This is a genomic window from Saccharothrix sp. (genome assembly GCF_031180885.1).
In the GTDB taxonomy this organism is placed as follows: domain Bacteria; phylum Actinomycetota; class Actinomycetes; order Mycobacteriales; family Pseudonocardiaceae; genus Actinosynnema.
The window spans coordinates 1-43635 of sequence record NZ_JAPSLK010000064.1; the positions used below are offsets into that span (position 1 = coordinate 1).

Here is a 43635-nt window from a genome sequence, read left to right on the forward strand (position 1 = left end):
CTCGCAGCCGACGCACTTCTCCAGCCCGTCCGGGTGCCGGTTGAGCTGGTGGCGGCCGTGGAACCGCGGCGCGGTGACCTTCTTGACCTCGGGGTACTCCTCGGTGACGACCTTCTTGAACATCGTCCCGAAGGTCACGCCGAAGCCCTTGACGGGATCAAGCATCCCCATCGCCGGCCTCCTCCCTGGATGCGGTAACCGCTGCGGGTTCCTTGGTTTCGCCGGGCAGGTTCGCCACCGGCACCTGGCGCCGCCGCGGCGGCGACTTGGGGACCTCGAGGTCCAGCGGCGGCACGGGGAAGCCGCCGCCGGTGACCGGCACGGCGTTCGGGTCGCGCACCTCGCGCTTGTCCGGCAGCAGGAACGCCACCAGCAGCACGACGCCCAGGACCGCGCCGAACACGGCGAGCACGGTGGACGTGCTCAGCGAGTCGGACTCGATCTCCTGGCGCACGTACCGGGCGAACGCCACCGCGACGAACCACGCCAGCGCGATCGGGACCAGGAACTTCCAGCCCAGCCGCATGAACTGGTCGTAGCGCAGGCGGGGCAGGGTGCCGCGCAGCCAGATGAACAGGAACAGGAACGCGAGCGTCTTGAGCACGAACCACAGCAGGCCGAACCAGCCGGAGTTGAGCAGGTGGTCGTCGCCGACGAACGGGAACCGCCAGCCGCCCAGGAACAGGGTCGTGGCCAGCGCGGAGACGGTCACCATGTTGACGTACTCGGCGAGGAAGAACAGCGCGAACTTCAGCGAGCTGTACTCCGTGTGGAAGCCGCCGACCAGCTCCGACTCGGCCTCGGGGAGGTCGAACGGGGCGCGGTTGGTCTCGCCGACCATCGACGTCACGTAGATCAGGAAGCTCACCGGCAGCAGGTAGAAGTACCAGCCGCCGGCCTGCGCGTCGACGATGTCGGAGGTGGACAGCGAGTGCGAGTGCATGACGACCGCGACGATCGACAGGCCCATCGCGATCTCGTAGGAGATCACCTGCGCGGCCGACCGCAGCGCGCCCAGCAGCGGGTACGGCGAGCCGGAGGCCCAGCCGGACAGCACGATGCCGTAGACGCCCAGCGAGGAGCACGCCAGCACGACCAGCACGCCGACCGGCAGGTCGACCAGCTGCAGCGCGGTGCGCTCGCCGAAGATCGACACCTCGCCGCCCAGCGGGATCACCGAGAAGGCGACGAACGCCGGGATGCAGGAGATCACCGGGGCCAGGAAGAACACCCACTTGTCCGCCAGGACCGGGCGGATGTCCTCCTTGAACGCCAGCTTGAGGCCGTCGGCCAGGGACTGGAGCCAGCCGTTCGGGCCGACCCGGTTGGGGCCGGGCCGCTGCTGCATCCGGGCGACGACCTTGCGCTCCCAGTTGATCATGAACAGGGTCATGACGACGAGGAACGCGAAGATCCCGACGACCTTGACCAGGCTCAGCCAGATCGGGTCGTCGGCGAGGAGTTCGGCAGTGCTCATGCGTTGCCTCCGGGCGACGTAATCTCCTCAGCGGAGCCCGCATCCAACACAGCGGTGACGGTCACGACCGAACCGTGACCGGCGACGAGGGTGCGCCGCACGGTGGCCGCGCCGGAGTTGCCCGGCAGCCACACGACGCCGTCGGGCAGGTCGGCGGACTCGACCGGCAGCGTCACCGCGCCGCGGTCGGTGGACACGGTGACCTCGCCGCCCAACTCGACGCCCAGGCGGGCGGCCGTGGCCTCGGACAGCTTCGCCACCACCGGCCGGGCGGTGCCCGCCAGGTGCGGCTCGTCGTCCTGCATCGAGCCGTTGTCCAGCAGCCGCCGCCACGTGGCGAGCACGACCTGGCCGTCCTTGGGCTGCGGCAGCAGCGGGGCGGACACGGTCGGGGCCTGCGCCCGCACAACACCCCGGCCCAGCCGCTCGAAGTCCGCGGCGGCCGACGCCGGGGTCTGGGTGAACAGGTCGGCGTCCATCTCCACGGCCAGGGTGTCCAGCACGCGGCCGTCGGGCAGGGCGCCGGTGCCCTCCAGGGTCGTGCCGAACGGGCGGTGCCGGCCCTCCCAGTTGAGGTAGCTGCCCGCCTTCTCCACCGCCGGGGCGATCGGGAGCACCACGTCGGCGTGCGCGGTGACCGCGCTGTGCCGCAGCTCCAGGCTCACCACGAAGCCGACGAAGTCCAGCGCGCGCTCGGCCAGCGCCGGGTCCGGCAGGTCGAACGGGTCGACCCCGCCGACCACCAGCGCGTCCAGGCCACCGCTCGCGGCGGCGGTCAGGATGCCGGTGGTGTCGCGGCCGGGCTTGGCGGGCAGGGTGCCCGCGTCCACGCCCCACGCCTGCTCGACCTCGGCGCGGGCGGCGTCGTCGGACACCAGCCGGCCGCCGGGCAGCAGCGTCGGCAGCAGACCGGCCTCCAGCGCGCCCCGCTCGCCGGCGCGGCGCGGGATCCAGGCGACCTTCGCGCCCGTGCTCTTGGCCAGCGCGGACACCGCGGAGAACAGGCCCGGCACCTCGGCGGCGCGTTCGCCGACCAGGATCACCGAACCCGGCTTGCCCAGTTCCTCCACCACGTCGGCGGCGTGCTCGGCCAGGGCGTTGAGCGCGGCGGGCTCGCCGCCGGGCACGCACGCCAGCAGCGTGCCGAACGTCTTCTCCACGGCGGGCGAGGTGAACTGGCCCAGGTGGAACACCTTCGTCTTCTTCGCGCGGGCCGCCTTGCGCAGCCGCAGGAAGACGATCGGCGCCTCCTCCTCGGGCTCGAACGCCACCAGCAGCGCGGCCGGCGCGGCCTCGATGCCCTTGAAGGTGACACCGCCGTTGTCCGGGGTGACGCCCAGGACGGCCGAGGTCAGGAACTCCAGCTCCTCCGCCGAGTGGGCTCGGGCGCGGAAGTCGACGTCGTTGGTGCGCAACGCGATCCGGGCGAACTTGGAGTACGCGTACGCGTCCTCCACGGTCAGCCGGCCGCCGGCGAGCACGCCGACGCCCTTGCCGTCCCGGGCCTTCGCCAGCCCGTCCGCCGCGACCTGCAACGCCTCGGTCCACGACGACTCGCGCAGCTCACCGGTGGCCTTGTCGCGCACCAGCGGGCGGGTGATCCGGTCGTCGGCGGTGGCGTAGCGGAACGCGAAGCGGCCCTTGTCGCAGATCCACTCCTCGTTGACCTCGGGGTCGTCGCCGGCGAGCTTGCGCTGCACCTTGCCGCGCCGCCAGTCGGTGCGCTCGGCGCAGCCCGACGAGCAGTGCTCGCACACGCTCGGCGTGGACACCAGGTCGAACGGCCGCGCCCGGAACCGGTACTGGGCGCTGGTCAGCGCGCCCACCGGGCAGATCTGGATGGTGTTGCCGGAGAAGTACGACTGGAACGGCTTCTCCTCCGCCACACCGATCTGCTGCTGCGAGCCGCGCTCCAGCAGCTCGATGAACGGGTCGCCCGCGATCTGCGCCGAGAACCGCGTGCACCGCTGGCACAGCACGCACCGCTCGCGGTCCAGCAGCACCTGGGTGCTGATCGGGATCGGCTTGGGGAACGTGCGCTTGTGCTCGTGGAACCGGGAGTCCGCGCGGCCGTGCTTGAGCGCCTGGTTCTGCAACGGGCACTCGCCGCCCTTGTCGCAGATCGGGCAGTCCAGCGGGTGGTTGATGAGCAGCAGCTCCATCACGCCCTGCTGCGCCTTGTCCGCCACCGGCGAGGTGAGCTGCGTCTTGACCACCATGCCGTCGGCGACGGTCATCGTGCAGGACGCCTGCGGCTTCGGCATCGGCCGGCCGCCCATCTCCACCTCGACCAGGCACTGGCGGCACGCGCCCGCCGGGTCCAGCAGCGGGTGGTCGCAGAACCGGGGCACGACGATGCCCAGCCGCTCCGCGGTGCGGATCAGCAGCTCGCCCTTGGGCGCGACGACCTCGATGCCGTCGATGACGAGCTTGACGTGACCCTCGGGGACCACCAGTTCCGTGCTCTTGTCAGGGGCGATCGTCATGCGCTTGCTCCTGCGAGAACCTGGGAGTTCTGGTCGCACAGGGCCAGGAACTCGTCCTTGAAGTACTTGATGCCGCTGGTGATGGGGCTGACCGCGCCGTCACCGAGGGCGCAGAACGACCGGCCCAGGATGTTGTCGCAGACGTCCAGCAGCGTGTCGATGTCACCGGCCGTGCCCTCGCCGCGCACCATCCGCTGCAGGATCTGGACCAGCCAGTAGGTGCCCTCGCGGCACGGCGTGCACTTGCCGCACGACTCGTGCTTGTAGAACTCGGTCCACTTCATGACCGCCCACGGCACGGACACCGTCTCGTTGAAGATCTGCAACGCGGTGGTGCCCAGCATCGACCCGGCCTCGGCCGCGCCCTCGAAGTCCAGCGGCACGTCGAGGTGCTCGGCGGTGAACAGCGGGGTGGACGAGCCGCCCGGCGTCCAGAACTTCAGCGGGATGCCGTCCTTCATGCCGCCCGCCATGTCCAGCAGCTGGCGCAGGGTCGTGCCCATCGGCGCCTCGTACTGGCCGGGGCGCTCGACGTGGCCGGACAGCGAGTAGATCTTCGGGCCCGGGGACCGCTCGCGGCCCATGGTGCGGAACCAGTCCGCGCCGCCGTTGACGATGTACGGGACCGACGCGATGGTCTCGACGTTGTTCACCACGGTCGGCGACGCGTAGAGGCCGGCCGTCGCGGGGAAAGGCGGCTTGAGCCGGGGCTGGCCGCGCTTGCCTTCCAGGGAGTCCAGGAGCGCGGTCTCCTCGCCGCAGATGTAGGCGCCGGCGCCGGCGTGCACCACCACGTCGAGGTCGAAGCCCGAGCCGAGGATGTCCTTGCCCAGGTATCCCGCCGCGTACGCCTCCTGCACGGCCGCGTTGAGCCGGCGGATGCAGTGCAACACCTCGCCGCGCACGTAAATCGCGGCGAAGTTCGCGCGGATCGCGTACGAGGTGATGATGATGCCCTCGATCAGCGAGTGCGGGTCCGCCATCATCAGCGGGATGTCCTTGCAGGTGCCCGGCTCGCCCTCGTCGGCGTTGATGACGAGGTAGTGCGGCTTGCCGTCGCCCTGCGGGATGAAGCCCCACTTCATGCCGGTCGGGAAGCCCGCGCCGCCCCGGCCGCGCAGACCGGAGTCCTTGCACTGCTGGATGAGCTGGTCCGGGTGGGCCTTGAGCGCCTTGCGCAGCGCCGTGTACCCCTCAAGCTGCTCGTAGGTCTTCAGCGTCCACGAGCGCGGCGACAGCCAGCGCTTGGTGAGGACGGGAGTCAGTTGGTCGACCACGTCTCCCCCTACTTCTTTTCCGGCAGCGGCGGGAACTCCGCGTCGTCCGGCATCGCCGGCGCGGTCCAGCCGCGGTCCGCCGCGAGCGCGGCGCCCCGCACGGTCTCCGGCGCGGCCGACGGACCGTCCAGGTCCGCCTCCCGGCCCTCGAAGAAGCCCGCGAGCTGGAGTTCGGCCTGGCGGAAGTCGGTGAGCGGCGCGCCCCGCGTCGGGTGCGGCTTCTCCCCCGCCTGCAACGCCTTCACCAGCTCCAGCGCCTTCTCCGGCGTCTGGTTGTCGAAGAACTCGTAGTTCACCTGGAGCACCGGGCCGAGGTCGCACGCGGCGAGGCACTCGGCGTGCTCCAGCGTGATCGAGCCCGGCGCGCCCGGCTCGCCCGAGGTCTCCTCGTGGCCCAGCGGCTTGCCGTCGGTGCCCAGGTGCTCGCGCAGCTTCGCGTAGATCGCGTCACCGCCCAGCGCCGCGCACAGGGTGTTCGTGCACACGCTGACCAGGTGCTCGCCGCACGGCCGCCGCTTGTACATGGTGTAGAAGGTCGCGACCGCGCTGACCTCGGCGTGGGTCAGGTCGAGCTGGTCGGCGCAGAACGCGATGCCGGCCTGGCTGACGTACCCCTCCACCGACTGCACCAGGTGCAGCATCGGCAGCAGCGCCGAGCGCGCGAACGGGTAGCGGGCGATGATCGCCCGCGCCCGGTCCGCGGTGTCCTGGTCGAAGACGTCCGAGTAGTCGACGGGTTCCTGCGTTTGGGTCATCGGTCACAACCACCCATCACCGGGTCGATAGAGGCCACCGACGCGATGACGTCGGCGACCATGCCGCCCTCGCACATCGCGGGCATCGACTGGAGGTTCACGAAGCTGGGTTCGCGCACGTGCACGCGCATCGGCCGGGTGCCGCCGTCGGACACCAGGTGGTAGCCCAGCTCGCCGCGCGGCGACTCGATCGGCACGTACACCTGGCCCGCCGGCACCTGGAAGCCCTCGGTCACCAGCTTGAAGTGGTGGATCAGGGACTCCATGGACTGGCCCATGATCTTGCGGACGTGCTCCAGCGAGTTGCCCATGCCGTCCGCGCCGATCGTGAGCTGCGCCGGCCACGCGATCTTGGCGTCGTCCACCATCACCGGACCGGGTTCGAGGCGGTCCACCGCCTGCTTCACGATCTTCAGCGACTCGTGGATCTCCGCCAGCCGCAGCCGGTAGCGGGCGAACGAGTCCGCCTCGTTCGAGGTCGGCACCTCGAAGTCGTAGTGCTCGTAGCCGCAGTACGGCTCGATCTTGCGCAGGTCCCACGGCAGGCCCGCGGAGCGCAGGATCGGGCCGGTGATGCCCAGCGCCAGACAGGCGTCCACGGGCAGGTAACCGACGCCCTGCAAGCGGTTGCGCCAGATCGGCTGGCCGGTGAGCAGCTTGTCGTAGTCCGGCAGCCGCGAGTCCATGACCTTGATGAAGTCGCGGATGCGCTGCGGCGCGTCGGCCGGGATGTCCTGCGCCAGGCCGCCGGGGCGGATGAAGGCGTGGTTCATCCGCAGACCGGTCAGGAACTCCAGCAGGTGCAGGACTTCCTCGCGCTCGCGGAAGCCCGCGGTCATGCCGGTGAGCGCGCCCAGCTCCATGCCGCCGGTGGCCAGCGCCACCAGGTGCGAGGAGATCCGGTTCAGCTCCATGAGCATGACCCGGATGGTCTGCGCGCGGGCCGGGGCCTCGACGCCCAGCAGCTTCTCCACGGCCAGGCAGTACGCGGCTTCGTTGTGCAGCGGCGCCAGGTAGTCCATGCGCGTCACGAACGTGACGCCCTGGGTCCAGTTCCGGTACTCGCAGTTCTTCTCGATGCCGGTGTGCAGGTAGCCGATGACGCTGCGGGCCTGGGTGACGGTCTCGCCCTCCAGCTCCAGCACCAGCCGCAGCACGCCGTGCGTCGACGGGTGCTGCGGTCCCAGGTTCATGACGATGCGCTCGTCGCCCGCCGCCTCGGCCAGCACCTCGTCCCAGTCGCCGCCGGTCACCGTGTAGACGGTGCCCTCGGTCGTCTGGCGGGAAGTGGCGTCGTACGGGTCGCGGCTCTGCGCGGCGGTGTCGGACTCGCGGCCGACCGCGCTGGTGTCGGTGCCCGTGGTCACGTCGGAAAGCCGTTCGGTCATGAGTAGGACCGCCTCTGGTCTGGCGGGGGGATCTCCGCGCCCTTGTACTCGACGGGGATGCCGCCCAGCGGGTAGTCCTTCCGCTGCGGGTGGCCGTCCCAGTCGTCCGGCATGAGGATCCGGGTCAGCCCCGGGTGGCCGTCGTAGACGATGCCGAACATGTCCCAGGCTTCCCGCTCCTGCCAGTCCGCCGTGGGGTAGACCGGCACGACGCTGGGGATGTGGGCGTCGTCCACGTCGACCGCGACCTCCAGCCGGATGCGCCGGCGGTAGGTCATCGACGTCAGGTGGTACACCGAGTGCAGCCGCTGCGGGGCGTCCGGCCCGTAGTCCACACCGGACACCGAGCTGCACAGCTCGAAGCGCAGCGCCGGGTCGTCGCGCAGGATCCGCGCCACCTCCACCAAGTGCTCCCGGCGCAGGTAGAACGTGATCTCGCCGCGGTCGACGGTGATCTGCTGGATCGTGTCGGCGGGCAGGCCGGCCTCGTGGATCGCGCCGATCAGCTCGTCGGCGACCTCGTCGAACCACCCGCCGAACGGCCGCTCGCTGGGCGCGGCGACGTGGGCGGGCAGCCGCAGGCCGCCGAAGCCCGACGTGTCACCGGACCCCGCGACGCCGAACATGCCCTTGCGGGCCTTGCCCGCGACGATGGGCGCCTTCGGCGCGGCGCCGTTGGTCGCCTCCAAGCCCTCGACGGCGCGCTCGGCGCTGGAGTGCTCGTCCCCTGGCTGCGTCATCTCACTCACTTCTTCGCAAAGCGCTGGGACGACGGGATCAGCTCGGTGCGCTTGCCCTGCTCGGCCAGCAGCGCGGCCCGGTTCTGCCCCAGCGGCTCGTCCATGATCTTCGCGTGGATCTTGAGGATCGCGTCGATCAGCATCTCCGGCCGCGGCGGGCAGCCCGGCAGGTACATGTCGACCGGCACGACGTGGTCCACGCCCTGCACGACCGCGTAGTTGTTGAACATGCCGCCGCTGGACGCGCACACGCCCATCGCCAGCACCCACCGCGGCTCGGGCATCTGGTCGTAGATCTGGCGCAGCACCGGGGCCATCTTGTTGGTCACCCGGCCCGCGACGATCATCAGGTCGGCCTGGCGCGGCGAGGCGCGGAAGACCTCCATGCCGAACCGCGCGAGGTCGTAGCGCGGGCCGCCGGTGGTCATCATCTCGATGGCGCAGCAGGCGAGGCCGAACGTGGCCGGCCAGAGCGAGGACTTGCGGGTCCAGTTGACCAGCTTCTCCACGCTGGCGAGCAGGATGCCGTTCGGGAGCTTCTCTTCGAGGCCCACGGGTCTTCCCCCTCAGTTCCAGTCGAGGCCGCCGCGCCGCCACACGTAGGCGTACGCGAAGCCGACCGTCGCGACGAACAGTGCGATCTCCACCAGGCCGAACAGCCCGAGCCGGTCCGCGGAGACCGCGAAGGGGTAGAGGAACACCATTTCGATGTCGAACAGGATGAACAGCATCGCCGTGAGGTAGTAGGCGACCGGCATGCGGCCACCGCCGACCACGGGCTGGGGTGACGGTTCGATGCCGCACTCGTAGGCGTCGAGCTTCGCCTTGTTGTAGCGGCGGGGCCCGATGTACGGGGCGGCCGTCACGGAGAACAGGGCGAAGGCCGCGGCGAGGGCGAACATCAATACGAGGGGGAGGTAAGGGTCCAGCACTCTCCGTCGTCCTTTCCTCGCGTCGTCGCGGTGGTGGTGGCACCGCCGACCGTTGCGCACCCTAAGGGTGTTGTTGCGGCCCGCCGGAAGTTAGGCGGACCTAACTTTCCGCAGGTCGCTTGTGAAACAGTTCACAAGGCATCTCAGCCGGTTGTGAACTGATTCACAAGACCTGAGGGCCAGTGTAGAACGTCACACAGAGGCGTGAACCCCACCCCCTGGACACGGTCTGACCTGGTCTTACACGGTGCAGATCAACAGCTTTGCGGGCGTGGAGTGAACGGGAGCACACCCGAAACGAAACAGCGCCGACCCGAAGGTCGGCGCTGCGTCGGCTAGCGGGGGCCGATTAGGCCGTTGGGGTGAGTTTCGTGGCCGCCGTAATGAGACGGTCGAAGGAGTCGCCGTCCTTGGGGTCGTAAAGGCCGGCGAGCAGCTTCAGGACCAGTTTCATCAGCGTTTTCCGAGGTAGGCCGTACTTGGTCGCGGTGCGCATGACGGTCGGGTTGCCGATGAGCTTGGAGAAGACGTTGCCGAGGCGGTAGTAGCTGCCCAGGGCCTGCTCGATGCGGACCGGGTAGCCGTGAAGTGCGCGTTCCCGGCTGTAGCCGGTGCGGGCGAGCCCCTGGACGACCGATTCGGCCGCGATCCGGGCCGACTCCATGGCGTAGCCGATGCCCTCGCCGTTGAACGGGTTCACCATGCCGCCGGCGTCACCCACCAGGAGCAGCCCGTCGCGGTAGTGCGGCTTCCGGTTGAGACCCATGGGCAGCGCCGCGCCGCCGATGCGGCTGGTCGCGTTCTCCTCGCGGAAGCCCCACTCCTCCGGGGTGCCGTCGAGCCAGGAGCGGAGGAGCGCTCGGTAGTCCGTAGTCCCGTAGGCCTTGGAGGTGCTGAGGATGCCGAGGCCGACGTTGACCGTGCCGTCGCCCATGCCGAAGATCCAGCCGTAGCCGGGGAGCAGGACGTCGTTCTGGCGGTCCCAGAGTTCGAGGTGGGATTCCAGGTAGTCGTCCTTGGTGCGGGGGCTGGCGTAGTAGCGGCGGACGGCGACGCCCATGGGCTTGGCGTCGTCCTTCTGGATGCCGACGCTGAGGGCCAGACGGGCGCTGACGCCGTCGCACCCGATGATGATCGGGGCCCGGTAGGTGACCGGCTGCTTGTCCGGCCCCGTCTTCGCCTCGACCCCGACGACGCGGCCGTTCTCCTGGATGGCTGCGGTGACGGTCGTCTGCTCGTAGAGGCGAGCGCCGGCCTGCTGGGCGGTCTTGGCGAGCATCTCGTCGAAGTCCTGGCGGGGGCGGACCACGCCGTAGGGCGGGAAGGTCGCCAGGTCCGGCCAGTCCAGTTCGAGCGTGACCCCGCCGCCGACCACGCGGAGGCCCCGGTTGTGCAGCCAGCCGGCCTCTTCGCGGGTGTCGATGCCGAGGTCGATGAGCTGCTTCACGCCGCGGGGGGTGAGCCCGTCGCCGCACACCTTCTCGCGGGGGAACGTGCTCTTCTCCAACAGCAGCACGTCCAGGCCCGCGCGGGCCAGGTAGGTCGCGGCCGTCGACCCCGCCGGGCCCGCGCCGACCACGATCACCTCGGCGTCCTCGCCTGCCCTGCGGCGGCTGGGAGTCGTCATCCCCGCTCCTTGTGCGTCAGTTCACAAAGTCCCGGGGCCGAGTCTACTTATGCCTTCCTGAGGCCCTTCCAGTCCTGCTCCAGTCCTGATGGACGCTCTCAGTCCTGTTAGACCCTCTCACTCTTGCTAGACGGCCTTGTTAGACGCTCTCAGCTTTGTTAGCTGATCTCAGTCTTGTTAGATGGCTTCAGTCTTGTTAGAGGGTCTCAGTCTTGTTGGACGAGGCTGAGCCCGGGGAACGGCCCACCCGGGTACTGCTGGAGCCGCCCACCGATCTCCAACGACCCGAGGTCGATCGCCGCCCACCCCGCGGACTCGACCAGCTCGGCAACCACCTTCGTCGCCTCGGGGTGGTCGCCGGACAGGAAGATCACCGTGCGCGCGTCCCGCTCCAGCCGCTCCGGGCTGAGCGTGTTGAACCCCTTGACCAGCCGCGCGCCCTTGACCTTGTCGGCGACGATCGCGCTGGAGGGCCGGTCCCCGATGTCGGCGAACACGAAGCCCGGGAGGATCGGGTTGCTCGTGTCGACCACGATCTTCCCTGCCCAGTCCCGTCCTTCCGTCACCGCGTCCATAGCGACCCAGGGCACGGCGAGGAACGTGACGTCCCGCCCTTCGACGGCCTGCTCCACGGTCCCCTTGGTCACGCCGTCGATGTCGGGCAGGGTTTCGGGTCCACGGCTGTTGGCGATCACCACGTCGTGCCCGGCCTTGGCCAACTTCTTGGCGACAGACGCCCCGATGTTCCCCGCGCCGACGATCCCTACCTTCACTCGCCCTCCACCGGTCGGGTGGCCGGCTCGGTCGGCTTGGTGGCCGGGTCGTTCGGCTTGGTGGCTTGGTCGTTCGGCTTGGTGGCCCGGTGCAAGGCCACCACCCCGAAGGTCAGGTTCATCCAGGCGACGTCGTCCCACCCGGCCTTGGCGATGATCTCGGCCAGGTTGCGCTGGTCGGGCCAGGTGCGCATGGACTCGGCGAGGTACTGGTAGGCCTCGGGGTTCGAGGACACGAAACGACCGATGAAGGGGAGGATCTTGAGCAGGTAACGCATGTAGACGAACCGGAAGGGCCGGAACGTCGGCGTGGAGACCTCGCAGATCACCAGGCGGCCGCCGGGTTTGACCACGCGGGCCATTTCGCGGAGGGCGGCCTCGGTGTCGTTGAAGTTGCGGAGTCCGAAGGAGACCGTCACGGCGTCGAAGGCGTTGTCCGCGAAGGGCAACTTGAGCGCGTCGGCGGCCACCTTGGGCACATCCCGGTGCCGGCCGCCGAGCAACATCCCGATCGAGAAGTCGGCCGCGACGCACCAGGCGCCGGAAGCCGCGTACTCGACGGTGGAGACGGCCGTACCGGCCGCGAGGTCGAGCACCTTCTCCCCGGCACGGGCGTCCAGAACGCGCCGACTCCACTCCCGCCAGCGCCGGTCGAACCCCAGGGTCATGACGGAGTTCGTGCGGTCGTAGCCCTTGGCCACGCCGTCGAACATCTCGGCCACCTCGCGGGGGTTCTTGTCCAAACCTGCACGCGACATAGCCGAAGCCTAGGTGACGCCGCCGGAGACCGAAATCCCGCACACCCGTACCCGTGATGAACAGCGAAAACCCCATTACCCACGCCCTTGGCACAGGCGTGGGTTTACCGCCCCTAGCAATGTTCACCCGATGTCGCGAATTGATCGCTTTCCGGGCACCTTCGAGCCGCCCCGAACGTTGCCGTAATGAAGAGGAGGCGGCACGGCACAAGGCACACGGACCCCACCCCACTCACCCCTCCGACCCTCGCACCGCACTCCCCACCCCGGTCCGCCCGGTCCGCCCGGTCCGCCCCCCACCGCACTCCCCCGCCCCGAGCCGCCCGGTCCGCCCCGAGCCCACCGCACCTCCGCCCGCCGCACTCCCAGCCCTGCCGCCCACCACACCGCACCGCCGCCGCCCGCCCACTCCTCGATCACCCCGCAGCAGCCAGCACCACCGAGACGCCCCCAGGAACGCCCTCCCCCGAGCCCCCTGAGGCGCGCGGCGCTTGGCGGCGCGGCGCGGCGGTGGACCGGGGGCGGCGCGGGGTCGGGGCGGAACCGAGGCAGGGCGGCGCGGACCGGGGCGGCGCGGGGTGGCTGGGGCGGCGCGGGGTGGCTGGGGCGGACCGGGGTGGCTGGGGCGGACCGGGGTGGCTGGGGCGGACCGGGGCGGCGCGGGCGGACCGGGGCGGCGCGGGCGGACCGCGGTGGCTGGGCGGACCGCGGTGGCTGGGCGGACCGGGGCGGCTGGGGCGGGCGCGGGGGAGTGGAGTTGCGGGGCGGGTGTTGGGCGTTGGTGCGGGGGGTTAGGTGGCTTGTAGGGCGGTGAGCATGCCGTCTACGGCGGCTTGCCAGGGGTACTGTTCGGCCCTTGCGCGGGCGGCTTCTCGTCTGGCTGGTTCTGGGTTGTCCAGGAGGGTGTTCACCGCGCCCGCGAAGGCGGTCGCCTTGTCGGGGACTGCTGCGCCGCAGTTCGGCTGGACGATTTCGCGCAGGGCCGACGACGCCGACACGACCACCGGGGTGCCGGACGCCAAAGCCTCCAAGGCCGCCAAGCCGAACGTTTCGTGGGGGCCTGGAGCCAGGGAGACGTCGGCAGTCGCCAGGAGGTTCGCGACCTCGGTTCGTTGGTTCACGAAACCCAGGAACGTGACCGGTAGGCCCGCGGCTCGACGCTCCAAGGACTCCCGGCGCGGGCCGTCGCCGGCGATCACCAAGCGGATGCGGTGGCCGGATTCGTGCAAGGCCGCGGCGGTGTCGACGCTGCGTTCGACGTGCTTCTCCGGGGACAGCCGACCGCAGTGGATCAAGAGGGCGTCCGCGCCCCGCGCCAAGTCGCGCTTCAGAGAGCGGCTGTGGCGGGTTGGGGTGAAGGTGTGCAGGTCCACGCCGAGGGGCACGCGGCTGACGTTGGTGGCGCCTATCCGGTCGAACTCCTCGCGGGCGAAGTCCGTCGTGCACACGACCGTGTCGTAGGACGCCGCCATGCGCGTGTTCGCCCAATCCGCGCCCGCCCTCGCCAACGCCGGCGGCAGGAGGAACTGCTCCAGCAGGCGGTCCAGGCGTTCGTGGGAGATCACGACGCTGGGGACACCGTTCGCGGACGCCCACTTGCCCATGCCGCGCAACGTCAAGCGGTCCGAAACCTCGAGCCTGTCGGGGCGGAGGTGGTTCAGGAGGTTCCGGACGCGCCACGGGTCCACGGCTCGATAGCCGCCGGTTCCGGGGATCTGCGGGGCCGGGAGGGTGATGCGGCGGACGTTGGCGGACAGGCGTTCGTCGGCGTGGGCCGCGCCGGGCACGACCAGGGTCACCTGGTGGCCGGCTGCCGCGTAGCCCGCCCCCAGGTGGTGCAGGGCGGTGCGCAGGCCGCCTGAGCGCGGGCCGTAGAAGTTGGCCAGCTGGACGATCCTCATGCCGCTTGCGCCTCGGGCACACCCAGGACGACGTGGTAGTGGCCGAGGAGTTCGTCGCACACCGCCGACCACGTCCGGCCGCGCACCCAACGGCGGGCGGCGTGGCCGTAGCGCTTGCGGCGCAACGGGTCCAGCAGCGCGGTCACGGCGTCGCGCAGCTCGTCGTCGGTGGTGAACAGGTAGCCGGTGTCGGGTTGGACCAGGTCGCGCGGGCCGCCGGCGTCGGGGGCGACCACCGGCACGCCGCTGGCCAGCGCCTCCTGCACGGCCTGGCAGAACGTCTCGTGCGGCCCGGTGTGCACGAACACGTCCAGCGACGCGTACGCCTCCGCAAGGGGAACGCCGCTGCGGAACCCCAGGAAGGCCGCGTCCGGCAGGTCCCGGCGCAACGCCGCCTCCTCGGGACCCTCGCCGACGACGACCAGGCGGATGCCGGGAATGTCACGCAAAGCGCGCAGCCGCTCGACCTGCTTCTCCGGGGACAACCGGCCGACATAGCCGACCAGGACCTCGCCACGGGGCGCGAGCGAACGGCGCAGGGCGTCGTCACGGCGGTGGGGCGCGAAGAGTTCCACGTCCACTCCCCTACCCCACCGGTGCACGCGCGGAACCCCGTGTTCGCGCAACGCCTCCACCGCCCACGTCGACGGGGCGAGGGTCCGGTCGGCCTGGGAGTGCAGGCGGCGGGTCCAGCGCCACGCGGCGCGCGCGGTCAGGCCCAGGCCGTAGTGGCCGGCGAACCCGGCGACGTCGGTCTGGTACACCGCGACCGTCGGCAGGCCGAGGCGGCGGGCGGCGGACAGGCCCCGGGCGCCCATGACGAACGGGCTGGCGAGGTGGACGACGTCGGGGCGGAAGTCGGCGAGCGCGGTGAGGACCTTGCGGGTCGGGACGCCGACGGGCAGGGAGCTGAACCGGGGCAGGTCGACGGCGGGCACCCGGACAACCGGGGTGCCGTGGTGGTGGTCGGCGCCCGCGCCGGGGGCGACCACGAGGGCCTGGTGGCCGTGCGCACGCAGGTGCTCCAGCACCCGCAGGACGGAGTTGGTCACCCCGTTCACCTGCGGGAGGAAGCTCTCGGTGACGATCGCTACACGCACGCCGATCACCTTGAGGTGCGAAGGACACGGGGGCGTGACGGATCGGGGAACGAAGGTCGAAATCCTCGCGTCGCGGTTGACGTTGACCGAAGGATCGTCATCGCTTCACCTGGAGGTCGCGTCGCGGACACCAGGGGCGGTGACACTAGCTCGGCATGACCGTCTTGTCGTCCCGACCCGCGCAGCCCGTCGATCCCGGTCTGGTGTCGATCGCGCTGGAGATAGCGGGCCGCCTGGCGAACGACGCGTCGGACGTCATCATGGCGACGGCGGGCCGGGGCGCGCGTCCCGACGACGACGCCTCGCCGTTCGACTGGGTGACCGACACCGACCGCACGCTGGAGCGGCACACGCGGCGGGTGCTGACGGCGGAGTTCCCGGACATCCCGGTGTTCTGCGAGGACACCGACGAGGACGTGGCGTCGGACGCCGAGTTCCGCTGGGTGGTGGACCCGGTGGACGGGACGGCGAACTACGTGGCGGGCGTGCCGTGGTGCGCGTACAGCCTGGCGCTGGTGGACCGGTGGGGGCCGGTGGTCGGCGTGGTCGCGGACCCGTACCGGGCGCAGATCTACGCCGCCGCCCGGGGCCGGGGGATGCGGGCGAACGGGACGCCGGTGAAGCTGGGCGAGCAGGCGGTCAGCTCGATCGTGTGCACGGAGATGACGCGGACCGGGCCGTGGCCGGGGATGGGCGAGTTCATCTCGCGGGCGGCGGTGTCCGGGACCGGGGTGCGGGTGCTGGGGTCGAAGGCGCTGGCGGTGGCGCAGGTCGCGCTGGGTCACGCGGCGGCGGCGGTGCTGCACAGCTACCACGAGTGGGACGTGGCCGGGGCGGTGGCGCTGGCGGTCGAGTCGGGGGCGGCGGTGCTGGACCGGCGCGGCGAGGACGCGCCGCTGCCGGTGGACGGGCTGCTGGTGGCGATGCCCGAGGTGGCCGAGGAGGTCCTCGGCTGGTGGCAGTCGTCGATGACCCGATAAAGTGATCAACAACTGCCGGCCGTCGTGCTGGCATTGTCGTGCCGGTCCCAATAGGGGCCGGAAGTGAACCCGGTTCACCGGTCGGACGGCCGGTTGCCGGGTTTCGCGCTTTCTACGGCACGTCGACTCGGTGGACCGCGTCGACCAGGCCCTGGACGCGCCGCCGCCACTCGCCGCCCACCCCGTAGCACCAGGCGATGGAATCGCTCAGCCACAGCAGTGGATCCTCGTGCGGCCGGAAGTGCTCGTAGCTGAAGTCCTCCGCTTTGCCGACCACCGCCGCGAGCGTGGCGCGATCGCGGGTGTCCTGGTGCCGGCAGCTCTCCAGGGCGAGCCGCGAGACGCCCGAGATGAGCAGGTGGGCCGCAGCCGCGGTGAGGCAGGTGCGCCGTGCGGTGACGTCGTTCGAGTGGTCGCAGAGCCAGAGCTGGGCGCGCATGTCAAGACCGTGCATCAGCGTTGGATACGACATTCGGCCTGATCGTTACCCGGCTACGTTAGTTGCGTTCACGCGTCGAAGTCGACCGTCACCGCGGGTGTCACCGGCACGGACTGGCAGGTCAGGACGAAGCCCGCCTCGACCTCCGCCTCGTCCAGCGCGTAGTTGCGCCGCATGTCCACCTCGCCCGACACGACCAGCGCCCGGCACGTCCCGCACACCCCGCCCTTGCAGGCGAACGGCAAATCCGACCGCACCCGTTGCGCCGCATCCAGAATGGGCGTGTCCGGCGGCAGCGGAACCGTCGTCGTCCGGCCGTCGAGGATCACCGTGCCCTCGCCCACCGACGACAGCACCTGCTCGGCACGCCGAGGCGGGGGCGGGGGCTCGTCGACGTAGAACAGTTCGTGGTGCACCGAGGTCGCCGGAACGCCCAGCGACGACAGCACCGCCTCCGCGTCGCGCACCATCCCGTACGGCCCGCACAGCCACCACTGGTCGATCGACGAGAAAGGCACGACCGACGCGAACAACGCCCGCAGCTTCTCCGCGTCCAACCGGCCGGTGAACAGCTCCACGTCCCGAGGCTCCCGGGACAGCACGTGGATCAGCTGGAACCTGGACGGGTACCGATCCTTCAGGTCCGCCAGGTCCTCGGCGAACATCACCGTGTCGGCCCGCCGGTTCCCGTAGAGCAGGGTCACTTGTTCGCCCGCCGCCAGGGCCGTGGCAGCGATCGACAACGCCGGCGTGATGCCCGAACCGGCCACCACCAGGCCGTGGTGGTCACCACCGGTCGGCGTGAAGTTGCCCATGGGAGGCAGGACTTCCACGACATCGCCAGGGGTCAGGCGGTCCACCAGCCACGTCGAGAACAAGCCCGTGTCCACGCGGCGCACGCCGATCCGAGGCGGCGACCCGACCGGAGCGCAGATCGAGTACGACCGACGCTCGTCGCCCTGGCGCAGGGTCAGGTACTGCCCCGCGCGGAACTCGAACTCCGACGCCAGCTCCGGCGGCACGTCGAACGTGACCGCGACCGCGTCCTCGCACAGGCGATCCACGGCCGCCACGGTCAGCTTGTGGAACACCGGCCGGGCCATCTAGATCTCCTTGATGTGCTCGAAGGGCTCGGCGCAGTCCAGGCAGCGCCGCAGCGCCTTGCACGCCGTGGACCCGAACCGGGACAGCTCCTCGGTACGGGGTGAACCACACCGGGGGCACGCCACCCGCGCGGACGGCGGGGTGAGGGTCAGCGGGACCGGGCCGACGGCGCGCGGGCCGACGCGGGACGGGGGTGCGATGCCCGCCTCGGCGAGCTTGCGGCGGCCCTCGTCGCTGATCCAGTCCGTGGTCCACGCCGGCGACAGGGACGTCCGGACCTCGACCTCCGCATAACCGGCCGCCCGCAGGGACCGCTTCAGGTCGGCACCCATCTCCTCGACCGCCGGGCACCCGGAGTAGGTGGGCGTGATGGTCACCAGGACCCGTCCGTCCTCCTCCACGACCTCCCGCAGCACGCCCAGGTCGGCCAGCGTCAGCACGGGCAGCTCCGGGTCGCGGACCGCCGACGCCACGTCCAGCGCGGTCACCACGTCGCCCCCGGCAGGGACCGGTGCAGGTGCTGCAGCTCGGCCAGCAGGTAGCCCATGGCCTCGGTGTGGACGCCGTCGCGCCCGGCCCGGCCGTTGACCCGCGCGGCGGGCACCGACGTCGGCCGCTCAAGACCCGCCGCCGACAGCACCGTGTCGATCACCGAGTCGAACTCGGCCCGGTAACCAGCGGGGTCCAGGCCCAACCGCTGCTCCACGGGATGCGCCGCGAACAGCTCTTCCACGAACGGCCACACCCGCGCCAGCCCGGCCCGCATCCGCCGGTGCGACTCGTCGGTCCCGTCACCCAGCCGCACGACCCACTGGGCCGCGTGGTCGCGGTGGTAGGCCAGCTCCTTCAACCCCTTCGCGGCCACTGCGGCCACCACGGGGTCGGCGAACCCGAGCAGACTCGAGTACTGCGCGATCTTCCACGTCGAGAACACCAGCAGCCGGGCCATCGTGGTGGCGAAGTCCCCGCCCGCGAACGGGCCGCACTCGATCTCGGCCAGGTGGACGTTGCGGAAGTCCCGCTCGTCGCGCAGGTACGCCAGCGCGTCCTCGTCCCGCCCGCACCCCTCGACCTCGCCGGCCCGGGTGAGCAGCAGCCGGGCCTGGCCGAGCAGGTCGAGGGCGATGTTGGCCAGCGCCACGTCCTCTTCCAGCTCGGGCGCGCGCGAACACCACTCCGCCAGCCGCTGGGACAGCACCAGGGCGTCGTCCCCGAGCATCAGGCAGTAGGCGACCAGGTCGGCACTGTCCACATCGGACGGAATCGCGCGGTCCACGCCGGGCAGGGCCTCGGAGAACCCGGTGCCGAACGCCCAGTGCGTGTCCTCGTGGTCGATCAGCGACTCGTAAGCGTTGTCGAAGCTCATAGGTGCGGCACGTCCTCGGGGATCGAGTAGAAAGTCGGGTGCCGGTACACCTTGTCGCCGCTGGGCGCGAAGAACGGGTCCTTCTCGTCCGGCGAGGAAGCCGTGATCGCGGCGGCGGGCACCACCCAGATCGACACGCCCTCGTTGCGGCGCGTGTAGACGTCACGGGCGTTGCGCAGCGCCATCTCCGCGTCCGGCGCGTGCAGGGACCCCACGTGCACGTGGTTGAGCCCGCGCTTGCCCCGCACGAACACCTCCCACAGCGGCCACGACGAACTCATGCCACACCTTCCTCACGTCGTGCACGGCGAGCGGCGTGGGCCGCCGCGGCGGCACGCACCCATTCCCCGTCCTCGTGCGCCTTGCGCCGGTGCGCGATCCGCTGCGCGTTGGCGGGCCCGTTGCCGCCCACGACCTGCCAGAACTCGTCCCAGTCGGGCTGGCCGAAGTCGTAATGCCCCCGCTCGGGATTCCACTTCAGCGCCGGGTCGGGCAGGGTCACCCCGAGCTTCTCCGCCTGCGGCACGGTCATGTCCACGAACTTCTGCCGCAGCTCGTCGTTGGTGTTGCGCTTGATGCGCCACTTCATCGACTGCTCGGTGTTGGAGCTCTCCGAGTCCGGCGGGCCGAACATCATCAGCGACGGCCACCAGAACCGGTCCACGGACTCCTGCACCATCGCGCGCTGGGCGTCCGTGCCGCGCATCATGGTCATCAGCAGCTCGTAGCCCTGCCGCTGGTGGAAGGACTCCTCCTTGCAGATGCGGATCATGGCGCGCGCGTACGGGCCGTAGGAGGTGCGGCACAGCGGCACCTGGTTGCAGATGGCCGCGCCGTCCACGAGCCAGCCGATGGTGCCGACGTCGGCGTAGGACAGCGTCGGGTAGTTGAAGATCGACGAGTACTTCTGCCGGCCGTTGATGAGGTTCTCGGTCAGCTCGCCGCGGTCCGCGCCCAGCGTCTCGGTGGCCGCGTACAGGTAGAGCCCGTGGCCCGCCTCGTCCTGGACCTTGGCCAGCAGGATCGCCTTGCGGCGCAGCGAGGGCGCGCGGCTGATCCAGTTGCCCTCCGGCTGCATGCCGATGATCTCGGAGTGCGCGTGCTGCGCGATCTGCCGGATCAGGGTCTTGCGGTAGCCGTCGGGCATCCAGTCCCGCGGCTCGACGCGCTGCTCACCGCTGACGGCGCGCTCGAACTCCGCCTCCAGGTCCATGCCCTCGATGTTACACCTGGAGTCGGATTTCGGGAACAAGTGTCACAAGCGGCGGCGCACCCACCAGTACAGCGGCAGCAGCACGGCCCACACGCCGAGCAGGAACGTCGAGATGGGCAGGATCGCCAGGGTCCAGGTGCGCCCCGCCACCCGCGCGACCTCCGGGTCGGCGGTGTCGTACTCGATGCGCACGAGCTGGCCCGGCTCCAGCCCGTCCGGGTACAGCAGGCCCTGCGAGGGGCTGTAGACCTTGCCGTCCGGCGTCGCGAACCGCACCACCGTGCGCTGGAACGAGACCGAGACCACCTCGGCGGTCTCCCGGCCCATCCGCTTCTCGATCGCCAGGTCGTCGCGCACGCACGCGGCGAGCAGGGTCGCGCCGATCAGCGTCACGAGGCCGCCCAGGACCAGCAGCGCCCGGCCGACCAGCAGCTTCACCTTCCGCCGACGACCCGTCCGCACTGCGTTGTCCACCACAACTGAGGAGTCTAGGGCTGGGCGGACGCGGAATCTCAGCGATGACTCCATACCCTCGACGCCGTGACCACAGCTCCCGCCTCCCGGACCCGACAGCGGTTGCGCGTCCACACCAGGCGCGTCCCGGCCGGTGGCCTGTTGGGCAGGCTGCCCGCGCCGACCGGCGCCCTGGCCTGGGTGCGGGACGGATCAGGCCTGGTCGGGTGGGGTGAGGCGGCCAGGGTCGAGGTGTCCGGGCCGGACCGGTTCGCCGCCGCCGACGCCTGGTGGCGCGAGTTCACCGCGCACCTGGACGTGGACGACGAGCTGGGCGTGCCGGGCTCGGGACCGGTCGCGTTCGTGAGCATGGCGTTCGCCGACCGGCCGGGGCACTCCGTGCTGGTCGTGCCGGAGGTCGTGGTCGGGCGGCGGAACGGTGAGACGTGGCTCACCACGGTCGGCGAGAGCGAGCCGCACCCCGTGCAGCCGGTCACCCGGCCCTCGACCGTCCGGTACGCCGACGGCGAGCTGTCGGTGACCGCGTACCGGGAGGCCGTGCGCACGGCCGTGGCCCGGATGCGGGCCGGTGAACTGGACAAGGTGGTTCTCGCGCACGACCTGCTGGCCGTCGCCGACGCGCCGATCGACCACCGGTTCGTGCTGGAGAGCCTGGCCCGGCGCTACCCAGAGTGCTGGGTGTACGCGGTGGACGGCCTGGTCGGGGCCACGCCCGAGCTGCTGCTGCGCCGGTCCGGCCCGGTGGTCGACTCGCGCGTGCTGGCGGGCACCACGTGGCCGCACGACGGCATGTCCGACGACGAGCTGGAAGCCGCGCTCATGTCGTCGGGCAAGAACCGCGAGGAGCACGAGTACGCGGTGGCCTCGCTGGCCGACACGCTGCGGCCGTTCTGCGCCACCATGTCCGTCGAGGGGCCGTCGGTGCTGCGCCTGCCGAACGTGTCGCACCTGTCCAGCGACGTCATCGGCACCCTCAACGACTCCCCCTCGCTGCTGCGGCTCGGCGAGGCCCTGCACCCCACGGCGGCCGTCGGCGGCACGCCCAGGGCGGACGCCATCGCCGTCATCGAGGAGCTGGAGGGCATGGACCGGGGCCGCTACGCCGGTCCGGTGGGCTGGATCGACGGCAACGGCGACGGCGAGCTGGGCATCGCGCTGCGCTGCGCCCGCGTCGAGGGCCGCACCGCACGGCTGTTCGCGGGCTGCGGGCTGGTCGCCGAGTCCGATCCGGACTCCGAGGTCCGCGAGGCGCACGCCAAGATGCTGCCGTTCCGCGAAGCCCTCGAAGGCATGTGACCCGGCTCACCGGGACGCCGGGCGGTGTTCCGGTCAACCGGTGTGTGACCACTGCACTGGACAAACCGCCGGACCTGCGCGGCCCTGACCCGGCGTCGGCGTTCGCGGAGCTGTTCGACGCCCACGCGCGGCCACTGCGCGGCTACCTCGCCGGACGCGTCGGCGAGTCGGCGGCCGACGACCTGGTGGCCGAGACGTTCCTGGTGGCGCTGCGCCGCCGGCACACCTACGACCCGGACCGGGCGCCGATCAAGGGCTGGCTGTACGGCATCGCGACCAACCTGGTCCGCGAGCACGTCCGCCGCGAGGTCCGCGGCCACCGCGCCGGCCTGCGCGCGGTCGGCCGGCCGGAACCCGACCACGGCACGTTCGTCGCAGACCGGGTGGACGCCGAACGCGCGTCCAAGCTCGTCGCCGCCGCGCTGAACGACCTGCGCGACGAGGACCGGGACGCCCTGCTGCTGACCTCCTGGGCCGGCCTGACGCCCGCCGAGGTCGCCGCCGCCCTCGGGGAGCCCGCCAGCACCGTGCGCTCCCGCCTCCACCGCACCCGCGCCCGCCTCCAAGCCCTGCTCACCGACAAGGACCGCTGATGAGCGACCTCGACGACGTCCTGGACCAGATCAACCACCGGGCCCGCCACTCCACCGGCGACCTGGACGACATCCGCGCCCGTGTCCTGACCGCCGCCGCCGAGGAACCCCCCGGCCCGGACCGGTTCACCGCCCGCAAGACCGCCTCCCGCCGCCTCCGCTGGGCCGTGCCGGTCGCCGCCGCGGCCGCCGCCGTCCTGGTCGCGGGCATCGCGCTGAACCAGGCGCCGCCCACGACCACCGACAGCGCGTTGACCGTCGCCACCTCCTCGGCGCCCGCCGTGCAACTGCTGTCCGCGCAGGAGGTCCTGAACAACGCCGCCGACGCCATCAAGGCCGTGGACCCCGTGCTCGCGCCGGGCCAGTACCGGTTCATCCGCGAACACGCCTGGTACCAGCGGGGCGTGACGATGGGCGTGCCGGTCGACGCGCCCGACCAGACCCCGCGCGGCTACACCTGGCTCAAGGAAGTCGCCTACGAGAAGTGGATCCCGCAGGACCAGTCCCAGGACTGGCTGGAACGGCGGGCCTGGCTGCCCGGCCTGAAGTGGCTCGGCGGCTCGGTCCCGCAGTCCGAGGCGCGGGAGCCCGAGGCCACCGACACCGACACCGGTGAGCGGCGCGGCAAGTGCGGGAACTTCTTCCCCGACGCCCAGCCCGCCAAGGCCTGCGGCGACCCGACCGACTGGGACAACCCCGCCTTCTACGAGGCCCTGCCGCGCGACCCGCAGGCGATCGTCGACTACCTGCGCGGCGCGACCGCCCACCGCGGCTCGTCGCCGGCCGTGATGTTCCACTGGGGCGTGCAGGTGCTGCGCTCCGGCCTGATGCCCGCGGACCTGCGGGCCGGCTGGTACCGGGCGCTGGCACTGCTGGACGGCGTGAAGGTCTACGAGTCGGCGGTGACGCTGGACGGCCGCACGGGTGTCGCCATCGGCATCGAGGACGAGGAGGAGCGGCGGGACCTGATCGTGGACCCGGCCACCGGCGAGTTCATCGGCGAGCGCACGGTCGCCGGCCCGAAGCCGCACCACTCGTGGATCACGCCCGGCACGGTCACCGGCTACAGCGCCATCACCACCAAGGTCGTGGACGCCATCGGCCAGAGCTGACTCAAGACGAAGCGGCCCCTCCGGACTCGGAGGGGCCGCTTTCACGCGTCTCAGTGCTGGTGACCGGCGAGGACCTCGTGCGTCTCCCGGATCTTCCGGAACGCCTTCGGCTCCGCCACCACGGCCTGCGTGGCGAACGTCGCCGCACCCGGCGCGGCGGCCGGCTTGCCCTTGGTGAACAGCCAGGTCTGGAACAGCTCGTCCAACTGCTGCCCCGAGATCGACTCGGAGAGCGCGACGAACTCCTCGATCGACCCGTTGCCGTACTTCTTGGACTGCGTCCACCGCTTCAGGATCGTGAAGAACGCCTCGTCGCCCACCGCCACGCGCAGCGCGTGCACGGCCAGCGCACCGCGGTCGTAGACCGCGCCGTGGAACAGGTCCGCCGCGCCCGGGTCACCGGGCAGGACCTGCCAGAACGGGCTGTCCGCCGGGTACAGGTCGTAGATGTACTCGGCGTTCTCCTGCGCCGTGCCCTCGCCGACGTGCTCGGACCACAGGAACTCGGCGTAGCTGGCGAAGCCCTCGTTCAGCCAGATGTCCCGCCACCGCTGCACCGACACCGAGTCGCCGAACCACTGGTGGGCGACCTCGTGGGCCACGACGTAGGTGTTCGCGCCGCGCCGGAAGAACGCCGGGTCGTAGGTGGACCGGGTCTGGTTCTCCAGGGCGAAGCCGATGCCGGGCGCGACCACTCCGCCCTGCGCCTCGAACGGGTAAGGCCCGAAGCTCTGCTCCAGGAACTCCGTGACCTCGGGCGTGCGCTCGACGCTGGCCTTGGCGGGCAGCTCGTTCTCGCCCAGGTTCAGCGAGTACGCGTTGACCACCGGCTGGCCGTTGGGCGCGGTCGACTGCCGCACCTCGAACTGGCCGATCGCCACGTAGGTCAGGTAGGTGGCCTGCGGCTTGAGGCTCCGCCAGCGCCACCGCGTCCAGCCGTTGATCTGCTTGGCGGTGCCGTTGAACAGGCCGTTGGAGATGACCTCGACGCCGTCCGGCACGGCCACGGACACGTCGAAGGTCGCCTTGTCGGTCGGGTGGTTGTTGCTCGGGTACCACCACTGCGCGATGTCCGGCTCGTCGATGGCCAGCGCGCCGTCCGGGGTGCGCTTCCACGCCTTGTAGCCGTCGACCGCGTAGTTCGAGGGCACGTCGGAGTACGTGACGACGATGGTCACGTCGGAGCCCTTGCGGAGGCTCGTCTTCGGGTCGACCACCAGCTCGCCGCCGTCCTGGGTGAAGGAGGCGACGCGGTTGTTCACCCGGATCGAGCTGACCTTGAGCAGGAAGTCCAGGTTGAACCGGCTCAGGTCCTGGGTTGTCTTGGCGACGATCGTGGTCGTGCCGGACAGGTTGTCGGTGGCCGGCTGGTAGTTCAGCCGGATGTCGTAGTGGGAGACGTCGTACCCGCCGTTGCCGGCATTCGGGTAATACGGGTCGCCGATGCCCGGTGCGCCGGGTTCCGCGGCGGTCGCGGTGCCGGCGAGCAGCAGCAGTGAAGCCGCGGTGGCGGTGCCTAGCGTGAGCTTCGCTCTGAGGGACATGCGGGGAAGCTAGCTTTCACGCAAGGCGTGCTGTACCCCCGTCCGTAGGTTCCTGGCTATTGGAAAGCAGTTGACACCGCGGCCTTGAGACGGCTGTGCAGATCGCGCAATTCGGCGCGTTTCGCCCGGATTTCCACCACGCGCATTCCGTTGGGCGCGGTCAGGGCTCGTCTCAACTGGTCGGCCGTCTCGACCAGCGTGTGCGGAACGCCGTGGGCCGCGCAAAGGTGCGCGAAGTCGGTGCCGTGCGGGGTGCCGAAGACGCGCTCGAACGTGGCCGCGTGCTCGGGCGCGCCCTGTTCGAGGAGGGTGAAGATGCCGCCGCCGTCGTCGTTGAGGACGACCACGGTCAGGTCGGGGCGGGGTTCGCCGGGGCCGAGCAGCAGGCCGTTGGTGTCGTGCAGGAACGTCAGGTCGCCGATCAGGGCGAACGCGGGGCCGGCGGTGAGGGCGAGGCCGGCGGCGGTGGACACGCTGCCGTCGATGCCCGCGACGCCGCGGTTGGCGTGCACGCGGACGTCCGGGCGGGGCGTGGCGACCAGGTCGACGTCGCGGACCGGGTTGGAGGAGCCCAGGAACAGGTGCGCGTGCGCCGGGAGGGCGTCGAGGAGGTCGCGGGCCACGTGCAGGCCGGTGGGCCACGGTTCGCGGTGGAGCAGGTCGTCCACGGCCGCGGCGGCGGCCTTGTCCGCGTGCCGCCAGGCGGCCGACCACTCGGGGTCCACCTCGTGCTCGCCGAGGACCAGGTCGGTGGAGGTGTGGGTGGCGGCGAACTGGGGGTCCGGCCAGTCCGGGGCGTCGGACAGGACGTGCACGGTGGGGGTGGTGGCGAGCAGGCGCATCACGCCCCGGGATAGGGTGGGGCGGCCGACGACGACCAGGGCGTCCGGGGTCAGCTCGGCGGGCAGGTCGCCCGCGTTGAGGATCAGGGAGCCGTGGCGCAGGGCGTTCGCGGCGGTCGCGGTGGGTTCGGCGACGACCGGCCAGCCGGCGCGTTCGGCCAGGTCGTCGACGTCCTTGTCGGTGTCGCCGACGACCACGAGGGTGCGCGGGCCGAGGTGGTCGGCGGCGTGCACGGAGGTCGTGCTGCGCGGGTCGACGCGGGTCCAGGGCATGTCGAAGGGGCGGCCGTCGATCGGCTCGACCCAGTCGTCGCCGTCCGGGACCAGGGGTTCCCGGAAGGGGACGTTGACGTGCACCGGGCCGGTGTCGCGGGCGGTGGCGACGGCGCGGCAGACCAGGGAGCGCCACAGGCCGTTCTGGCCGGTGCGGCGTTCGGCGATGGGGAACTGGAGGGTGTCGACGCCGAGGACGCCGTGCTGGTCGACGGTCTGGCTGGCGCCGGTGCGGTACAGCTCGACCGGGCGGTCGGCGGTGAGGGCGATGACCGGGGTCTTGGTGTGGCGGGCTTCCAGGACCGCCGGGTGGAGGTTGGCGACGGCGGTGCCGGAGGTGCAGGTCACGGCGGTGACCTGGCCGCTGCCCTTGGCCAGCCCCAGGGCCAGGAAGCCCGCGCTGCGCTCGTCGATGCGGACGTGCAGGGTGATCCGTCCGTGCGCGGCGGCCTCCGCGAGGGCGATGGAGAGCGGCGCGTTGCGGGAGCCGGGGCTCAGCACGACGTGCCGGACGTCGTTGCGGATCAGCTCGTCGACGAGCACCCGGGCCTGCGCGGTGGACGGATTCACCTGGACATTGTCGCTCAGCGCTCGATCGGGCGATTCACCTTGCTGAGTCGAACGGGTGTTCGAACAATTGGATCATGACCCCTGCACAGCACCGACACGCCGTCCCGGCCCTTCGGCAGCCTGGCCCGCTCTCAGCTCCGGCGCGGGCATATTGTCCCCTGCGTGGCAGACCAGGACGTTTCCGAGCTGTTCGACCCGACCCGCTGGAAGCCGGTCGAAGGCTTCGACTTCACCGACATCACCTACCACCGCGCGGTGGACCAGGGGACGGTGCGCATCGCGTTCCACCGGCCCGAGGTGCGCAACGCGTTCCGCCCCCACACGGTCGACGAGCTGTACCGCGCGCTGGACCACGCCCGGATGAGCGCGGACGTGGGCTGCGTCCTGCTCACCGGCAACGGCCCCTCGCCGCGCGACGGGGGGTGGGCCTTCTGCTCGGGCGGTGACCAGCGCATCCGCGGGCGCAGCGGGTACCAGTACGCGTCGGGTGAGACGGCCGACACCGTCGACCCCGCACGTGCCGGGCGGCTGCACATCCTGGAGTGCCAGCGGCTGATCCGGTTCATGCCGAAGGTCGTGATCGCGGTCGTGCCGGGCTGGGCGGCAGGGGGCGGGCACAGCCTGCACGTGGTGTGCGACCTGACGCTGGCCAGCGAGGAGCACGCGCGCTTCAAGCAGACCGACGCCGACGTCGGCAGCTTCGACGGCGGTTACGGCTCGGCGTACCTGGCGCGCCAGGTGGGCCAGAAGTTCGCGCGCGAGATCTTCTTCCTCGGCCGGACGTACTCGGCGGCGGAAATGCACGCGATGGGTGCCGTGAACGCCGTGGTGCCGCACGCGGAACTGGAGAACACCGCCCTGCAATGGGCGAAGGAGATCAACGGCAAATCCCCGACCGCGCAGCGGATGCTGAAATACGCCTTCAACCTCATCGACGACGGCCTGGTGGGCCAACAGCTGTTCGCCGGCGAAACCACCCGCCTGGCCTACATGACCGACGAGGCGGTGGAGGGCCGAGACGCATTCCTGGAAAAGCGCGACCCGGACTGGTCCAACTACCCCTACTACTACTGACCCACCCCCACCATGACCACCCTCGCCACCCTCCGCGAAGCCCTGGCCCCCGCCCTCCCACCCGAAACCAGCGACCCGACAACCCCGCTCACTCGTCACCCGACCAGCCCACCGGACACCGCACGCACAGCCGGCTCAGCCACGGGTTCGGCGGACTTCGGGGCTGCGGGCTCGGCGGACGGCGGGACAGTGGTCGTGTCCGGGCTGCCTGGTGGGCGGGAGTTGGGAGTGCTTCGCGGGTGGGAGGCGCGAGCCGCTCTTGCCGTCGGCACATCCGGTTCTACTGGCGAGCCGAAAGTTGTCCTGCTCTCGGCCGCCGCCCTCGTGGCGTCGGCCGAACTGACCCACGCCCGGCTCGGCGGACCCGGTACCTGGTTGCTCGCCCTGCCCACCACGCACATCGCGGGTGTCCAGGTCCTGGTCCGCTCGATCGTCGCGGGCACCGAGCCCGAGGTCATGGACCTCGCCTCGGGCTTCCGGGCGTCCGGGTTCGCCGCCGCCGCGCGCACGGTCCTCCGCACCCCCGGGCCGCACTACACCGCGCTGGTCCCGACCCAGCTCGCCCGGCTGGTCGCCACCGAAGGCCCCGGGCTCGCCGCGGTCCGCGAGTTCGACGCCGTCCTCATCGGTGGCGCGGCCACGCCGCCCTCGCTGCTCGACCGGGCCCGGGAGGCGGGCGTCAACGTCGTCACCACCTACGGCATGAGCGAGACCGCCGGCGGCTGCGTCTACGACGGGCACCCGCTCGACGGTGTCCGGGTCCGGCTCGTCGGCGGCCGCATCGAGATCGCCGGGCCCACGCTCGCGCTCGGCTACCAGGGCGGCGAGCCGTTCGGCGAGTGGTTCCGGACCGGGGACCTCGGGCGGATCACGGCCGGCGGCACCCTGGAGATCGTCGGGCGGGCGGACGACGTGATCATCAGCGGTGGGGAGAACGTGTCGCCGCACGAGGTCGAACGGGTGCTCGCCGCCCAGCGCGGGGTGCGCGAGGTGTGCGTCGTGGGTGTGCCCGACGAGGAGTGGGGGCAGGTGGTGGTGGCCGCCGTCGTCCCGGATGACCCCGACACACCGCCCGACCCGGAGGCGCTGCGGCAGGCCGTGCACGACGTCGTCGGGCGGTTCGCGATGCCGAAGCGGGTGGTCTTCCTCGGAGAACTGCCGACCAGGGGGCCTGGGAAGGTCGATCGCGCCGCGGTCGCTCGCTCGTTCGGGTGAGTTTTTCCCACGGCCATCTTCTTGTTGGTTGACAACTAACACCAGCACGCGCTTGGCTCGAGCGAAGAACCGTGACGGGTGGCCCCTGTAGCGGTCCCTCCGCTCCACCTGTCCGGGCGAGGAGTGCTGCGATGACGAGGCGCTACCTGTTACCACTCGCCGTGACCGCCGTGCTGGCCGCCGGCCTGGCCGCACCCGCCAACGCCGCCGCCGACCTGGCCGCACCCGCCGACGATGCCGCCGCCGCACCCGCCAACGCCGGCGCACCGGCCGCCGCCGGCGCGCCCGCCGTGAACGCACCCACGACCGCGAGCGCACCCACCGCCGGCACGTCCTGGCGCGCCGACCTGTCCATTGTGGACGAGGACGACAGCGGCGTCACCTCGGACGGCGGCACCGTCCGGCTCGACCGCGCCGCGCCGACCCCGGCCAGCGCGCGAGCCGCCGTGCGCACCGGCTTCCTCCAGCTCGCACCGCACCACTTGGACACGCCCGCCAACACCGTCTCCGCCGCCGTCAAGAGCACCGTCCCCGCCGGCGCCGAGGTCGCGGTGGACGTCCGCGGCGCGCTCGGCGACGACCAGTGGACCGAGTGGGTCGAGGCCCGACCGGACGCCCCCGCCGTCCTGCCGACCGCCACCCGCACCGTCCAGGTCCGCCTCGCCCTGACCGCCGAGAGCCCGACCGCCGAGAAGCAGGGCCCCGAGGTCCGGGAACTGACCCTCACCGCGACCACGACCGACTCCTTCAACACCGAGGCGGCCGGCCTGTCCTACCGGATCTTCGCCACCCGCGAAGGCCTGGTCGGCGGCACCACCGCGAACGGCCACGTCATCAAGGCCCGCGACCACTTCGTCGCCCTGCCCTCCCGCCGCGGCCTGTCCGCCAACAACTCGGGCACCTACAGCGTCCGCGTCTGCGCGTCCAACGGCCGCTGCGAGTGGGCCCCGGTGTGGGACGTCGGCCCGTGGAACACCAAGGACGACTACTGGAACCCGGCCAGCGTCCGCGAGATGTGGAAGGACCTGCCGCAGGGCAAGCCCGAAGCCCAGGCCGCCTACCAGGACGGCTACAACGGCGGCAAGGACCAGTTCGGCCGCACCGTCGCCAACCCGGCGGGCATCGACCTGGCCGACGGCACCTTCTGGGACGGCCTCAAGCTCACCGACAACGCCTGGGTCACCGTCACCTACCAGTGGACCGGCTCCGGCCCCGCCGGCTACGTGCGCACGGCCGGCGACCCGCTGAACGTCCGCAGCGGCGCGACGTCCACCGCGACCCAGGTCGGCCTGGCCGCGAACTACGCGATGGTGCGCGTCGAGTGCCAGGTGACCGGCCAGTCCGTCACCGGCTCGCAGGGCACGTCGAACATCTGGTACCGGGTCGCGGCGGGCAAGTACGTCGCCAAGGCGTACGTCTCGGGTGTGTCCGGCGCCACGACCTGCTGACCCGGCAACGGGTCCCCGGGGTCCATCACGGAGGATGGGCGGCATGGCCACAGTCGCCCAGTGGATCTCGGGGACCCGTCCCCGCACCCTGCCGAACTCCATCGCGCCCGTCCTGGTGGGCGCGGGCGCAGCGCACCACATCGACGGGTTCGACCCGGCGTACTCGGTGCTCGCCCTGGTCGTCGCCGTCGCCCTCCAGATCGGCGTGAACTACGCGAACGACTACTCCGACGGCATCCGCGGCACCGACGCCAACCGGGTCGGCCCGTTCCGCCTGGTCGGGTCGGGCGCGGCCAACCCGAAGGCGGTGCGGACGGCGGCGTTCGCGGCGCTGGGCGTCGCGGCCGTCGCGGGTCTGGTGCTGGTCGTGCTCAGCGGCCGGTGGTGGATGGTCGCGTTCGGCGCGGTGTGCATCGCGGCGGCGTGGTTCTACACCGGCGGGCGCAAGCCGTACGGGTACTCCGGGCTCGGCGAGCTGGCCGTGTTCCTGTTCTTCGGCCCGGCGGCGGTGCTGGGCACGCTGTACGTGCAGACCGGGGAGATCACCGGCATCGGCATCGGCGGCGCGATCGCGATGGGCTGCTTCTCCACCGGCGTGATGATCGCGAACAGCCTGCGCGACATCCCGACCGACCTCCAGGCGGGCAAGCGGACCCTGTCGACCACGTTGGGGGACAAGGACTCCCGCCGCCTCTACCTGGCCCTGGTGACCGTCCCGTTCCTGCTCACCCTGGCGATCGGCCTGCGCGTCCCGCTGTCGCTGCTGAGCCTGCTCGCCCTGCCGCTGGTCTTCCTCGGCGCGCGCCGGGTCGTCAAGGGCGCCAAGGGGCGCGACCTGATCCCGGTCCTGCAGAGCACCGGCCTGGCGATGCTCGTGTGGGGCGTGATCACCTCGGTGAGCCTGGCACTGGACTGACCCACCGGCCGGACCGACGCACCAGCCGGGCTTGCCCGTCGGCCGGACGGCACTCGTGGCCTACCAGGCGTCCTCGGTGAAGCCGCCGGGGAGTTCGTCGTCGTCGCGCGGTCGGGGCTTGGGTGGCTCCACCCGGATCTCCTCGCCCCGGCACAGCGCGGCCAAGCGCTCGCGGTCGGCTTCCAGGGCCGCGCGGACGCCGCGGTCGTGGGCGGCCTCGCCCATCAGGACCTGGCGCCAGCTCAGGTGGCCGCCTGCGATGCGGCGTTGCAGCGCCTGCAGTTCCGGTGACGCCTCGTTCGACTTCGCGAACGCCATCACGCGCCGCACGTCGTCCGCCGAGGGTTCGCGGGCCGGGTAGCGCAGCTTGGCCGCCTCCCGCATCGCCTGTTCGGCGGCGGCCACGGACCGGCCCAGCACCTCCTCGGCCGTCATCACCTCAGCGGTCCGCCACATGCTCACGGTGAACCCCTTCCCGACGAACCGATCGACGCTGCGACGCACGGCACCCGCCCCGCGTTCCCTCGACGAGCCACATTTCTAGACCGACCACGTCCCGGTCGAGCGGAACCGGGTCAGCGTCGCCAAGTGCGGCGCCAGGTCAAGGCCCTGCGCGGCGATCCACTCGTCGTCGTAGTAGGTGTTGGCGTACCGCTCGCCGCCGTCGCACAGCAGGGTGACCACGCTGCCGCGCAGGCGGGACGCCCGCATCTCGGCGATGAGCTGGAACGCGCCCCACAGGTTCGTGCCGGTGGACCCGCCGACCCGCCGCCCGAGGACCTCCTCGACGTGCCGGATGGTGGCGATGGACGCGGCGTCGGGCACCTTGACCATCCGGTCGATGACCTGCCCGACGAACGACGGCTCGACCCGCGGCCGGCCGATGCCCTCGATGCGCGACCCGCGCGAGCCGACCAGGGCGGGGTCGCTGTCGCGCCAGGCGTCGAAGAACACCGAGTGCTCCGGGTCCACGACGGCCAGCCGGGTGTGCAGCTTCTTGTAGTGGATGTACCGGCCGATGGTGGCGCTGGTGCCGCCGGTGCCCGCGCCGACCACGACCCACTCGGGTTCGGGCGCGGCTTCCAGCGCCATCTGCTGGAAGATCGACTCGGCGATGTTGTTGTTGCCGCGCCAGTCCGTGGCCCGCTCGGCGTGGGTGAACTGGTCCATGAAGTGCCCGCCCAGCTCGGCGGCGAGCCGGCGGGACTCGTCGTAGATCGCGCTCGGCTCGTCGACGAAGTGGCACCTGCCGCCCTGCCGCTCGATCAGCGCCACCTTCTCCTTGCTGGTGGAGCGGGGCATGACGGCGATGAACGGCAGGCCGAGCAGGCGCGCGAAGTAGGCCTCGGACACCGCCGTGGAGCCGGAGGACGCCTCGATCACGGGGGTGCCGCCGACGACCCAGCCGTTGCAGATGGCGTAGAGGAACAGCGACCGGGCGAGGCGGTGCTTGAGCGAGCCGGTGGGGTGGGTCGACTCGTCCTTGAGGTAGAGGTCGATGCCCCATTCGAGTGGAAGGGGGAAGTGCAGCAGGTGCGTGTCGGCGCTGCGGTTGGCGTCCGCCTCGATGATCGAGACGGCCTCGCACACCCATTCCCTGGTCCGGGAGCTGCATCGGTCTACGGAAGTGGTCACGCCGGCACGATAACTTCTGCGACGTGACCTCACGTGGGAGCCGGACGCTGCGGGGCTGCCTGCTCGCGGGCGGCGTGGGCGACGCCCTGGGCGCCGCGATCGAGTTCGACCGGATCGACCGCGTCCGCGGCCGGTTCGGTCCGTCGGGCCTGACCGACTACGCGCCCGCCTACGGACGGCTGGGCGCGATCACGGACGACACCCAGATGACCCTGTTCACGGTGGAGGGCCTGGTCCTGGCGAAGCGCCGGGGCAGTGACCCGGTGCACGAGGTGCGCGTCGCCTACGGCCGGTGGCTGCGCACGCAGGGCGGTCCGGAGGTCGCACCCGACGGGTGGCTGCTGGACGTGCCGGAACTGCACGAGCTGCGCGCGCCGGGCAACACGTGCCTGGCGGCGCTGCGGTCGGGCCGGCTGGGCACCGTCGAGTCGCCGATCAACGACTCCAAGGGCTGCGGCGCGGTGATGCGCGCGGCGCCCGTCGGGTGGTGGTCCGACGACGTCCGCGAGGTGTTCGCCCTGGCCACCGCGACCGGCGCGCTGACCCACGGCCACCCCAGCGGCTACCTGTCGGCGGGGGTGCTGGCGGTCGTGGTGCAGCAGCTGCGACTGGGCGCGACGCTGCCGGAGGCGGTGGACGTGGCGCGGGACGAGCTGGTCCGGTGGGAGGGCCACGAGGAGCAGTTGGCGCTGTTGGACCTGACCGTGGAGATGGCCGCGCGGGGCGTGCGCCCGACACCCGAGGTCATCGAGACGACCCTCGGCGGCGGCTGGGTCGGCGAGGAGGCCCTGGCGATCGGCCTGCTGGCGGCCCTCACGTCCCGGTCCCCGGCGGACGGGCTGCTGCCGGCCGTGAACCACTCCGGCGACAGCGACTCGACCGGCGCGATCTGCGGCAACCTGCTCGGCACGCGGGACGGGCTCGACGAGGTGCCGGAGCACTGGTTGGCGGACCTGGAGCTGGCGGACGTGATCACACGGCTTGCCGACGAGGCGGCGGAGCTGTTCACGCCCTGACGTCGCGCGGTTTTGTCGGTGCTTGCCGGCACTTTCGCGCCCGTGATCCCCCTGCTGCGCGACCCGGCGTTCCGCCGGTACTTCCTCGCCCGAACGTCCTCCCACCTCGGTGACGGCCTGATCTCCATCGCGCTGCTGTTCGGCGCGCTGCGGCTCGGGGCGTCGCCGACCGAGGTGGGGCTGGTGCTGCTGGCCGGTCGGTTACCGGTCGTCGTGCTCACTATCGCCGGCGGGGTGGTGGGCGACCTGCTGTCCCGCCGCGCCGTCATGCTCACCGCCGACGTCGTCCGATGCGCCTCCCAAGGCCTCACCGCCGCCCTCCTGATCACCGACACGGCCGCCCTCTGGCACCTGGCCGCCTTGCAGGCCGTGGCGGGCGCGGCCAACGCGTTCTTCGCCCCCGCCGCCGCGGGCCTGGTCGCCGACGTGGTGCCCGAAGCACAGCGCCGCCAGGCGAACGCCCTGGTCAACGGTGCCCAGAACGCCGCGATCCTCGTCGCCCCGGCGGTGTCGGCGGCGCTGGTCGCCACCGTCGGCGCGGGCGTGTCGTTCGCCGTGGACGCCGCCACCTTCGCCATCAGCGCCGTCGCGCTCGTCACGCTGAAGGTCCCCGACAAGCCGATGCCGGCACGCCCGGCCCTGTTCGACGCCATCCGCCACGGCTGGCGGGACTTCCGCGCCCGACCCTGGCTCCAGGCGACCACGGTGCAGGTCGCCGTGATCAACGGCGTGTGCATCTCCCCGTTCCTGGTCCTCGGCCCGATCATCGCCGAACAACGCCTGGGAGGCCCCCTGGCCTGGGCCTTCATCGGCAACGGTTTCGCCGTCGGCGCCCTCCTGGGCAGCGCCCTGGCCCTGCGTTGGCGACCACGGCACCCGCTGCGCGTCGCCGTCACCATCCCCGTCGCTCTCGCCCCGCTGCTGGTCCTGCTCGCCCACGGCGCGCCCGTGCCGGTTCTCGCCGCGGCCGCCCTCCCTGCCGGCGTCCAGTCGGCGCTCTACGCCGTCCTCACCGACACCGCCCGGCAGGTCCACGTGCCCGCCGACCTGGTCGCCCGCGCCACCGGCTTCTCCACCGTGGTCGGCCTGGCCGCCGCACCCCTGGGCATGGCACTGGCCGGACCCGCCGCCGAACGGGTCGGCACCCACACCGTGCTCCTCGCCGGCGCACTGGTCGCCGTGCTGAGCGCACCCGCCGCACTCGCCGTGCGCTCGGTCCGGCGGCTCCCGGCCGAAGCCGGGGTCAAGACCCTCGACAAGGCTTAATCTACATAGGTAGGATAAGCCCCGTGGAACCGTTGGAACGCGTCGGCCGGGCCACGCTGGACGTGCTCGACGTCCTGCTGGACGGCGACCGCCCGCGCTGGGGGCTGGAGATCATCAAGCTGACCGGGCGGCCGTCCGGCAGCGTCTACCCGCTGCTGGACCGGCTGGAACAGGCGGGATGGGTCACGTCCTCGTGGGACGACGACGCCGACCGGCGGGGGCCGCGGCGGCGCCTGTACGCGCTCACGCCCGACGGGGCGCGGGAGGCGGTCAAAGTGCTCGCTCGCAAGAAGTCGACGGCGAAGAAGACTTTGCCGAACACCGGACCGGAGGCCGCGCGATGACCCGTTTCGCCCTGCTCGTGGTGACCTTTGCCGCCGCTCTCCTGCCCCGCCACCTGAAGCACCGCTACCGCGAGCAGTGGCGCGCGGACGTGCTCGGCGCGGCCGAGGCGGGGTTGTCGCCGTTGGGGGTGGCGTTCGGGGCGCTCAGGATCGCGAACGTGCGCAAAGCGCTCCTGCCGATCGGCGTGCTCGCGATCGGGCTGCGGCTGCGGGAGAGCCGCAGGTTCTCCGCGGTGCTGGCGGTGATGGTGCTCGCGAACCTCGGCGGGATGTTCCTGCTGGTCGTCTGACCCGGCGGCTACCTCTCGGGGGCTTCGCCGCGGAGTTGGGCGCGGAGCTTCTCGCGTTCGGCGCGGCGGGCCGCCTGCTTCTCGTCCAGGCCGCGCGCCACCCGCATGCGCAGGCCCTTGAACACGAACAGCGACAGCGGCAGCGCCACGACGACGCCCACCGCCAACGCGACCAGCAGCGGCACGTTGAGCAGGACCAGGACCGCCGTGACCGCGGCGACCATGCCCAGCCGCGCGCAGACGTACAGCGTCACATCACGACCCAGGTGTTGCACGGTTACCCAGGCTACGCGCCCGCGGCCGCGGTGTTGGGCCGGCCCTCGAAGCGCGTGGACAGCACCACGGTGGTCCGCGTGCGCGCCACGCCGGGGATGCGCCGCAGCCGGCCCAGCGAGCGCTCCAGGTCGTCCACGGTGGCCACGCGGACCTTCACGATGAACGACTCGTCCCCCGCCACCCGGTAGCAAGACTCGACCTCGACCAGCTCGGCCAGCGCGTCGGCCAGTTCGTCGTCGTCCGCGGTGTCGGTGGGGTGGATGCCGATCAGCGCGGTCACCCCCAGGCCCACGGCGCTCGGGTCGACCACGGCGTGGTAGCCGACGATGACCCCGGTGGCCTCCAGCTTGCCGACCCGCTCGTGCACGGCGGAGGCGGACAGACCGACCTTGCGCCCCAGGTCGGCGTAGGTGGCCCGGCCGTTCTCGCGGAGGGCGGCGATGATCTGGCGATCAAGTGCGTCCACCGGGCCTAGCGTAGGGGTAGCGGCACCGATGTCCGAACCGCCCACTTCGTCCCTTACTACCTCTTTACCATCACCCAAGCGTTCGAGTACCCGAAGGCCGGGATGCCACGATGCGTCCGGTAGGTCTGTTCGGCATCGGGGAGGAAGACCGTGACCGTCACGCAGGGACACCAGGGGGAACGGCTGCTCACGCCGGGTGAGGTGGCCAGTCTGTTCCGCGTCGACCCCAAGACCGTGACCAGGTGGGCGACCGCCGGCCGCATCGGCTCCATCCGGACCCCCGGCGGCCACCGCCGGTTCCGGGAGTCCGAAGTCCAGGCCCTGCTCTCGCAGTTGACCACCGAGGCGACCGAACCGGTACGGCACTGAGTCCGTTCACCCCGGTGACACGGGTAACCTCGTGGCAAAGGAGGTGGCGACCATGCTCTACGTGCTCGCGCTCATCGGTGCGCTCACCATCGCCGTGCTGCTGTGGCGCGCGTTCGGGCCGGATCGGGTCGACTCCGCCCCCAGCCGCCGTGTGATCGCGCCGGACGACGACCCGGAGTTCCTGCGCAAGCTGGGCGAGCAGGCGAAGAAGAAGCGTCCGGAAGAAGAGTGACCGCACGTCGAAGAGGGGCCTCCGGCACGGAGGCCCCTCTTCGGGTGCTCAGGTGACCTTGTTGGGGAAGTCGTCGGCGACGGTCGCGGCCAGCTCCAGCAGGGCCAGGCGGGTCTCCGGGCCGAGCTTGTCCAGCTCGATCTCCGCGCCCTCCTCCAGGTGCGCGTCGAACGGGATGCGCACGACGGCCCGGCACCGCTGCGCGAAGTGCGCGGCGAGCTTGTCCAGGTCGACCTTGCCCGAACCGGGCCGCACCGAGTTGATCACGGCGACGGACTTGGCCACCAGGTCGCGGTAGCCGTGGGCCTCCAGCCAGTCCAGGGTCGCCGCGGACGTCTGCGCGCCGTCCACCGAGCCGGACGACACCAGCACCAGCGAGTCGGCCTGGTCCAGCACGCCCTTCATCGCCGAGTGCATCAGGCCGGTGCCGCAGTCGGTGAGGACGATGTTGTAGAAGAGTTCGAGCAGCGCGACCGTGCGAAGGTAGTCCTGGTCGCTGAACGCCTCCGACACGGCCGGGTCCTGCTCGGAGGCGAGGATCTCAAGCCGGCTGGGCGACTGCGAGGTGTAGGCGCGGACGTCGCTGTACTTGGTGATGCGGGCCGCGTCGCGCAGCAGGTGCCGCACGGTGGCGGTGGTCTCGCGGGGCACCTTCAGGGCGAGCGTGCCGCGGTCGGGGTTGGCGTCCACGGCGATCACCCGGTCACCGCGCAGCGACGAGAACGTCGAGCCGAGCGTGGTGGTCGTGGTGGTCTTGCCGACGCCGCCCTTGAGGCTGAGCATCGCGATCTTGTAGCACCCGCGCAGCGGCTGGTTGATCCGCCCGATCAGCTCGCGCCGGCGCACGTCCGCCGGGCTCTCGCCCAGGTTGACCAGGCCGCCGGTCATGGAGTGCACGGTCTTGCGCCAGCCCGACTGCGGTGGCCGCTTGGCGCGCTTGATCAGCTGCTGCGACGACACCTCGTGCGCCGTGGCCTGCTGGGGGCGCTGCGGCTGTTGCTGCTGCTGGGGCTGGATGCTCTGCGGGAAGTTGTTCGGGAACGGGCCCTGGAACTGGTGCGGCCCGGACTGGCCGGCGACCTGGTACGGGCCGCTCTGGTTGCCCACCTGGTACGGCCCCGACTGGTTGCCCACCTGGTAGGGGCCCGACTGGTTCCCGACCTGGTAGGGACCGGACTGGTGGCCCACCTGGTAGGGGCCGCTGTGGTTGCCGACCTGGTAGGAGCCGGACGGCGTGCCCTGGGTGGGGTCGATGTAGGCCGTGGCGGGATCGACGTAGTGGGCGCCCGAACCGTCGACCTGGTAACCGCCGGACTGGTTCGGGTTGGGCTGCTGCCCTTCCGCGCCCGACGGCGGCTGCCACGACGACTCAGGACTCTCGTAGCGACCGGTCACCGCTGGGGTCCTCCCTGCGCAAAGCGGATCGAGCCTCCCCCGACCTCACGGTTGCGACGGTAGTCGGCCGCCGGCGGTTCCACGACACTGGGTACGCCGGTCAGCCGACACCCGCGTAAGAGTGCAATCCAGTCGTGACCAGGTTGATGAAGAACAGGTTGAACACGTTGAGCGCGAAGCCCAACGCGTTGATCCAGGCGGCGGGACGGCCGCGCCAACCGGCGGTCGCGCGGGCGTGGAGGTAGGCCGCGTAGACCACCCAGCACACGAACGCGACGGTCTCCTTGGGGTCCCAGCCCCAGAACCGGCCCCACGCCGCCTCGGCCCAGATCGCGCCGCAGATGATGCCGATCGTGAACAGCGGGAACGAGAACACCGTGCTGCGGTAGGCGACCCGGTCCAGCACGTCGGCGTCGGGCAGCTTCGCGAACCGCGCCCGGCCGGAGGACTTCAGCAGGTACAGCACGCTGGTCACACCGGGCACCAGCAGGATGCCGCTGGACACCGAGATCACCGACACGTGCACCACGAGCCAGTACGACTGGAGCGCCGGCTGCACGGGCGCGGCCTCGGCGTACAGCACCGTGCCGCCCAGGAACATCAGGATGACGACCGGCACGAGCACGAACCCGCCGAGCTTGCGCACCGGGAACGTGCGCATCAGCACCAGCCACGTCGCCACGGCGGCGAACGTCAGCAGCGAGCCGTACTCGTACATGTTGCCCCACGGCGCGCGCTCGGTCGCGAAACCGCGCAGCACCAAGGAGGACAGTTGCAGCAGCGCGCCCAGCACGGTCAGGGCGACGCCCATGCGGCCGAGCTTCTCTGCGCGGGACCGCTCGTGCCTCACCACCAGGCCCGGCGTCCACGTGCCGTCCTCGGCGGTGCCGGCCACCTTCGCGGCGCCGACCAGCTCACGCGCCTTGGTGCGCCCGAAAGCCGCCTCGCACAGGTAGAACACGGCGGCGACGAAGTACACGGAGACGGCCGCACCGTAGGTCCAGTCGCTGTACGTGGACAGCGTCTCGTTGACCGGCATCACTTCTCCTTCTCCAGCAGGTCACGCGCGAGCGAGCCGAACTCCTCGCCGTACCCGGCCTGGTCGGTGCGCGCGAGCCCGCCGACCTCGACAACCGTACGCCCGTCCGCCGCCGGCACCGCCCGGACCCAGACGCGGCGGCGCTTCACGCTCAGCGACACGCCCAGCCCGAGGATCACCAGCACCGAGAACGCCAGTACCCACACCTGGGTGGGGTCGTGCGACACCTGGAGCGACACCCAGTCCTTGACGCCCTCGAACTTGATCACGGTGCCGTCGTCGAGCTCGAGCTCCTCGCCCTGCCGCAGGTTCTGCCGGGCGACCTTGGTGAGCTTGCCGTCCTGCACCTGCTTCTCGTCGATCGAGAAGATCGACTGGCCGCGGCCGGAGTCGGTGCCCAGGTCGCCCCGGTAGACGTCGATCGCCACCGCGGGGTCGCGCGCCTCGGGGAACACCGAGTCGAGCAGCTCGCCGCGGAACCCGGCGGTCGGCGCGAGCAGACCGGTGATGGCGAGCTGGTTCTTGCGGCGCTGCTCGGTGTCGGTGATGCCGGGCGGGTCGAACTTCGTCGCGCCCTCGGAGGCGAGGGTGACCTCGTTGACCGGGCGCCACTGGGTCGTGCCGGTGCGGGTCTCGCCGTTGGGGAACTTCACGGTGAAGATCGGGGTGTAGCCGTGGCCGAGGAGGTAGACCCGGTCGCCGGCGGTGCGCAGCGGGCTGTTGACCTCCAGCGGGTACGGCCGCCAGGTGCCGGTCTCCAGGTCTTCGCCGGACTGGTAGTCGATGTCCGCGCGGAAGCTCTGCGCCTGCCCGTTGTGCAGGTAGGTGGCGTGGAAGTCGTTGACCCGCACGCAGAACGGGGACAGCTGGGTGCCGTCGACGCGCAGGCCGGGCCGGAAGCTGTCGAAGTTGAACACGCCGGAGTTGCAGAACTGACCGCCCTTGGACTGGACGATCACCTGCCCCTCGTAGCCGACCATCTTGCCCAGCGCGAACGCGACCAGCAGGCCCAGCAGGGAGAAGTGGAAGACCAGGTTGCCGGTCTCGCGCAGGTAGCCGCGCTCGGCGCTGACGCTGCGCGCGCCGTCGGCCTCCTCGCGCTCGACCAGCCGCCAACCCTTCAACCGCGCCTTCGCCGACGCCATCACGGCTTCCGGGCTCGCGGCCAGCTCGGCGGTCGCGTGGTGCGGCAGGCGGGACAGGTTGCGCGGTGTCAGCACGGGCTTGGCCCGCATCTGCTTGTAGTAATCCCACGTGCGCGGCAGCAGGCAGCCGACCAGCGACACGAACAGCAGCACGTAGACCGCGGAGAACCAGTAGCTGGCGTAGACGTCGTAGAACTGGAGGCGGTCGAGGAACCGGCCCCACCACCCGTTCTCGGCGATGTACTCGGCGACCTTCTGCGCGTTGAGCGAGCGCTGCGGCAGCAGCGCGCCGGGCATCGCGCCCAGCGCCAGCAGGAACAGCAGGGTCAGCGCGGTGCGCATCGCGGTGAGACCGCGCCACGTGTTGCGCAGGAAGGCCAGGAACGCTTTCACTACAACGGCAGTTCCACGTCGGTGACCACGGCGTCGCGCAGCCAGAACACGAAGTCGCCCCACAGCCCGGTGACCAGCGCCACGCCCACCCCGATCAGCAGCAGCCCGCCGAAGACCTGCACCTGGCGGACGTGCGCCCGCAGCCACCCGGTGACCCGCACCGCCCACCGCGCGCCCAGCGCGATCAGGATGAACGGCAACCCGAGCCCGATGCAGTAGGCCAGCACCAGCACCACCCCGCGCCCGGTGGCCGACCCGACCTCGGTGCCGCGCGCCAGGGCGAGCACCCCGGACAGCGTCGGCCCCACGCACGGCGTCCACCCCAGCGCGAACACCCCGCCCAGCAGGGGCGCGCCGATCAGCCCGCCGCGCGGCGTGCGGTGCAGCCGGATGTCCTTCTGGAGCGCCGGCACCAGTCCGATGAAGACCAGCCCCATCGCGATCGTGACGACACCGCCGATGCGCTGGAGCGTGTCGGCGTTGAAGTACAACGCGTCGCTCAACCCGAGCACCACGAACGACGTGAGCGCGAACACCACGGTGAACCCGAGCACGAACAACCCGGCCGCCCCCGCGACGCGCCACCGCCCCGCCTTGCGCCCTTCCCCCTCGTGCACGGCAGGCGCCTCGGCACCGACCAGCCCGGCCAGGTAGGCGAGGTACCCCGGCACCAGCGGCACCACGCAGGGGGAGGCGAACGAGATCGCTCCGGCGAGCACCGCGACCCCCGTGGCCAGCACCAACGGCCCGGAGATGGCGAGATCGGTCGCGTTCACGCCAACCAGGGTAGGGAGCCTCCGGAGGACCACGCCCACCGGCTGCCCTTAGTGATGACCCCCGTCACTCCGCTAGGGGCCTTTCCCCGTTCCCCTATCGGTTAAACCCGCCTTTCCACCCTTGTAGGTGAGTGACCTGCTTCATAGCGTCACCACCATGCGAGTTCACCGGCTCACCCTGCCCGTGCTGGCCGTCGCACTCGCCGCCGTCACCGCCCCTGCACCCGGTGGCGCGGCGCAGGCCCCCGTGGAGTGGCGGGAGGTGTTCTCGCCGGACGGCACCATCACCCAGGTGGCCGTCCCGAAGGTCCTGGAGACCAGAGCGGAACCGTCCGAGGTGGCGGCGGACGTGGTCGCCGTCCAGGAGACCGGTGCCCCCGACCAGCGGTTCGACCTCGTCTTCGTCGGCGACGGCTACACCCGGTCCGACCTGGCGACCTACCACGACCACGTGGTGAGCAAGTGGACGGAACTGTCCGCCGTGGAGCCGTTCAAGTCCTACAAGCAGTACTTCAACGTCTGGAAGGTCAACGTCGTCTCCCCCGAGTCGGGCGTGGACAACGACCCGACCCTCGGCACCGACCGCGACACGGCCCTCGACATGGGCTTCTGGTGCCAGGGCCGAGACGTGAACACCGAGCGCCTGCTGTGCGTGAACCAGACGAAGGCGGGCCAATTCGGCGCACTGGCACCCCAGGCCGACCAGATCATCGCCCTCGGCAACACCACGAAGTACGGCGGAGCGGGCGGCGGCATCGCCACGGCGGCGGGCGCGAACGACCAAGCCGGCCAGATCGCGGTCCACGAACTGGGCCACTCGATCGGCGGCCTGGCCGACGAGTACGACTACCCGTACGACCGCTACACCGGCGACGACCCGACCGAACCCAACGCGACCACCGACCCGACGGGCGCGAAGTGGTCGAAGTACAACGGCCAGCCGTCGCCGGACGGCGGCACGGTGGGCGCGTACGAAGGCAGCCGCTACTACCGCTACGGCCTGTACCGCCCCACCGGGAACTCGATCATGCGCACGCTCGGCCGCGAGTTCAACCTGATCGGCCGCGAGGCGATGGTCAACGCGTTCAAGGCCAAGATCCCCGAACTGAACTGACCAGGCCGTTCCAACAGCGCACAACTCCCGCTCTTCAGCGCACAGCGCCCTGCACTTCGGCGCGCAGCGCCGTCGGGCAGTGCCGCCGGGGCACACACCCCAACCCGGGCTTCTTGCTTGTGTCATCCCCGTATGGCCCGCCCGAAGGGCTACCACAGATTTCCCGGGTGCAGCCAAAAAGTTTTGCGAGGAACGAGCAAAAGTTT

The 43635-nt window shown here is 71.3% G+C and carries 45 protein-coding genes and 1 pseudogene; 15 read left to right on the top strand and 31 right to left on the bottom strand.

Annotation, left to right across the window (positions count from 1 at the left end):
* From RIN75_RS37980 to RIN75_RS38045, 14 genes and pseudogenes are all read right to left on the bottom strand, one after another.
* Positions 1-171: pseudogene (locus RIN75_RS37980) on the bottom strand (NADH-quinone oxidoreductase subunit I); the annotation flags it as partial.
* Positions 158-1477, bottom strand: a complete 1320-nt coding sequence (gene nuoH / locus RIN75_RS37985) for an NADH-quinone oxidoreductase subunit NuoH (RefSeq protein WP_309116940.1) — start codon at positions 1475-1477, stop codon at positions 158-160. The pseudogene RIN75_RS37980 and the gene nuoH, both read right to left, overlap by 14 nt.
* Positions 1474-3963, bottom strand: a complete 2490-nt coding sequence (locus RIN75_RS37990; protein WP_309116941.1) for an NADH-quinone oxidoreductase subunit G — start codon at positions 3961-3963, stop codon at positions 1474-1476. Before RIN75_RS37990 ends, nuoH begins: the two co-directional genes overlap by 4 nt.
* On the bottom strand, positions 3960-5240 hold the full coding sequence (nuoF, locus tag RIN75_RS37995; protein WP_309116942.1) for an NADH-quinone oxidoreductase subunit NuoF: 1281 nt from the start codon (positions 5238-5240) through the stop codon (positions 3960-3962). The genes RIN75_RS37990 and nuoF overlap by 4 nt, the downstream gene beginning before the upstream one ends.
* Before the next feature lie 8 nt (positions 5241-5248).
* Positions 5249-5995, bottom strand: a complete 747-nt coding sequence (nuoE, locus tag RIN75_RS38000) for an NADH-quinone oxidoreductase subunit NuoE (protein WP_309116943.1) — start codon at positions 5993-5995, stop codon at positions 5249-5251.
* Complete coding sequence (locus tag RIN75_RS38005; RefSeq protein WP_309116944.1) at positions 5992-7383, bottom strand: NADH-quinone oxidoreductase subunit D; 1392 nt, start codon at positions 7381-7383, stop codon at positions 5992-5994. The genes nuoE and RIN75_RS38005 overlap by 4 nt, the downstream gene beginning before the upstream one ends.
* Positions 7380-8123 carry an NADH-quinone oxidoreductase subunit C gene (locus tag RIN75_RS38010; RefSeq protein ID WP_309116945.1) on the bottom strand — a complete coding sequence of 248 codons (744 nt, stop codon included), beginning with the start codon at positions 8121-8123 and terminating at the stop codon, positions 7380-7382. Before RIN75_RS38010 ends, RIN75_RS38005 begins: the two co-directional genes overlap by 4 nt.
* 5 nt (positions 8124-8128) lie before the next feature.
* Positions 8129-8677, bottom strand: a complete 549-nt coding sequence (locus RIN75_RS38015; protein ID WP_121224748.1) for an NADH-quinone oxidoreductase subunit B family protein — start codon at positions 8675-8677, stop codon at positions 8129-8131.
* A gap of 12 nt (positions 8678-8689) precedes the next feature.
* Positions 8690-9055 carry an NADH-quinone oxidoreductase subunit A gene (locus RIN75_RS38020; RefSeq protein WP_121224746.1) on the bottom strand — a complete coding sequence of 122 codons (366 nt, stop codon included), beginning with the start codon at positions 9053-9055 and terminating at the stop codon, positions 8690-8692.
* 349 nt (positions 9056-9404) lie between these two features.
* A complete protein-coding gene (locus tag RIN75_RS38025) occupies positions 9405-10682 on the bottom strand; it encodes a geranylgeranyl reductase family protein (RefSeq protein ID WP_309116946.1) in 1278 nt (425 codons plus the stop codon).
* A 206-nt stretch (positions 10683-10888) separates the two neighbouring features.
* A complete protein-coding gene (locus tag RIN75_RS38030; protein ID WP_309116947.1) occupies positions 10889-11455 on the bottom strand; it encodes an NADPH-dependent F420 reductase in 567 nt (188 codons plus the stop codon).
* Positions 11452-12213, bottom strand: a complete 762-nt coding sequence (locus RIN75_RS38035) for a demethylmenaquinone methyltransferase (RefSeq protein ID WP_309116948.1) — start codon at positions 12211-12213, stop codon at positions 11452-11454. Before RIN75_RS38035 ends, RIN75_RS38030 begins: the two co-directional genes overlap by 4 nt.
* 791 nt (positions 12214-13004) lie before the next feature.
* Complete coding sequence (locus RIN75_RS38040; protein WP_309116949.1) at positions 13005-14114, bottom strand: glycosyltransferase; 1110 nt, start codon at positions 14112-14114, stop codon at positions 13005-13007.
* Positions 14111-15214, bottom strand: a complete 1104-nt coding sequence (locus tag RIN75_RS38045; RefSeq protein WP_309116950.1) for a glycosyltransferase family 1 protein — start codon at positions 15212-15214, stop codon at positions 14111-14113. Before RIN75_RS38045 ends, RIN75_RS38040 begins: the two co-directional genes overlap by 4 nt.
* Positions 15215-15369: 155 nt before the next feature.
* Between RIN75_RS38045 and RIN75_RS38050 the strand changes: the two genes are divergently transcribed.
* The gene (locus tag RIN75_RS38050; RefSeq protein WP_309116951.1) at positions 15370-16194 is read left to right on the top strand and encodes an inositol monophosphatase; all 825 of its coding nucleotides are present in this window, start codon (positions 15370-15372) and stop codon (positions 16192-16194) included.
* A 112-nt stretch (positions 16195-16306) separates the two neighbouring features.
* Here the strand turns inward: RIN75_RS38050 and RIN75_RS38055 are convergent, their stop codons facing one another.
* The 7 genes from RIN75_RS38055 to RIN75_RS38085 form a co-directional block, all read right to left on the bottom strand.
* Positions 16307-16633, bottom strand: a complete 327-nt coding sequence (locus RIN75_RS38055; protein ID WP_309116952.1) for a hypothetical protein — start codon at positions 16631-16633, stop codon at positions 16307-16309.
* A 68-nt stretch (positions 16634-16701) separates the two neighbouring features.
* Positions 16702-17736 (bottom strand): 1,2-phenylacetyl-CoA epoxidase subunit PaaE, encoded by a 1035-nt coding sequence (gene paaE / locus RIN75_RS38060; protein ID WP_309116953.1) that lies wholly within the window; start codon positions 17734-17736, stop codon positions 16702-16704.
* Positions 17737-18228: a 1,2-phenylacetyl-CoA epoxidase subunit PaaD gene (paaD, locus tag RIN75_RS38065; RefSeq protein ID WP_309116954.1), complete on the bottom strand. Its 492-nt coding sequence runs from the start codon at positions 18226-18228 to the stop codon at positions 17737-17739.
* Positions 18222-19103 carry a 1,2-phenylacetyl-CoA epoxidase subunit PaaC gene (gene paaC, locus RIN75_RS38070; protein ID WP_309116955.1) on the bottom strand — a complete coding sequence of 294 codons (882 nt, stop codon included), beginning with the start codon at positions 19101-19103 and terminating at the stop codon, positions 18222-18224. Before paaC ends, paaD begins: the two co-directional genes overlap by 7 nt.
* Positions 19100-19384 (bottom strand): 1,2-phenylacetyl-CoA epoxidase subunit PaaB, encoded by a 285-nt coding sequence (gene paaB, locus RIN75_RS38075; protein ID WP_121224725.1) that lies wholly within the window; start codon positions 19382-19384, stop codon positions 19100-19102. Before paaB ends, paaC begins: the two co-directional genes overlap by 4 nt.
* Positions 19381-20316 carry a 1,2-phenylacetyl-CoA epoxidase subunit PaaA gene (gene paaA, locus RIN75_RS38080; protein WP_309116956.1) on the bottom strand — a complete coding sequence of 312 codons (936 nt, stop codon included), beginning with the start codon at positions 20314-20316 and terminating at the stop codon, positions 19381-19383. Before paaA ends, paaB begins: the two co-directional genes overlap by 4 nt.
* Positions 20317-20358: 42 nt before the next feature.
* Positions 20359-20793 carry a DUF3592 domain-containing protein gene (locus RIN75_RS38085; RefSeq protein WP_309116957.1) on the bottom strand — a complete coding sequence of 145 codons (435 nt, stop codon included), beginning with the start codon at positions 20791-20793 and terminating at the stop codon, positions 20359-20361.
* A gap of 63 nt (positions 20794-20856) precedes the next feature.
* Here RIN75_RS38085 and RIN75_RS38090 point away from each other — a divergent pair, with 63 nt between their 5' ends.
* The 3 genes from RIN75_RS38090 to RIN75_RS38100 are packed head-to-tail and all read left to right on the top strand — an operon-like array spanning position 20857 to position 23791.
* Entirely contained in the window at positions 20857-22086 is a 1230-nt protein-coding gene (locus RIN75_RS38090; RefSeq protein ID WP_309116958.1) for an isochorismate synthase, read from the top strand.
* 44 nt (positions 22087-22130) lie between these two features.
* Entirely contained in the window at positions 22131-22679 is a 549-nt protein-coding gene (locus tag RIN75_RS38095; protein ID WP_309116959.1) for a sigma-70 family RNA polymerase sigma factor, read from the top strand.
* On the top strand, positions 22679-23791 hold the full coding sequence (locus tag RIN75_RS38100; RefSeq protein ID WP_309116960.1) for a CU044_5270 family protein: 1113 nt from the start codon (positions 22679-22681) through the stop codon (positions 23789-23791). The genes RIN75_RS38095 and RIN75_RS38100 overlap by 1 nt, the downstream gene beginning before the upstream one ends.
* Before the next feature lie 50 nt (positions 23792-23841).
* On the opposite strand, the gene RIN75_RS38105 is transcribed toward RIN75_RS38100, so the two are convergent.
* Positions 23842-25335, bottom strand: a complete 1494-nt coding sequence (locus RIN75_RS38105) for a M1 family metallopeptidase (protein ID WP_309116961.1) — start codon at positions 25333-25335, stop codon at positions 23842-23844.
* Between the two features lie 56 nt (positions 25336-25391).
* Entirely contained in the window at positions 25392-27020 is a 1629-nt protein-coding gene (menD, locus tag RIN75_RS38110; RefSeq protein WP_309116962.1) for a 2-succinyl-5-enolpyruvyl-6-hydroxy-3-cyclohexene-1-carboxylic-acid synthase, read from the bottom strand.
* 162 nt (positions 27021-27182) lie between these two features.
* Between menD and RIN75_RS38115 the strand changes: the two genes are divergently transcribed.
* The 4 genes from RIN75_RS38115 to RIN75_RS38130 all read left to right on the top strand — a co-directional run bounded on the left by RIN75_RS38115 (position 27183) and on the right by RIN75_RS38130 (position 31673).
* Positions 27183-28094 (top strand): 1,4-dihydroxy-2-naphthoyl-CoA synthase, encoded by a 912-nt coding sequence (locus RIN75_RS38115; protein ID WP_309116963.1) that lies wholly within the window; start codon positions 27183-27185, stop codon positions 28092-28094.
* Positions 28095-28106: 12 nt separating this feature from the next.
* A complete protein-coding gene (gene menE, locus RIN75_RS38120; RefSeq protein ID WP_309116964.1) occupies positions 28107-29309 on the top strand; it encodes an o-succinylbenzoate--CoA ligase in 1203 nt (400 codons plus the stop codon).
* A gap of 131 nt (positions 29310-29440) precedes the next feature.
* The gene (locus tag RIN75_RS38125; protein WP_309116965.1) at positions 29441-30757 is read left to right on the top strand and encodes a hypothetical protein; all 1317 of its coding nucleotides are present in this window, start codon (positions 29441-29443) and stop codon (positions 30755-30757) included.
* Positions 30758-30800: 43 nt separating this feature from the next.
* On the top strand, positions 30801-31673 hold the full coding sequence (locus RIN75_RS38130) for a 1,4-dihydroxy-2-naphthoate polyprenyltransferase (RefSeq protein WP_309116966.1): 873 nt from the start codon (positions 30801-30803) through the stop codon (positions 31671-31673).
* Between the two features lie 60 nt (positions 31674-31733).
* Here RIN75_RS38130 and RIN75_RS38135 read toward each other — a convergent pair whose 3' ends face one another.
* Positions 31734-32129, bottom strand: a complete 396-nt coding sequence (locus tag RIN75_RS38135; RefSeq protein ID WP_309116978.1) for a hypothetical protein — start codon at positions 32127-32129, stop codon at positions 31734-31736.
* Between the two features lie 84 nt (positions 32130-32213).
* A complete protein-coding gene (locus RIN75_RS38140) occupies positions 32214-33308 on the bottom strand; it encodes a PLP-dependent cysteine synthase family protein (RefSeq protein ID WP_309116967.1) in 1095 nt (364 codons plus the stop codon).
* Positions 33309-33331: 23 nt separating this feature from the next.
* Here RIN75_RS38140 and RIN75_RS38145 point away from each other — a divergent pair, with 23 nt between their 5' ends.
* From RIN75_RS38145 to RIN75_RS38160, 4 genes are read left to right on the top strand one after another with little or no spacing between them, the layout of a single operon-like run.
* Positions 33332-34324, top strand: a complete 993-nt coding sequence (locus RIN75_RS38145; RefSeq protein ID WP_309116968.1) for an ADP-ribosylglycohydrolase family protein — start codon at positions 33332-33334, stop codon at positions 34322-34324.
* A 42-nt stretch (positions 34325-34366) separates the two neighbouring features.
* Positions 34367-35590 carry an MFS transporter gene (locus tag RIN75_RS38150; protein ID WP_309116969.1) on the top strand — a complete coding sequence of 408 codons (1224 nt, stop codon included), beginning with the start codon at positions 34367-34369 and terminating at the stop codon, positions 35588-35590.
* A 23-nt stretch (positions 35591-35613) separates the two neighbouring features.
* A complete protein-coding gene (locus RIN75_RS38155; RefSeq protein ID WP_309116970.1) occupies positions 35614-35934 on the top strand; it encodes a PadR family transcriptional regulator in 321 nt (106 codons plus the stop codon).
* On the top strand, positions 35931-36224 hold the full coding sequence (locus RIN75_RS38160) for a hypothetical protein (RefSeq protein WP_309116971.1): 294 nt from the start codon (positions 35931-35933) through the stop codon (positions 36222-36224). The genes RIN75_RS38155 and RIN75_RS38160 overlap by 4 nt, the downstream gene beginning before the upstream one ends.
* 8 nt (positions 36225-36232) lie before the next feature.
* On the opposite strand, the gene RIN75_RS38165 is transcribed toward RIN75_RS38160, so the two are convergent.
* Both RIN75_RS38165 and RIN75_RS38170 read right to left on the bottom strand, forming a co-directional pair.
* Positions 36233-36499, bottom strand: coding sequence for a DUF4229 domain-containing protein (locus tag RIN75_RS38165; RefSeq protein WP_309116972.1), 267 nt, complete (start codon positions 36497-36499; stop codon positions 36233-36235).
* An 11-nt stretch (positions 36500-36510) separates the two neighbouring features.
* Entirely contained in the window at positions 36511-36966 is a 456-nt protein-coding gene (locus RIN75_RS38170) for an Lrp/AsnC family transcriptional regulator (protein ID WP_309116973.1), read from the bottom strand.
* 150 nt (positions 36967-37116) lie between these two features.
* On the opposite strand from RIN75_RS38170, the gene RIN75_RS38175 reads away from it, so the two are divergent.
* Together RIN75_RS38175 and RIN75_RS38180 are read left to right on the top strand one after the other, a co-directional pair.
* Positions 37117-37335: a BldC family transcriptional regulator gene (locus tag RIN75_RS38175; RefSeq protein WP_121224681.1), complete on the top strand. Its 219-nt coding sequence runs from the start codon at positions 37117-37119 to the stop codon at positions 37333-37335.
* Positions 37336-37387: 52 nt separating this feature from the next.
* Positions 37388-37567 (top strand): hypothetical protein, encoded by a 180-nt coding sequence (locus tag RIN75_RS38180; RefSeq protein WP_309116979.1) that lies wholly within the window; start codon positions 37388-37390, stop codon positions 37565-37567.
* Positions 37568-37615: 48 nt separating this feature from the next.
* Here the strand turns inward: RIN75_RS38180 and RIN75_RS38185 are convergent, their stop codons facing one another.
* The 4 genes from RIN75_RS38185 to RIN75_RS38200 form a co-directional block, all read right to left on the bottom strand.
* Positions 37616-38962 carry an AAA family ATPase gene (locus RIN75_RS38185; protein WP_309116974.1) on the bottom strand — a complete coding sequence of 449 codons (1347 nt, stop codon included), beginning with the start codon at positions 38960-38962 and terminating at the stop codon, positions 37616-37618.
* Positions 38963-39062: 100 nt separating this feature from the next.
* The gene (gene ccsB, locus RIN75_RS38190; RefSeq protein ID WP_309116975.1) at positions 39063-40001 is read right to left on the bottom strand and encodes a c-type cytochrome biogenesis protein CcsB; all 939 of its coding nucleotides are present in this window, start codon (positions 39999-40001) and stop codon (positions 39063-39065) included.
* On the bottom strand, positions 40001-41488 hold the full coding sequence (locus RIN75_RS38195) for a cytochrome c biogenesis protein ResB (RefSeq protein ID WP_309116980.1): 1488 nt from the start codon (positions 41486-41488) through the stop codon (positions 40001-40003). The genes ccsB and RIN75_RS38195 overlap by 1 nt, the downstream gene beginning before the upstream one ends.
* A 50-nt stretch (positions 41489-41538) precedes the next feature.
* Positions 41539-42315 carry a cytochrome c biogenesis CcdA family protein gene (locus RIN75_RS38200; protein ID WP_309116976.1) on the bottom strand — a complete coding sequence of 259 codons (777 nt, stop codon included), beginning with the start codon at positions 42313-42315 and terminating at the stop codon, positions 41539-41541.
* Between the two features lie 157 nt (positions 42316-42472).
* Between RIN75_RS38200 and RIN75_RS38205 the strand changes: the two genes are divergently transcribed.
* On the top strand, positions 42473-43429 hold the full coding sequence (locus RIN75_RS38205; RefSeq protein WP_309116977.1) for a M64 family metallopeptidase: 957 nt from the start codon (positions 42473-42475) through the stop codon (positions 43427-43429).
* Positions 43430-43635 lie beyond the last annotated feature (206 nt).

Coding starts and splice junctions, on each gene's coding strand:
- RIN75_RS38050 (WP_309116951.1), top strand. CDS start 15,370: ATGACCGTCTTGTCGTCCCGACCCGCGCAGCCCGTCGATCCCGGTCTG.
- RIN75_RS38180 (WP_309116979.1), top strand. CDS start 37,388: ATGCTCTACGTGCTCGCGCTCATCGGTGCGCTCACCATCGCCGTGCTG.
- RIN75_RS37990 (WP_309116941.1), bottom strand. CDS start 3,963: ATGACGATCGCCCCTGACAAGAGCACGGAACTGGTGGTCCCCGAGGGT.
- RIN75_RS38105 (WP_309116961.1), bottom strand. CDS start 25,335: ATGTCCCTCAGAGCGAAGCTCACGCTAGGCACCGCCACCGCGGCTTCA.
- menE (WP_309116964.1), top strand. CDS start 28,107: ATGACCACCCTCGCCACCCTCCGCGAAGCCCTGGCCCCCGCCCTCCCA.
- paaE (WP_309116953.1), bottom strand. CDS start 17,736: ATGGCCCGGCCGGTGTTCCACAAGCTGACCGTGGCGGCCGTGGATCGC.
- paaA (WP_309116956.1), bottom strand. CDS start 20,316: ATGGACCTGGAGGCGGAGTTCGAGCGCGCCGTCAGCGGTGAGCAGCGC.
- nuoH (WP_309116940.1), bottom strand. CDS start 1,477: ATGAGCACTGCCGAACTCCTCGCCGACGACCCGATCTGGCTGAGCCTG.
- RIN75_RS38135 (WP_309116978.1), bottom strand. CDS start 32,129: ATGTGGCGGACCGCTGAGGTGATGACGGCCGAGGAGGTGCTGGGCCGG.
- ccsB (WP_309116975.1), bottom strand. CDS start 40,001: ATGCCGGTCAACGAGACGCTGTCCACGTACAGCGACTGGACCTACGGT.
- RIN75_RS38010 (WP_309116945.1), bottom strand. CDS start 8,123: ATGACGCAGCCAGGGGACGAGCACTCCAGCGCCGAGCGCGCCGTCGAG.
- RIN75_RS38055 (WP_309116952.1), bottom strand. CDS start 16,633: ATGCGCGCCCAGCTCTGGCTCTGCGACCACTCGAACGACGTCACCGCA.
- RIN75_RS38130 (WP_309116966.1), top strand. CDS start 30,801: ATGGCCACAGTCGCCCAGTGGATCTCGGGGACCCGTCCCCGCACCCTG.
- RIN75_RS38100 (WP_309116960.1), top strand. CDS start 22,679: ATGAGCGACCTCGACGACGTCCTGGACCAGATCAACCACCGGGCCCGC.
- RIN75_RS38025 (WP_309116946.1), bottom strand. CDS start 10,682: ATGACGACTCCCAGCCGCCGCAGGGCAGGCGAGGACGCCGAGGTGATC.
- paaB (WP_121224725.1), bottom strand. CDS start 19,384: ATGAGTTCGTCGTGGCCGCTGTGGGAGGTGTTCGTGCGGGGCAAGCGC.
- RIN75_RS38195 (WP_309116980.1), bottom strand. CDS start 41,488: ATGCGCACCGCGCTGACCCTGCTGTTCCTGCTGGCGCTGGGCGCGATG.
- RIN75_RS38205 (WP_309116977.1), top strand. CDS start 42,473: ATGCGAGTTCACCGGCTCACCCTGCCCGTGCTGGCCGTCGCACTCGCC.
- RIN75_RS38160 (WP_309116971.1), top strand. CDS start 35,931: ATGACCCGTTTCGCCCTGCTCGTGGTGACCTTTGCCGCCGCTCTCCTG.
- nuoE (WP_309116943.1), bottom strand. CDS start 5,995: ATGACCCAAACGCAGGAACCCGTCGACTACTCGGACGTCTTCGACCAG.
- RIN75_RS38035 (WP_309116948.1), bottom strand. CDS start 12,213: ATGTCGCGTGCAGGTTTGGACAAGAACCCCCGCGAGGTGGCCGAGATG.
- RIN75_RS38040 (WP_309116949.1), bottom strand. CDS start 14,114: ATGAGGATCGTCCAGCTGGCCAACTTCTACGGCCCGCGCTCAGGCGGC.
- RIN75_RS38005 (WP_309116944.1), bottom strand. CDS start 7,383: ATGACCGAACGGCTTTCCGACGTGACCACGGGCACCGACACCAGCGCG.
- paaC (WP_309116955.1), bottom strand. CDS start 19,103: ATGAGCTTCGACAACGCTTACGAGTCGCTGATCGACCACGAGGACACG.
- RIN75_RS38125 (WP_309116965.1), top strand. CDS start 29,441: ATGACGAGGCGCTACCTGTTACCACTCGCCGTGACCGCCGTGCTGGCC.